The sequence below is a fragment of the Actinoplanes flavus genome (assembly GCF_017592555.1).
In the GTDB taxonomy this organism is placed as follows: domain Bacteria; phylum Actinomycetota; class Actinomycetes; order Mycobacteriales; family Micromonosporaceae; genus Actinoplanes; species Actinoplanes flavus.
In genome coordinates this window covers 112057-166988 of the sequence record NZ_JAGFNS010000013.1, presented here as the reverse complement: position 1 = coordinate 166988, position 54932 = coordinate 112057, and the positions used below count along the sequence as shown (strand labels likewise).

Genomic DNA, 54932 nt, shown 5'->3' with positions numbered 1-54932 from the left:
CCAGTACGGCTGCTCGGGCTCCGGGAACGGAATCCAGAGTCCCATCTGACGGTCGGTGACGCCACGGTTCTTGAGGCGAGTGAAGTACCTGGTGGTCCAGCCGTCGTACATGCCGGTCGTGTACTCGTGGAAGTCGACGAGTCCCCACTCGGTCTCCGGCTCGACGATCACGACAGGCCTGATGTTCTGCGCGCTGAACTCCTTGAGCCGGGCCGCCATCGCGTCGGCCATCTCCACGGCGTTCGGCTCGGAGACCGGCATCTGGGTGAAGATCATCATGCTGTCGGCGACGGCGGAATCGCACACCTTCTCGTACTCCGGCAGTGCCAGCAGCTGCGCATCAGCCGTCGGCTGCCGCTTCGGAGCGGGTTTGCCGGTGCACGCCGTCGACGCGCCGGCCAGGGCGAGGCTCTGCCGCGACTGCTCGAACAGGCCGCTGCCGGTCAGATGCGTTATCACGACGTTGCCCGTGCCGATCACCAGCGCCAGGAACAGGAGCGTGGAGACCACGACGTCACGCTTCCGCATCAGACACTCTCCCTAACCGGCTGAGCCGGCCGCACGTTGATGCCTTTGCGCTGCCATTTCTGCCATTCGACGCCCCTTGCGCGGATGCTGTTGGCGATCGATTTGAGAAGCGCGATGTACTCGATCCACACCAAGGCATAGAAGATGATCCAGGTGAACGGGAACAGCGGAATGATCCACCAGTTCCTCGCCCGTTCGGTGAACAGCCCGACCACCACGTACAGGATGCCGATGAAGAGCGCACCCAGCAGCAGCGAGCTGTAGTCACCGGTGACATAGCTGTAGAGCACGAGCAGGGTCAGGCCGATGGGTTCGAAGAGAAGCTGGAACTCCGCGAGCATCGCGAAGGGCAGAGCGAACCAGGTGAGCCACATGCTGTGCTGCGCCCGCGTGGAGAAGAAGAGCTTCTTGTACTGCCCGAACGCCTCGAAGCGCCCCTTCTTCCACCGCAGTCGCTGCTTGAGAAGGCCCATGACCGTGCCGGCGCCCTCGGTGTAGCAGATGGCGTCGTCGGCGTAGACCGCCTTGAGCCCGTGGAAACGCGTCCGCAGCGACATCTCGATGTCCTCGGTGATGCTGGACGTGTCGAATACGCCGATCGCGTCGAAGACGGTGGTCTTCCGGAAGGCGGCACAGGCGCCTCCGAAGATGTACTCGGCCCCCAGGAGGGACTGGGCCCGCTTGGAGTAGAAGCCGAAGAGGTACTCCAGCTTCTGCAGAAGGTTCAGGAACCCCACCTCGCCGGCGACCTTGACGTTGCCGACCACGGCATCGACCGTGTCGTCCGCGAAGTAGGAGACCAGGTTCCGCACCATGTGCGGATGGGCGATGGAATCCGCGTCGACGGAGACCAGGATCTCGCCGCGGGCGCGCTCGACGGCGTAGTTCAGGGCCGTGCCCTTGCCGCCCTTCTCCTTACTGAAGAACCGGACCGATTTGGGGCTGTTCGGATGGTTCGCCTCGTAGGCGGCCACCAGCGCCCTGACCAGGTGCGGCGTGCTGTCGGTCGAGCCGTCGTCCACCACCACGATCTCGATGTTGCGGTAATCGTTGTCCAGGATCGAATTGATGGTGGCGGTGATGCCCATCTCCTCGTTCCAGGCGGGAACCAGGATGGAGACCAGGGGCTCGTAAGCGGCTCCGCGCCTCTTCTTGGCGACGCGCAGTCTCCGCATCGCCTCCTTCACGTGGTGGAACGGCGCGACCAGCAGGAAGAGGGTGTATTTGACAAGCATCAGGACGGCGAACAGCCGGGTGGTGTTGCGAATGACTTCGTAGAGGGTCGCCGAATCCATCAGGTGCGGTCTCCGACTTTCGAAAGATGAGCGATGAAACAGGAGACGGCACCCGTGGCGTCGTCGATGAAGGTGACCACGATCGCCGAGTCCGCCGCGTCGTCGAAGGGCTTCACCTGCGACACGTCGGTGCCGACCGTGGTCACCCGGTAACCCAGCTGCCAGCCCTGCGTCGTGACGATGTTGACCAGGTCACCCGGGTACACCTGACCCAGATTCTTCGTGGTCAGCGTGTTCAGGCGCATGTAGATGAAGGCGCTGCCGAACATCTTCTGGCGCGGACCGGCGTTCAGGAAGGTGTGGGCGATGCCTTTGGTCGCCTTCCACTGCCCACCCTGATAGGTGGCCGGTGTGATGCGGATGTGCTTGCCGGCCTCGGGGAGTTTGATCATCTCGGGGATGCCGAACATGCCCGGGCTGTACGTCGCGCGGTACGCGTTGACCAGCTGGTCGTCGGTAGCCGTGTCGGACGTGAAGCGAACGCTCTCCACCACGTCGGACACCGGAATGTCGTGGTCGGCCATGGCTTCGTACGTGTTCGCCGAGGCGTACGCGGAGAAGAGGCCACTGGTGACCATGACGAGGGCGAGCGCGGAGATGCTCGTCAACCGGGCGCGGAATCGGCCCGCGCGTGACGTCTTACCCATGGTGGCTCCCGTACTGCTTGATCAGTCGTTTCGTCCGGCGGTCGATCAGGTGGCTCATCGTCAAGGCGACGATGTTCGCAAGAATGGTCAATCCGAAGATGACCACTACCAACAGGAAGAGGACGCGAAACGGTGACGCCCCGAAGTTCAATAGGCTGAACATAATCCTTCGACGCTGGGTCGGGCCGACCCTCTGATATGCGGCTCATTCGCGCTGGACGCATTTCGGAGTGCCAACGTTGATAAGGAAGAAGGTGTCGAAATCCCCACGCGAATCACCGCGTAGTCGACAGTCGCTCGCAGGTGAACGGAGCGTGGGATCTCTCAGTTCGCGACGAATGCGGACCGGGTGCCCGCGCCGTACGGTCTGGCTCTCGCCGACGCCGACCGGGGTGAGACCGCGGCCCGGATCGAGGCGATGCGGAAACAATCCGTGACGAAGTGCGTCACAACATCTCCTTCCAGGCCCTTACGCGGTTAAGACTGCCCACGCACCGTACCCGGAGGGTCCCTTCGCGGCGCAACAATGAGTTACCGCGGCATGCTTGCTCGACGCAGTGAGTTGATCACGAGCCGTAACCGTCGCTCGGCGTGCCGCGACCGCGTCGCCGCCCGCCGGTGAAACTGTGGAGAGACGCGGAAGATCGTGTAAGCCCTGAGCGGTAAAGGGATTTCGCCGTCGGTTGTGGATCGACGCCCCGCTGTCAGGGCGACATTCCGGGCGAACCGGCTAGCGAACTTTGCGGCAGAAGACTCGAATGTCCGTGATGCACATCATGGTTCGCTCGCCGGTTCCCAGGGTCAATCAGCGGCAGTTGTAGCGGAGAGTAGTTGCATAGCAGCAACAGAGAGTTAGCAACGGCGACGCCGGCCCGAGCTCAGCCCCGGATGTGGCCGTTGCCGGTGACGATGTACTTCGTCGAGGTCAGCTCCGGCAGGCCCATCGGGCCACGGGCGTGCAGCTTCTGCGTGCTGATGCCGATCTCCGCGCCGAAGCCGAACTCGCCGCCGTCGGTGAACCGGGTCGACGCGTTCACCATCACGGCGGCCGCGTCGACACCCGCCACGAACCGCCTGGTGGCCGCGACCGACTCGCTGACGATGGCCTCGGTGTGGCCGGTGCCCCACCGGCGGATGTGGTCGAGTGCGTCGTCCAGCGTGTCGACCACGGCGACCGACATGTCCAGGGACAGGAATTCCGTACCCCAGTCCTCGTCGGTGGCCGGGACCACCGCGTCGCTGTAGCCGGCCACCCGCGGGTCGCCGTGCACGGTGACGCCGGCGGCGGCCAGCTCCTCCAGGGCCAGGGGCAGGAACGAGTCGGCGATCTCCGCGTTCACCAGCAGCGACTCCGCCGAGTTGCACACCGAGCAGCGCTGCACCTTCGAGTTGAGCACGATGGCGAGAGCCTTCTCCAGGTCGGCGGCGGCGTCCACGTACACATGGCAGTTGCCCACCCCGGTCTCGATCACCGGCACCGTCGACTGCTCCACCACCGTCTTGATCAGCGAGGCGCCGCCCCGCGGGATCAGCACGTCGACCAGGCCGCGGGCCCGCATCAGCTCCTTCACCGAGTCGCGGGTGGTGGCGTCGAGCAGCTGGATGGTGTCGGCCGGCAGGCCCGCGTCGGCGACCGCCTTGCGCAGCACCGCGACGATCGCCGCGTTCGACGAGAAGGCCGAGCCGGAGCCGCGCAGCAGAGCCGCGTTGCCGGACTTGAGGCAGATGCCGGCCGCGTCGGCCGTCACGTTCGGCCGGCCCTCGTAGATCATGCCGACCACGCCGAACGGCACCCGGACCTGCCGCAGCTCCAGACCGTTCGCCAGGGTCGAGCCGCGCACCACGTCACCGATCGGGTCCGGCAGGGCGGCGAGCTGGCGCAGGCCGTCGGCCATCGCGGCGATCCGCTCCGGCGTCAGCACCAGCCGGTCGATCATCGCCTCCGAGGTGCCGTTCTCCCGCGCGGTCGCCACGTCGACACCGTTGGCGTGCACGATGTCGGCGGTCCGCTCGACCAGCCGGTCGGCCATCGACAGCAGGGCCCGGTCCTTCTCCGCGCGGATGGCCGCGGCCAGGTCGAATGAGGCGATCCGGGCCGCGGACGCCTGCTCCAGCACGCTCATGGCAAACCTTTCGAAGATCAAACCCGATGAGGGGTACGGCTAAAGCAGCACCAGATCGTCCCGGTGCACGACTTCTCGTTCATATCCCGGCCCGAGTTCCGCGGCCAGTTCGGGTGTGGACCGGCCCAGCAGCGCCGGAAGCTCGACGGCGTCGTAGTTGACCAGCCCGCGCGCCACCGGCGTCCCGGAGCCGGCATCCACCAGATCCACCGGGTCACCGGCCGCGAAGGACCCGTCGACCGCCGTGATCCCGGCCGGGAGCAGCGACTTGCGGCGGGCCACCACGGCCGCGACCGCGCCCTCGTCGAGGTGCAGGCGGCCGCGCGGCGCGGTGGCGTGGGCCAGCCAGAACAGCCGGGCCGCCGGACGTGTGCCGGCCGCCTGGAAGAGCGTGCCGACCTCCTCGCCGGCCAGAGCCGCCCCGGCCATCGGCGCCGCGGTCAGGACCACCGGGATGCCGAATCCGGTGGCGATGCGGGCCGCCTCGACCTTGGTGACCATGCCGCCCGTGCCGACACCGGATCGACCCGGCGTCGCGATGTTGATATCGGACAAGTCGGTTTCGTCGGCAACATAGGAGATGCGGCGGGACTGAGGATCCGAGGGGTTGCCGGTGTAGAGAGCGTCCACGTCGGAGAGAAGCACCAGCAGGTCGGCGTGGGCGAGCGCGGCGACCAGGGCGGCGAGCCGGTCGTTGTCGCCGAACCGGATCTCCTCGGTGGCGACCGTGTCGTTCTCGTTGACGATCGGCAGCGCGCCCAGGTCGAGCAGTTTGCGCAACGTCCGGTACGCGTTGCGATAGTGCGCCCGCCGGGTCACGTCGTCGACGGTGAGCAGCACCTGCCCGACGGTCAGCCCGTGGCGGGCGAACCCCGCCGTGTACCGCCCGATCAGCAGACCCTGACCGACCGATGCGGCGGCCTGCTGGGTGGCCAGGTCACGCGGTCGGCGGCGCAGTTGCAGCGGGGCCAGGCCGGCGGCGATCGCGCCGCTGGACACCAGAACCACCTCACGCCCGCCGGTCGCCAGCGCGCCCAGCACGTCGACCAGGGCGTCGACCCGTTGCTCGTCGATGCCGCCCGCCGCGGTGGTCAGCGAGGACGACCCCACCTTCACCACGATCCGGCGCGCACCGGTCACCACTTCCCGCACCCGGCCCATTGTGCTCGGCAGGCCGGTGTCGATCGTTGTCAGATCCCATATCGTGGCGGGTGATGACACCGCAGGAGTACGTCGAAGAGGTCCTGACCCTGGTGGAGAGCATCCCCGAGGGGCGGGTCATGTCGTACGGCGCGATCGCCGAGGCCCTGGCCGACCGGTCCGGCCGCAACTCGCCCCGCCAGGTCGGCCGGATCATGGCGCTGCACGGCGGCGGCGTCCCGTGGCACCGGGTGTGCAGCGGCGGCGGCCGGCTCCCACCCGGTCACGAGGCACGGGCCAGGGCGCTGCTGCTGGCCGAGGGCGTGCCGATGCGCGGCGACCGGGTGCTGATGGCCGACGCCGGCTGGATGCCCGCGCTGTGAAAGCGGGTTCGCCGAGTCGTACAGCGTGGAGCGCGGCCCGCTATCGCGCCGCCCACCAGCTGCTGGAAGGCGGTTCGATCTTCGCGGACGCTCTGGCCGTACCGATGCTGGGTGAAGCGGAAGCGGATCTGCTGGCCGACGCCCCGCGCCGCGGCATGCGGCTTTTCATCGCGGCCCGGCACCGGTTCGCGGAGGACGCGCTGGCCGCCGCCGTGGATCGTGGCGTGCGGCAGGTGGTGGTGCTGGGCGCGGGCCTGGACACCTTCGCCTACCGCAACCCGCATCCGGGCCTGCCGGTGATCGAAGTGGATCATCCGGATACGCAGGAGTGGAAACGGGAACGGCTGGCCGCGGCGGGCATCGCCGTGCCGGACACGGTGCGTCACATCGGAGTCGATTTCGAGAAGGAGTCACTGGCCGGCCGGCTGCCGCTGGACGAGCCGGCCTTCTTCCTCTGGCTGGGCGTGGTGCCCTACCTGACCGCCGAGGGGTTCGCCGCGACGCTGGACGTGACGGCCGGGCACGAGGTGGTCTTCGACTACGCGCAGTCACCCGATCGGATGGTCGGTGAGCGGCGTGCCCATCTGGAGGCACGCGCCGAGCGGGTGGCGCGGCTGGGCGAGCCGTGGCTCAACTACTTCGAGCCCGCGGAGATCGCCGCTGACCTGCGCGGGCGCGGTTTCACGCGGATCGAGGACCTGGGCCCGGCAGCGCTGGCGGCGCGCTATTTCGGCCGCCCAGACGTGCCGCCGGAGACGCCGGGCGGCCACGTGCTGCACGCCTCATAGCGTCGCCGCGGACACCCGGCCTGATCCCCGTTGCACAGCGTGAGCTGGGCCAGAGCCGCCGCGGATAGCTGGCCCGGCCTGATCCCTCGCTTCGCAGCGTGAGCCCGGCCTGATCCGCGCACTTCACAGCGTGAGCCCGGCCAGGGTCGCTGCGGCGCGCAGCTGGTAGTCGAAGAAGCCGCGGCGGTCCTCCTCGATCGAGTTCTTCAGCTGGCCGAACAGCTCGAAGCTGATGGCGCCGCAGATCTGGAAGAACGCGGCGATGGTGTCGGCGATGACGCGCGGCGGCACCCCGGGATGGTAGGCGGCCGCGATCGGCGCGAGCTCTTCCGCGAAGCGCCCGGTCAGCGGTGGTCGCTCGACGATCACCCCGCTTTCGTACGCCTCCGCGATCGTCCTGCCCAGAAGCAGCATCACCCGGGTCGCCGGCACGACGGTGTCCTGGGGTGCGGCGTATCCCGGCACCGGGCTGCCGTAGATCAGCGCCCACTCGTGCGGGTTGGCCACCGCCCACTCCCGTGCCGCGTGCCCGGCGGCCAGCCATTTCTCCAGCGGATTGTCCGCGCCGGCCGCCGCCTGTTCGGCCGTCTCGCCGACCGCGTCGTACGCGTCGATGATCAGCGCCGTGAGCAGGTCGTCCCGGCTCGCGAAGTACCGATAGACGGCCGACGAGGCCATGCCGAGGTCGCGGGCGACCGCACGCAACGACAGGTTGGCCCCGTCGGTGGCCAGGTGGCGGCGGGCCACCGACTTGATCTCTTCGGTCATCTCGGCCCGGACCCGGGCCCGCAGGTTGGCGGCGCTCATGCGGACCAGTGTGCCACAACGAGAGCAGTGCTCTTGCATGTCATCGAATTTCATGCAACTGTTGTTCTCGACAGAGAGCACTGCTCGCAAAGGAGAACGCCATGCACCTCGTTGTCGGTTCCGGCCCCATCGGCTCCTCGGTCGCCCGCCTGCTGGCCGAGCGCGGCGAGACCGTCCGGATCGTCACCCGCAGCGGCAGCGGTCCGGAGCATCCGCTGATCGAGCGGGCCGCCGCCGACGCGTCGGACGCGGCCCGCCTCACCGAGCTGGCCGCCGGCGCCACGGTCGTCTACAACTGCGCGAACCCGAAGTACACCGAGTGGGCCGCCAAATGGTTCCCGATGAACAACGCGATGATCGCCGCCGCCGAGTCGGCCGGCGCGGTCTACGCCATCACCGGAAACCTGTATGGCTACGGTCCGCAGCCCGGCGGCCTGATGACCGAGAGCACCCCACCGGCGGCGACCGGGCGCAAGGGCCGGATCCGCAGCCGGATGTGGCAGGACGCGCTGGCTTCCGGGGTCCGCACCGTCGAGGCCCGCGGCTCCGACTACCTCGGCGCGGGCGCGGCGGGCATCTTCTCCGCCGTCCTGCTCCCGGCCATGAGGGCGGGCCGCACCGCATGGGCGCCGGCCGACGTCGACGTGCCGCACACCTTCACCTACACCGGTGACATGGCCCGCACCCTGGTCGAGCTGGCCGCCGACGAGCGGGCGTGGGGCAAGGCGTGGCACGTGCCGTCCCCGGCCGCGATCACCATCCGCGAGCTGGCCGACCGCTACGCCGTGATGACCGGCCAGCCGAAGATCAAGATCCGCAGGCTGCCGCGCTTCGTGATGCGCACCGCCGGCCTGGCCGTCCCGATCGCCCGCGAACTCGCCGAGATGGACTACCAGTTCTACGCGCCGTTCATCCTCGACTCGTCCCTCACCGAACGCACCTTCGGCCTGACCGCCACCCCGATCGAGGTGGCCCTCCGCGAAACCGCCGCCGACGCCGACGCCATCGCCGCCCGCCGCATGTGACCCCCACCAGACTCCGCCCCACCGCCTGTCCCGCGCGGTCGTCCCGTCGACGCGGCCCGGACGCCGCTCTGCCGCGTGTCCCGCGCGGTCGTCCCGTCGACGCGGCCCGGACGCCGCGATGCGCGTCAGAGCAGTAGGCCCACTCCGCCGCGGCGTGGATCGCCGGCCGCCCCGGCCCGGCCCACCGCCGTCACCCCGCCGAAGTAGTGGTTGATCTCCGGCCACTCGACGATCTGCCAGCCGGCGTCCGCCAGCGCCGCGATTTCCGCGGGCGGGCAGCCGGCTTCGGCGTGCACGGTGTCCTCGACGACGTGAAAACGCGGCCGGGCGATCGCCTCCGGCACGCTCAGCCCGTCGACCAGCACCCCGAGCAGCGTGTCGACCAGGGCGGTACGGATCCGCGAGGCCCCGGCCGACCCCGCCGCCACGGCCAGCCCACCGTCCGGGGCGATCACCACGAGCGGGCACATGTACGACGACATCCGCCGCCCCGGCACCAGATCGTCGGTGAGCAGCTCACCCTCCCCGAGCATCGAGTTGAGGTTGATGCCGAGCCCGGGCAGCCACACCCCGGCGCCGAGGCCCAGGGTCGTGGTGATGACGCAGGCGTTCCCCTCGGGGTCCACGACCGACACGTTGGTGGTGTCGCCGAGCCGCTGCTTACCCCGGTTGAGCAGCGCGGACGCCACCCCCGGAGCCCGTCCCGGGCGGGACAGGTCATCCGGCAGCGCCCCGATCGTGTCGACCGTCCGGTTCAGGTCGTGCCGGGCGTGGACCCGGTACCCGGCCATCGTGGCGTGGTCCACCGGCGTCTCGTACACCCGGTACTCGGCCAGGTCGGCCGGCCCGATCGTGCCGCCGGCCGCCCGGACCGTCTCCACCAGCACGTCGGCGTACGCCCCGGTGTAGAACACCTCCGGCCCGTCACTGGCGAGGGCGTCCATGGCGGTCGCCAGCCCCGGGTGGAAGAGCAGTTCGTCGCCCTGGAGCAGCCGTCCACCCGGCTGGTAGAGCGCCGCCCCCTCCCCGTACGCCAGCGCCGGCGCACACGACTCCAGCGTGCGCGCGTGCGCGGCGGGCAGCAGCACCCCGGTCCGCGCCAGCCCCGCGGCCGGCGCCACCACCTCCTGCCACGGCAACCGGCCCCAGCGCCGGTGCACCTCGCCGAGCCCGGCCGGAATCCCGGGCACCGCCACGCTCGCCCCGCCGATCGAGTAGATCTGTGGCAGCCCACCGAAGAACACGTCGACCGCCACCATCGCCTCTGGCTTCCGGTCGCCGTCCAGGCCGGGCACCGCGACGAAGAAGTCGAGGCAGGTGACCGTGCCGGTGCTCGCCTCGAAATAGGTGGCGAACCCCCCGCCGCCGAGCCCGGTGTAGACCGTTTCGGCGACACAGCAGGCCAGGACGGCACCCACCGCCGCGTCGGCGGCCGACCCTCCGGCCTGCAGAATCCGGACCCCCGTGCGTGCGGTCGCCGGGTGACTGGCGGCGACGCCGGCCGCAACGCTTTTCATGCGGCGAGCGTAGAAGGATCCGGCCGATCTTGGTTACGATGCGCGTCGATGACGACCAGTGGTCCCCCTCCCGAGGTAACCCGGACGAGTGCTCTTCCCCGTGGCGTTTTAGCTGGGTATGCCCTCGGTTCGGTGGTCACCGGCGCCTTCGGCACGGTGCCCGGTTTGCTTCTTCTGCCTTATCTGACCGACACGCTGGGTGTTGCCGCGGGTGTGGCCGGATTGCTGGTCCTCCTTCCGAAGGCGTGGGACGTCATGGTCAACCCGGTGGCCGGCCGGATCTCCGACCGCACCGGGTCCCGCCGGCCGTTCCTGCTGGTGGCGGGCCTGCTGCTGGGGCTCCTCTTCGCGGCGATCTTCGCGGCGCCGTTCCCCGGCGGGACCGCCTCGGGCGCCTACGTCGCCTTCGCCTTCCTCGCGGCGGCCACCGCCTTCGCCTTCTTCCAGGTGCCCTACGTGGCGATGCCGGCCGAACTGACCGACGGCTACGCCGAGCGCACCCGGCTGATGACCTGGCGGGTCGCCGTCCTGGCGCTGACCATCCTGGTCTCCGGCGCACTCGCGCCGCTGGTGGTCGACATGACCGGAGGCGGCCGCGAGGGCCACCGGTGGTCCGGCGCGTTCATCGGCTCACTCATCGTCGCGGGCACGCTCGCCACCTTCTTCGGTACGCGTGGAGCACTCACTCACAGGGCCACCGCCGCCGAGCCGAGTCTCCGCGCCCAACTGCGTGTGGCGGCCGGCAACGCCCCCTTCCTCGCTCTGCTGATCTGCTGGGTCGTGCAGGCCGCCGGCATCGGCACCATGCTGGCCGGCGTCAAGTACTTCGCCGACCACGTGATCGTCCAGGAGGCCGGAGCGACCTTCCTCTTCGCCGCCTTCGTCGGCCCGGCTCTGCTGGTCATGCCGCTCTGGACGGCGATCGGGAAGCGGCACGGCAAACTGCGCTCGCTCGTGGCCGCATCGCTGCTCTTCGCCACCGGTGCCCTGATCCTGCTCGCCGCCCCGGCTCTGCCCGGCGTCGCGGTCTATCTGATCGTCGCGGTGGTCGGCGCCGGTTACGCGGGTCAGCAGGTGTTCGCCATGGCCATGCTGCCGGACTGCATCGCGCACGACACCGAGCGCACCGGCCGCCGCCAGGCCGGCGTCTTCACCGGCCTGTGGACCGCGGGGGAGACTCTCGGGCTGGCGCTCGGCCCCGGTATCTACGCATTGATCCTCCAAATCTTCGGTTACGTCTCGTCGGCCACCGGCGAGTCGGCCGTGCAGAGCGACACGGCACGGCTCGGGGTGCTGCTGGGCTTCACGGTCGTCCCGGCTCTGCTGGTCGGCCTGGCCGTGCTGGTGCTGCGACGCTACGACGACCGGACCGCCGCCGCCGGTGGGCCTGTGGACAACTCGCCGGTGTGGACAACCGAGAAGTAGCCGCCCGGGGCGGGGTAGCGTCGCGGGCATGATCGATGCGCTGCCGGAGAAGGGCGTGCCGGGCGAGCAGATCCTCGCCGAGCTGCGTGAGCTGCGCGGCGGTGATCTGCCGACGCACGGCGGGCGCCTCTTCGCCTATGTCTACGACCCCGCTCTGGACGGCCTGGACGACCTGGCCCGGGCCGCCCACGCCACGTCCGCACACGTCAACGGCCTCGACCCGACCGCCTTCCCCTCCCTGCTCGCGATGGAGAACGCCCTGGTCGCCGCGGCCGCCACGGTGCTGCACGGCGGCCCGGAGACGGTCGGCAGCGTGACCAGCGGCGGGACGGAGTCGCTGATCCTGGCGGTCAAGGCGGCCCGCGACGCCCATCCCGAGATCGCCAGGCCACGCCTGGTCGTCCCGGCCACGGCACACGCCGCCTTCGCGAAGGCCGCGCACTACCTGCGGGTGGAGCTCGACACCGTGCCGGTGAAGGATCTGCGGGCCGACCCGGTGGCGATGGCCGCCGCGATCACCCCGGAGACCGTGCTGGTCGCGGCCTCCGCCCCGAGCTATGCGCACGGCGTGGTCGATCCGATCCCCGAGCTGGCGGCCATCGCCGCCGAGCGTGGCGTGCGATTCCACGTGGACGCGTGCTTCGGTGGCTGGATCCTGCCCTATCTGCGCCGGCTCGGTGCCGACCTGCCTGATTTCGACCTCGCCGTGCCCGGCGTCACCAGCATCTCGGTCGACCTGCACAAATACGCGTATGCGCCGAAGGGCGTCTCGATCCTCCTGCACCGCGACGAGGCGCTGCGCCGCCCGCAATATTTCGCCTACGCCGACTGGCCCGGCTACACCATGATCAACCCGGTGATCTCGTCCACCCGCTCGGGCGGCCCGATCGCCGCGGCCTTCGCCACGCTGCGCTCCATCGGCGACACCGGCTACCTGGAGTTGGCCACCCGCACCCGCGAGGCGGTCGCGATGCTGGCCGCCGCGGTCGAGGAGACCGACGGCGTCCGCCTCTACGCCCCACCCGAGACCAGCGTGGTCTGCCTGGCCGCCGACGGCGTCGATCTGTTCGTCCTGGCCGACGAGCTGGCGGCGCGCGGCTGGCACACCCAGCCCCAGATGGCCTATGCCGATCTCCCGCCGACCATCCACCTCACGGTGACGGCCGCGGTCCACGAGACCGTCGCCGACTTCGCCCCCGACCTGACCGCTGCGGTCGCGGCGGCCAGGGCCCGTGGTCCGGTCGAGCTGCCCGAGCTGCCCCCACTCACCCCCGAGATGATCACCCCAGAGCTGATCGCCTCGCTGGCCGAGGGCCTGGGCCTGGCCGGCGGCGACTTCACCCAGATGGCCATGGTGAATTCCATCCTGAACGCCGCGCCTCCCGCGCTCCGGGAAGCCCTCCTCACCGGCTTCCTGAGCTTCCTCCAGCGACCAATGACGCAATGACGCATTCATCAGGTCAAGCAGGCTTGCGAGATGCTGTTCCCTACGCCCGCCCTGAGCGCTGCTGACCAGCAGGTCCTGGCTGGTATCGAGGGCGGACCCGGGCGCGCTACTACACCGAGGGGCCGGGCTTCCCGGAGCGGGTGCTCGAGGTGGCGCGCACCCCGATGACGCTCAGCGAGCCGTACCCGGATGCAGTAGGTTGACGCCGTGGCCCTTCCTGGAGTGCTCGGAGAACCCATCCGGTTCGTGCTGAACTGGGGGCGCCGCTATTCGCTCTGGGTGTTCAACTTCGGGCTGGCCTGCTGTGCGATCGAGTTCATCGCCTCCAGCATGGCGCGGCACGACTTCATGCGGCTCGGAGTGATCCCGTTCGCGCACGGGCCGCGCCAGGCCGACCTCATGGTGGTCTCCGGCACGGTCACCGACAAGATGGCACCGGCCATCAAGCGGCTTTACGACCAGATGCCCGAGCCGAAGTACGTGATCTCCTTCGGCTCCTGCTCGAACTGCGGCGGGCCGTATTGGGATTCGTACTCGGTCACGAAGGGCGTCGACCAGATCATCCCGGTCGACGTCTACGTACCCGGCTGCCCGCCCCGGCCGGAGGCGCTGCTGCACGGCATCCTGCGCCTCCAGGAGAAGATCGCCGCCGAGCGGTCCGGCCCGGGCGGCGTCCACCGGCCCGATCCGCTGGCACTGACCGCCCCGGTGGTCCGTCCGCCTAGCTAGAAGGTGGTGCGCCCGCCTAGCTAGAAGCTGGTTCGCCCGCCTAGCTAGAGGGTGGCCCGTCCGCCGAGCCAGGAGGCCGGGGGCTCAGCTCTCGAGGATCTCCCGGGCGCCCTGGCGCAGCAGCGACGCGGCCACCGACGTCCCGAGCACCACCGGGTCGGCGGCCCACTCGTGCGCGTCCAGCACGGTCTTGCCGTCCAGGCTGATCACCCGGGCCCGCAGGCTGATCCGCCCGTCCGGCTCGGTGCGCGCGTAGCCGCCGATCGGCGAATGGCAGCTGCCCTGGAGGATGTGCAGCATGGTCCGCTCGGCCTCGGTCTCCCGCTCGGTGCGCCGGTCGCCGAGGGCGGCCGCGATCTCCAGGGCGGCCTCGTCCTGCTGACGGCATTGCAGCACGAGCGTGCCGGACCCGACCGCGGGCACGAACGTGTCCACCCCGATCGGGTGGGTGATCCGGTCGGGCTGTTCGATGCGGTGCAGGCCGGAGACCGCGAGGAGCAGCGCGTCGTACTCTCCCGCGTCGAGCCGGGCCAGGCGAGAGTTGGCGTTTCCGCGGATCGGCACCGGGACCAGGTGCGGCCAGTGCAGGGCGAGCTGGGCGATGCGGCGGACGGCCGACGTCCCGATTCGCGCCCCCGCCGGCAGCTCGTCGATGCTTCGCCCGCCCGGGTGAACCAGGCAGTCCCGGACGTCGTCCCGGCTCAGGTAGGCGGCGAACACGGTGCCCGCGGGCGCCGGCCGGTCACCGGGGACGTCCTTGACGCAGTGCACGGCCAGGTCGGCCCGCCCGTCCAGCAGCGCCTGGTCGACCTCCTTGGTGAAGGCCCCCTTGCCGCCCAGCTCGGAGAGCGCCCCCTGCCATCGGTCGCCGCTGGTGGTGAGGGGCACCACTTCGACGGTCACCTCCGGTCGCCGCTCGGCGAGCATCCGGCGGACACGCTCGACCTGGGCGAGGGCCATCGGTGAGGATCGGGTGCCGATACGCAGCAGGCGTGATGCGGGCATAGCGGAAAGGGTAGCGGCTGACGGCGGATCAGTGAGTAGCGTGACCCGCATGGGTTCTCAGTCCCGAGCAGACTTCATCATCGATGTCCTCACCCGCGAGTTCGGTGAGCTGATGGCGCTCGATCCGCCCGCGTTCCGCCGTAAGTTCCGGAAGATGGCGGCCTCGCCGTTCGCGTTCTACCGCGGCAGCGCCTCGCTGTTCTACGCGGACCTGACCGGTGACCACCGCGACGACAGTTTTCTCGACGAGCGCACCAGCCGGGTCTGGATCCACGGTGACCTGCACGCCGAGAACTTCGGCACGTACATGAACTCGTCCGGTCGCCTGGTCTTCAACGTCAACGACTTCGACGAGGCGTACGTCGGCCCGTACAGCTGGGATCTGAAGCGGTTTGCGGCCAGTGTCGCGCTGATCGGCTATTCGAAGGCGTTGTCCGACGACGCCATCACGGCGCTGGTGACCACGTTCGCGCAGGCGTACCTGACCGAGTTGCGGGCCATCGCCCAGGGGGGTGACGACGCGATCGGCTCGATCACCTTGGAGAACGCGACGGGTGTGCTGCGGCGGGTGCTCCAGCAGGCCCGGCTCAACACCCGGGTCGACCTGCTCGGCGAGCAGACCACGATCGACGACTTCGACCGCCGGTTCTCGATGGGCGACGGCGTCTACGAGGTGGACACGGTCACCCACGCCAAGGTCCGGGAGGCGTTCGACCGTTATCTGGACACGCTGCCGCGGGGCTCCCGGACGGTGTCGCTGCGCATCAAGGACATCAAGCTGCGCAAGGGTGTCGGGATCGGGTCGGCCGGGCTGCCGTCGTACAACCTGCTGCTCGAGGGGCACACCGAGGCCCTCGAGAACGACGTGATCATCTACATGAAGCAGGCGCAGGTCCCGGCCGTGGCCCGGTGGATCGACGACGAGCGGGTGCGCGGCTACTTCCAGCACCAGGGCCACCGGACGAGTGAGTCGCAGCGGGCCCTCCAGGCGCACGCCGACCCGTGGCTGGGCTACACCGAGCTGGACGGGGTGGGTCAGCTGGTGGCCGAGGTGTCCCCGTACGCCGCGGATCTCGACTGGTCCGATGTGAGCGAGCCGGAGGAGCTGACCGGGGTGGTCGCCGATCTGGGCCGCGCGGTGGCCCGGATGCATTCGGTCGCCGACGACGAGTCGAGCCACGACCTGGTCGACTTCTCCACCGAGGAGGCGATCGTCGCGGTCGTCGACAAGGACGAGGCCGGGTTCGTCCGGCACCTGGTGGAGTTCGCGCACCGGTACGGTGACCAGGCCCGCGAGGACCACCAGGACTTCGTCGACGTGTTCCGCAACGGCCGCCTCCCCGGCCTGTAGACGGCTACTTGGGGACGAACTGCACGGCGAAGTCGGTCGAGGGCATCGTGATGTGCTGGTACGAGATCCGGTAGTAGAGATCTCCGGTGCCCCGGGCCGGTTCGAAGTCGTACCGTTTCGGCGGCCAGTGGCACGGCACCCGCACCGTGTCGACCACCTTCCCGGACTTCTTCAGGATCTCCACGACGAGCGTGCCGTCCCCGGTGCAGGCGGCGAGGATCCGGAAGTCACCGCCGACGTGGCTGGGAAGGTCATCCTTCCAGCCGGGTCGGCGGGCGGTGAGGCTGCCGCCGGTCCCGAAACCTTCGTCGGACGTCAGGTGCAGCGCGGCCGTCGGGTTCGCCTGGTCGTCTCCCATGGCGAACGGTTTACCGGTGTCGCTGGTGAGCCGGTAGGCGAACCCGGAGCGGGAAGCGATCGTGCTTTCCACGATCTTGTAATCGAGGCTGATGGCGCCGCTCGGCTCGAACGCGGTCTCCACCGGTTCCGGTTGTGGCGAGCAGGGCACCTTGAGCCGGGCCAGCTCGAAGGGCTCGGTCTGCGAGGATTCGCCGCCCGGATTGCCCACGACGGCGAGCGTGATCTCGCCGGCCCCGGCGCAGGCGGCACGCAGGGTCAGCTCACCGTGGTAGACCGGGCTCGACGACGACCATGTCGGCGTCACCTCGGCGGCCTTCTCCAAGGCGGCCGGCAGGGCGGACGTACCCAGCGCGACCTTGGCGGTCTGCGTCATCCGCACCGGGTCGGCGGGGAGTTCGGGGGGAGGCGCCGGCGACATCCTGGTCACCACGCCACCGACGACGGCGAGCACCACGACGGCGGCGAGGCCCACGACCCGGCGCCGGCGGCGGATCCGCACCGTGCGGCGGGCCGCCTCGGCGCCCGGCGGCCGGATCGCCTGGATCGCGGTCGGGCGGGTCCGCGCGAAGATCTCCTCGATCTGGTCAGACATGGGTCACCCCCTCCGCATCGGTGCCGAGCATTCCGGCGAGCGTGCCGCGCGCCCGGTGCAGCCAGGACTTGACCGTCCCCTGGGCCACGCCCTCCCGCTCGGCGATCTCGGCGATCGTCAGGTCGCCCAGGTAGTGCAGCACCATGGCGCGCCGCTGGGCGTCCGGCAGTTCGGCCAGGGCGGCGACCAGCGCCACCCACTCACCGGTCGGGCCCTCCAGCTGGGGTTCCTCGGTGCGCTGTCTACGCAGGAAGTTCAGGGCGGTACGGGCCCGGCGCCACCGGCTCACCGCCAGGTTCCAGGCGGTACGGCGGACCCAGGCGGCCGGGTCGTCGTACCGGGAGATCGCGGACCACCGGGACAGTGCCCGGCAGAAGGCCTCCTGGACGACGTCCTGGGCCTCCTGGCGGTCACCGAAGTACGCGTACAGCTGCACGGTCAGCCGCGGGTAGTGCGCGGCGTAGATCTCATCGAACGTCGGTGGATCGTGGTGCACGGCGGCCGGCGTCTCCGATCGGTGGTCGGCGATGGCTGTCACGGCGACTACACGCGCGTGCCCGGCGGAAGGTTGCGGACGCCGCGCAGATCATAGGATGAGCGGCATGACGCCCGAAGAGGTCGGTGAGCGCCTGGTCGCCCTGCTGGCGACGGACGATCCGGAGACGGGTTCGGTGACGGCCGAGGTCTCCGGCGGCGGCCCGGGCCACGCCCGTGCGGTGGTCGACGTGCCGGTCGGCCGTTGGTGGTTCGCGGCCGAGACGGCCCGGGACGCCGGGGCGCTGGGCTGCGACTTCTTCGACTGGCTCTCGGCCGTGGACGAGGTGGACGGCGGCTTCTCGGTGCTGGCCCACCTGTGGTCCACCCGCCGCCGGCACGGGTTGCTGCTGCGCACCCGGGTGCCGCGGGAGCAGCCGGAGGTGGAGTCCCTGGTGGACCTCTACCCGGGCGCCGCGTGGCACGAGCGGGAGACGTACGAGATGTTCGGCATCTCCTTCGCCCGGCATCCCGGCCTGCGGCCGCTGCTGCTGCCGCCGGAGTTCGAGGGGCACCCGCTGCGCAAGGAGTTCGTGCTGGCCGCCCGGGTGGCCAAGCCGTGGCCGGGCGCCAAGGAGCCGGGCGAGTCGGAGGGCGGCACGGCCAAACGTGCCCCGATGCGCCCGCCCGGCGTTCCCGCGCCCAACGAGTGGGGCCCGCTGAAGGAGGAGAAGCCGTGATGGAGCTCCTCGTCCGGGTCGGCGCCGTGATGGCCGCCTTCCTGGTTCTGCCGCTGGTCATCGGCCAGGCCGAGCACAAGGTGATGGCCCACATGCAGGGACGGGTCGGCCCGATGTACGCGGGCGCCTTCCACGGCTGGGCTCAGCTGGTCGCCGACGGGGTGAAGTTCGTCCAGAAGGAGGACATCACTCCCCGCGAGGCGGATCGGACCGTGTTCCGGCTGGCCCCGATCGTGGCGCTCTTCCCGTACCTCGTGGTGATCCTGACCTTGCCGCTCGGCCCGGACCTGGTCGCGCAGAGCTTGGACATCGGGTTGTTCCTGGTCCTGGCCGTGCTCGGGATCGGCGTGGTGGCCGTGCTGATGTCCGCGTGGGCCTCGGCGAACAAGTACAGCCTGCTCGGCGGCGTCCGCGGCGCCGCCCAGTTGCTCGGCTACGAGCTGCCGCTGGTCCTGGCCGCGGCGAGCGTCGCGATGGCGGCCGGCACGCTGAGCCTGCCCGGCATCGTCGAGGCGTGGCGGCCGTGGTGGCTGATCTGGCAGGCGCCGGCCGCGCTGGTGTTCTTCATCGCCGGGCTGGCCGAGATCCGGCGGCCGCCGTTCGACATGCCGATCGCCGACTCCGAGCTGGTCTTCGGCTACATGACCGAGTACACCGGTCTGCGTTTCGCGTTCTTCCTGCTGGCGGAGTACGTCGGCATCGTGGTGATCGCCGGTCTCACCACCGTCCTGTTCCTGGGCGGCTGGCACGGGCCCTTCGCGGACCAGCTGGGCTGGCTGTGGACGCTGTTGAAGGTCGCGGCCCTCTCCTTCGTGATCATCTGGTTCCGGGTCACCTACCCCCGCCTGCGTGAGGACCAGTTGCAGCGCCTCTGCTGGCTGATCCTGGTCCCGGTCTCGCTCGCCCAGCTGGTCCTGACCGTGGCGGTGAAGTCCCTGCTGTAAAAGGGGTCGGAAACGCCGGGGCAAGGTCGCGCCGGAAAGGCCGAGCGGGCAGGATGTTCCCTTGTGAGTGAGAACGGCGACCGCAACGTGCCCGGCAAGGGCCTGCTCGACGGGCTCGCCGTAACGCTGAAGACCCTGACACGGCGATCCGGCACCCAGCAGTACCCGGACGTGCAACCCGATCTGCCGCCACGCTCCCGCGGCGTGATCGCGCTGTCCGAGGAGAACTGCACGGTCTGCATGCTCTGCGCCCGTGAGTGCCCCGACTGGTGCATCTACATCGACTCGCACAAGGAGGAGGTCGTCGTCCCGGGCGCCGCGCGCGCCCGCCAGCGCAACGTGCTGGACCGGTTCGACATCGACTTCTCCCTCTGCATGTACTGCGGGATCTGCATCGAGGTCTGCCCGTTCGACGCGCTGCACTGGACGCCCGAGTTCGAGTACGCGGAGACCGACGTCCTCTCCCTGCTGCACGACAAGACCCGGCTGGGGGAGTGGATGCGCACGGTGCCTTCGCCGCCGGCCCACGACGTGCTCGGCGAGCCGTCCAAGGAGGAGGCCACGGCGGCGCGCAAGGCCGCGGGCCCGGGCGCGGCCACTGCCGCCAAGACCGCAAGACCAGCCACGGTACGAGCTCCGCGCGCCGAAACGACGGAGGACGGGAAGTGACCGTCGCCGACGCGCTGCTGCTGGCCCTCGGTGCGGTCGCGGTCGGGTCCGGCGCGCTCGTCGTCACCAGCGCCCACCTGGTCCGCTCCGGCCTCTACCTGGTGGTGAGCCTGGGTGCGGTCGCCGGCCTCTACCTGGTCCTCGGCGCCGAACTGGTGGCCTGGGTGCAGATCCTGGTCTACGTCGGCGCGGTCGTGGTGCTGCTGCTGTTCGCGGTGATGCTGACCCGCGCCCCGATCGGCCCGTCGACCGACCTGGACCGGCCCGCCCTCCCGGCCGTGCTGATCGGCGGTGGCCTCGGCGCCGGACTGGCGGTGCTGTTCGCCGACGCGTTCCGCTGGGTCCGCTACCCGGAGGCGGACCCGGGCACCGCCGAGCGGGTCGGCGAGCAGATCTTCGGCGCCTGGGTGCTGCCCTTCGAGGTGATCTCGATCCTGCTGCTGTCCGCCCTGGTCGGCGCGATCGTCCTGTCCCGGCCGGACGTCGGCGCCCGCTCCACCCCGGAGGCCTGATGCACGTCGTCATCCCGTACGTGGTGGCCGCCCTGCTGTTCGGCCTGGGCGTCTACGGCGTGCTCCGCAGGCGCAACGCGATCCTGGTGCTGATGGCCGTCGAGCTGATGCTCAACGCGATCAACCTGATCCTGGTCACCGCGGACGTGTCGCTGCGCTCCGCGCTCACCGGCGTGGCGGTCGAGTCGTGGGCCCGCCCGGGCGCGGCCGTGCCCGGCACCGGCGGCGTCCTGGCCCTGTTCGTGATCGTGCTGGCCGCCGCCGAGGTGGGCGTCGGGCTGGCCATCGTCCTCCAGTTCTACCGGATGCGTCAGGCGGTCGTGGTCGACGAGGTGCGGCTGGACGGCGACGAGGAGCGGGTGGCCGGGTGAGCATCGACGTTGCCGGGCCGCTGCTTCCCCTCGTACCCCTGATCGTGGGTTTGATCGGTCTCGTCCTGCCACCCGGCGACGGTGACCGGGCCCGCCGGCGTCTCGCCGCCGGACTCGGCGTGGCCGGCGCCGCGGTGGCCCTCCTCCTCGCGGTCCGGCTGGTCCTCGATCCGGCGGACGACCCCCGGAACGTCGGCTTCACCCTGGCGGACTTCGGCTACCTGGAGGTGCGGTTCGGCACTTTCGTCGACGCCGCGGCCGGCTATGTGGCACTCGCCGTCACGGTGGTCGCCCTGTTCGTCCAGATCTACTCGATCGCCTACCTGCACGACGACCGCCGGTACGCGCCCTACGTGGCACAGGTCAGCCTCTTCACCGGCGCGATGCTGCTGGTCGTCACCAGCAGCGACCTGATCCTCATGCTGCTCGGCTGGGAGGTGATGGGCGCCTGCTCCTACCTGCTGATCGGCCACGACCGGCGGCTGCCGGAGGCGCCGGCCGCCGCGGTGAAGGCCTTCCTGGTCACCCGGGTCGGTGACGTCGGCTTCCTGCTCGGCATCGCCGTCCTGATCGCCGACGCCGAAAGCACCCACCTCGGCGACGTGCTCACCCACGACTATTCGCCCGGCACCCTGACCGCCGCCCTGCTGCTGATCCTGGCCGGGGTGGCCGGCAAGAGCGCCCAGTTCCCGCTGCACACGTGGCTCCCGGACGCGATGGCCGGCCCCACCCCGATCTCCGCGCTCATCCACGCCGCCACCATGGTCGCGGCCGGCGTCTACGTGGTGTTCCGGCTCTACCCGCTCTACCGGCAGTCCCCGGCCGCACTGGCCACCCTCGCCGTGATGGCCGCGATCACCATCCTCATCGGGGCGCTCTCGGCGACGGCCCAGGACGACCTGAAACGGGTGCTGGCCTGGTCGACCGTGTCGCAGATCGGCTACATGACCGGCGCCCTGGCCGTCGGCTCGCCCGCCGCCGCCCTGTTCCACCTGCTCACCCACGCCGCGTTCAAGGCGCTGCTGTTCCTCGCGGCGGGCGCGGTGATCCACGCGGTCGGCACCAACCTGATGTCCCGGATGGGCGGCCTGCGCACCCACATGCCGGTCACCTTCTGGTCGTTCGTGATCGGCCTGGGCGCGCTCGCCGGCCTGCCGCCGCTCTCCGGCTTCTGGTCGAAGGAGAACGTGCTCACCGCCGCCGCCCACGCCACCGGGGGCGGCGAGACGGCGCCCGCCTGGGCCGCGTGGGTGGTCTGGCTGGCCGCGCTGCTCTCGGTCGGGATCACCGCGTGGTACGCGACCCGCCTCCTGCTGCGCACCTTCTTCGGCGTCTCGCGGGCGTACGGCCCGGACGGCCCCTGGGTGGTCGGCTTCCAGGACGGCCGCTACCGGACCCCGGCCGTCCCGCACGATCCACCCGCGCTGATGCGCTGGCCGCTGATCCTGCTCGCGATCCCGGCCGCGCTGCTCGGGCTGGCCGCGTTCGCCCCCGGCTTCCGTACCGCCCTGGAGCTGGAGGACCCGCACCTCGGCGTGGCCGTGGCCCTGCCGATGCTGCTGCTCGCGGCCGGCGCCGGGACGGCGTGGTGGCTCTGGCGGGCCGCGCCCGGCGCCGACCCGGCTCTCGTCCTCGGGCGTGCCGAGCCGTTCCTGGCCGCCGGGTTCCGCCTCGACGAGGTCCAGGACCGCTTCGTGGTCCGCCCGGTCACGACGCTGGCCCGCGTGGTCACCGCGTTCGACACGAACGACGTGGACGCCGTCGTCATGGCCACCGGCACCGGCGCGTCACGTGCCGGTGCCGCACTCAAGGCGGCGCACCGGCTGCCACTGCCCGCCGCCGCGGTCGCCGTCTGCGCGGCGGCCCTGCTGCTGGGGGCCGTCGCCTGGTTGGGGGCATTGGCATGAACACCCTGCTGATCGCGCTGCTCGCGGTGCCCGCTCTGGGTGCCGTCGTCGTCGCGCTGCTACCGGACCGGCGGGCCCGGCTCGTCTCCACCGGCTTCGCCGCCGTCACGTTCGTGCTCTCGGCGCTGCCGATCCTGGCCCGCACCGACGAGTACAGCTGGTTCGCCTACGGGCCCGGCGACGGCCCGCCGATGCTGCCGTGGGCCGAGGTGGACCTGCCCTGGGTCCCGGCCCTCGGACTGGAGTTCCACCTCGGGGTGGACGGGATCTCGTACCCCCTGATCGTCCTGACCGGGCTGCTCACCCTGCTCTGCTGCGCGTACAACCGGAAGGGCCGCGCCCTGGCCGCGCTCCTGCTGGTTCTGGAGATCGGCGTCCTCGGCACCTTCCTGGCCCTGGACCTGATCCTGTTCTTCCTGTTCTTCGAGGTCGTCCTGCTGCCGATGTACGCGGTGATCGCCGGCTGGGGCGGCCCGAACCGCCGGGCGGCGGCCCGCAAGTTCGTCCTCTACACGCTGGCCGGCTCGGTGCTGCTGCTGCTCGGCGTGCTGCTCGTGGTGACGTCGGCCGGCACCGGCGACCTGGTCACCCTGACCGGCGCCGCCGAGCTCAGCAAGGACACCCAGCACGTGGCCTTCGTCCTGCTGGCCCTCGCGTTCGCGGTGAAGGCCCCGCTCTGGCCGCTGCACACCTGGCTGCCCGACGCGCACACCGAGGCCCCCACGGTCGGTTCGGTGATCCTGGCCGGCGTGCTGCTCAAGATGGGCACGTACGGGATGATCCGGGTCGGTGTCGGCGCGGCCCCGGAGGGCGCGGGCTGGGCCTCGCCGGTCCTCGGCGGCCTGGCCGTGGTCGCGATCGTCGCCGGCGCGCTGATCTGCCTGCGCCAGACCGAGCTGAAACGCCTGATCGCCTACTCCAGCGTCGGCCACATGGGATTCGTGCTGCTCGGCATCGCCACCATGTCGATCACCGGCGTGCAGGCCGCCCTGGTCGGCAACGTCGCCCACGGCCTGATCACCGGCCTGCTGTTCTTCCTCGCCGGGACGATCAAGGACCGTACCGGGACGGGTTCCCTCGACCTGATCGGTGGCCTCCGGGAGACCGCCCCGCGCCTGGCCGGCCTGCTCGGCTTCGCGGCCATCGCCTCGCTCGGCCTGCCCGGCCTGGCCGGGTTCTGGGGCGAGGCGTTCGCGGTGATCGCCGCGGTCCAGCGGGGCGGCCCGTTCTGGCTCACCCTGGCGGCCGTCGCCGCGGTCGGCGGGGCCCTGACCGCCGCCTACTTCCTGCGCCTGCTGCGCCGGGTGACGCACGGCCCGGCCACCCCGGCGGTGGCCGCGGCGAGCCCGGCCGTCACCCGGATCGAGTGGCTGGCCTGGACCCCGCTGATCCTGCTGACGCTGGCCGTCGGCGTGGTCCCGGCCCTGGTCCTGAACGACACCGTCGAGCCGCTCGCCAACCTGCTGGGAGTGAAGCTGTGACCAGCCAGGCCGTCGACCACGTCGCGCTGCTGCCGCTGTACGCCGCGGCCGGCACCGCGATCCTGGCCCTGCTCGCCGACCTGTTCGCCGGCAAGCGCGCGGCGACGATCACGGCCACCCTGCTCGGCGCGCTCGCCACCGGGGTGACCGCCCTGGCCGTGGGCCCGTGGGAGCCCACCTTCTGCGTGCCGGGCGGCTGCTCCTGGGTGCCGTCCTGGCCGGCCGCGGTGACCGCCGCGCTGTTCGCCGGCCTGACCGCCGGGGTGCTCGCCCTCTCGGTCCCCGCGCTGCGGCTCGGCACCGCCCCGGCCGGTGAGTTCTGCTTCCTGCTGGCCTGCTCGATGACCGGCGGCGTCACCGTCGCCTACGCGGGTGACCTGCTCACCCTGATCGTCGGCCTGGAGACCCTCACCCTCCCGCTGTACGTGCTGGTCGGCCTCCGCCGGTTCGCCCCCGGCGAGCGGACCACCACCGACGCGGCCTCCGCCTCGGTCACGTTCTTCCTGATCAGCGTCATCTCGACGGCGATCGCCCTGCTCGGGATCGCCCTCAACTACGCCGCCACCGGAGCCGTGCATCTGGGCATGCTGGGTCCCGCCCCGGCCCCGTTCGCCGCCCTGGCCGGGGTCGGCGCCGCGCTGCTGGTGATCGGCCTGGCGTTCAAGGTGGCCGCCGTACCGCTGCACGCCTGGGCGCCGGCCACCTACGACGGCGCCCTGGTGCCGATCGCGGCGTACCTGTCGACCGCCTCCAAGCTGGGTGGCGTACTGGCCCTGGCCGCGGTCGTCGCCCGGCTGGACACCGGCGTCGTCGTCGCGGCCCTGGCCGTACTGACCATGACCGTCGGCAACCTGGTGGCCTTGCGGCAGACCCGGATGGTCCGGTTGCTCGCCTGGTCGTCGGTGGCCCAGGCCGGCTACATCCTGGCCGCCCTGGCTCTCGGCGCCGACGGCGTTCCGGCGGCTCTCGCCTACGCCGTGTTCTTCGTGGTCCTGGAGCTGATCGCGTTCGGTGTGGTGGTGGCGTTGCGCCCCGCCGCCGCGGACGGCGGCACCCTCGACGACTTCCGTGGCGCGGCCCGCCGGCACCCGTGGCTCGGTGCCGCCCTCGTTCTGGCACTGGCCGGTCTGGCCGGGCTGCCGCCGGGTCTGGCCGGCCTGTTCGCCAAGGTGTCCGTGGTCGGCGCGCTGGTGGCCGAGGGCTGGACCTGGCTGGCCGCGGTGGTCGTGGTCAACGCGGTGATCGCGCTGGCCTACTACGTCCGGGTCGGCGCCCTGCTCTACGCCGCCCCTGCCGAGGACACCGAACACCGCCCGGTGCGCCGCCCGGTGGCCGCCGTCCTGGTCGCCACCACGATCGTGGCCGTCGTGCTCGGCTTCGCCCCGCAGGTTCTCTTCGACGTTCTCTGATCCCCACGTGGGTTGGCTGCGAGCACTGATCCTCCGATGACCGGCACCCCAGGGTTCAGCGAACTCACAGCGCGTACTCGGATGAATACGCTGCTCGCGGCTGTTCCCTGGAGTGCGGGCCACAAGCCCGCCAGCCGAAGGAGTGAACGTTGCACAGCCACCACAACGGCCTCAAGACCGCCGCCCTGCTAGGCCTGCTCACCAGCCTGATCCTCGCCGTGGGCTACTGGCTGGGCGGCAGCGCCGGCCTCGTCATCGCCGTGATGATCTCGCTGGTGACGAACGCCGTCAGCTACTTCTACTCCGACCGGATCGCCCTGCGGGCCATGGGCGCCCGCCCGGTGACCGAGGCGGAGCTGCCCGGCCTCTACCGCATCGTCCGGGAGCTGGCCGTCGAGGCCGGCCAGCCGATGCCCCGCCTCTACGTCTCGCCGGCGCTCCAGCCCAACGCGTTCGCCACCGGCCGCGACCCGGAGCACGCCGCGGTCGCGGTGACCGTCGGCATCCTGAACCTGCTGGAGCCGCGTGAGCTGCGCGGTGTCATCGGGCACGAGCTGTCGCACGTCTACAACCGGGACATCCTGATCTCCAGCGTGGCCGCCGGCCTGGCCGGGATCGTCACGATGCTGGCCAATCTGGCGATCTTCCTGCCGCTCGGCGGCTCGGACGACGAGGACAGCCCGAACCCGGCCGGCCTGCTGCTCATGATGATCCTGGGCCCGCTGGCCGCGTCGATCATCCAGCTGGCGATCAGCCGGAACCGGGAATTCCAGGCGGACGCCTCCGGGGCCGCGCTCACCGGTGATCCGCTCGCTCTCGCGAGCGCCCTCGAGAAGATCCATCACGGTACGGCCCGCGCGCCCCTGCCGGCCGGCGGACAGCTGACCAGCGCCGCGCACCTGATGATCGCCAACCCGTTCGCCGGTGGCGGGATCGCCAACCTGTTCTCCACCCACCCGCCGATGGCCGAGCGGATCCGCCGGCTCCAGGAGCAGGCCGCGCTGACCCGTAGCTGGTGACGCGCGCGACAACCGCCGATATTTCAGGTTCGTCAACCGACCGCCGACGTTAGCCTCGAAACTCGTTTCGCTCGTTACCGTCGGCAGTCGGAGGCCAGCTCGTGACCGCATTGCGTCAGTACCTTGGCGTATGGCACCTACCGGGCGCGAAGGTCCTTCTGGTGGTCGGCATCCTGGCCCGCCTCGGTATCGGGATGACCCCGCTGGCCCTGCTCCTGCTAGTCGAGCAGGCCACCGGACGGTACGCGGCGGCCGGTCTCGCCGGTGGCGTCTACGCGCTGGCCGGCGCCGCGGTCAGCCCGATCGCCGGCCGCCTCGCCGACCGGATCGGCCCGGCCCCGATCCTGCTGGCCACCGCGATCCTGCACCCGCTGGCGCTGGCCGCCCTGCTGCTGGCGAGCCGGGGCGGCTCCGGCGCCCTGGAGTGGATCTTCGTGGCCTCGGCGGGAGCCGGCGCCACCTATCCGCCGCTGACCGCCGCGATCCGGCGCGCCTGGACCGACATGACGTCCCCCGGCACCGGCCGGCACCAGCTGCGCTCGGCCGCCATCGCCGCCGAGACCTCGCTGTTCGAGCTGGTCTTCGTGCTCGGCCCGATGCTGGTGGCGGCCCTCATGGTGATCTCCGGCAAGCCCGAGTCGGCGCTGATCAGCGCGGCCGTCGCCACCCTCGCCGGTACGGCGTGGATCGCCCGCCTCCCGGTCATGCGGCACCGCGGCGGCCACGACCCGGCGGCCGCCGCGAAGGGTCTGGGCCCGCTGCGGGCCGGCGGTTTCCCGGCGCTGCTGCTGTGCGTCGGCGCGCTGGGCGTCGCGTTCGGCGCGGCCGGCGTGATCGTCCCGGCGTACGCCGCACAGCACGGCGGCGGCGAGTCCCTCGGCGGGGTGCTGCTCGGCGTCTGGGGCATCGGCAGCGCGATCGGCGGCATCTGGTTCGGCACCCGCCGCCCGGCGATGGCCCTGTCCCGCCAGTTCGCCTGGCTGCTGGCCGCCGTGTCGATGAGCTTCCTGCTGCTGGCGTTCATGCCGAGCCCGCTCTGGCTGGGCACCGCCCTGGTGTTCGGCGGCGCCACCATCGCGCCCGCCCTGACCGTGGAGAACAGCCTGGTCGGCCGGATCGCCCCGGCCGGGATGATGAACGAGGCGTACACCTGGATGATCACCGTCTCGGTCAGTGGCAGCGCGGCCGGCGGCGCCGTGGCCGGTGCGATCGTCGACCAGCCGGACGGTCTGCCCTGGTCGTTCGCGTTCGCCGCGGCGGTTCTGCTGCTCGCCGCCGGCGTCGCCGCGATCCCCGAGGGGTCGATGGCCCGCGCCGACCGGCACGCCACCGAGCGACTCGCGACCGAACCGGTGTGAGCGTCGCGCGATAGCCTCGCGACAGGCTTGGTGTGGCGAGGGGGCGGCTGTGTCCAAAGAGGTGGAAAGCATGCGCGCGGCGGATTCGGACCGCCAGCAGATCGCCGATCAGCTGAAGGCCGCGCTCGACGAGGGCCGCCTCTCCCTGCACGAGTACGACGAACGCATCGGCGCCGCCTACGCCGCACGCACGTACGCGGAATTGCTCGTGCTCGTCAAGGATCTGCCCCGTCCCGGCCTCAGCGCCGCCGAAGTGCGTACGCAGGCGCGCAAGGCCGCCCGTCGCCTGCCGACCGCTCTGCTCGTTCTCTGGACCATCTGGGGTGCTCTCGCCGCGGTCAACGTGGTGATCTACGCCCTGGTCGCGGTCTCCATCACCGAGTTCGTCTACCCGTGGCCGATCTGGCTGCTGGTGCCGGGCGTCGCGCTCGGTGCGGTGACCGCCGGAGTGCAAGTGATCCGCAATCAGAAACGGGGAGACTGAGTCCCGCATGACCGCACCGACCCGCGTTCCGCTCTCCGTGCTCGACCTGGCCACGGTCCGCGAAGGGCACGGCAGCGCCGACGCCCTGCGCGGCACCATCGAGATCGCCAAGGCCGCCGACGAACTCGGCTACCGCCGGTTCTGGGTCGCCGAGCACCACAACATGCCGGCCGTCGCCTCCACCTCGCCGCCGGTGCTGATCGGCGCCGTGGCCGCGCACACCCGGCAGATCCGGGTCGGTTCCGGCGGCGTGATGCTGCCCAACCACATGCCGTTCGTGGTGGCCGAGCAGTTCGCCATGCTGGAGGCGCTCTACCCGAGCCGGATCGACCTGGGCATCGGCCGCGCGCCCGGCACCGACCAGGCGACCGCGGCGGCCCTGCGCGGGGTCTCGCCCTACCTGACCGTGGAGCAGTTCCCGGAGCATCTGCGCACCCTGCTGGGCCTGCTCGGCGACGAGCGGGTGCCGACCGAACGGCTCACCGCCACGCCCGCCGCGGAGAGCTTCCCCGAGGTGTGGATGCTCGGCTCGTCGACCTACGGCGCCCAGGTGGCGGCCGCGCTCGGGCTGCCGTTCTGCTACGCGTACCACTTCGCCGCGAACTCGGACGTCGACGGCGCCCTCCGCCTCTACCGCAACGGGTTCCAGCCGTCGCCGCGCTACCCCCGGCCATGGGTGATGGTCAGCGCCTCCGTGCTGGCGGCCGAGACCGGCGAGGAGGCCCGTTTCCTGGCCGGGCCCAGCCGGGTGATGGCGCTCAGCCTGCGCACCGGCCGGCTCGGCCCGATGATCTCCCCGGAGGCGGCGGCCGACCGCGAGCTGTCCGACCTGGACCGTGCCGTGCTCGAGTCGCTGCCCGGCACCCAATACGCGGGCACCGTCGAGGAGGTCGTCTCCGGGCTGGACACGCTCGTCGCGCGAACCGGCGCCGACGAACTGATCCTGGCCGGAGCGGTCCACGACCCGGCCACCCGCGTCGACAGCCTGGCCCGGATCGCCAAGGCCTGGGGCCCGGTCGCCAGATGACCTCCGACGTGGCGACCCGAAATGCGCTGGACGCCGGCGCCACCGAGGTGATCCTCTTCATCGACGGCCTCTACCCCAGGCTGGGCTCCCGGCCGACAGAAGACCGAGCGGTGGTGGAATTCTCCTCATGACCAGTGGCATCGTCCTCTCCCTGAACGTCGGCGGCTCCGAACCCAACCCGGCGAAGAGGGACGCCGGCCGGACCGGCATAGGCAAGCGCCCGGTGGACCACCCGGTAACGGTCCGCCGCCCCGGCCCGAAGACCACCGGCCTGCACAGCGGCGTGGTCGGCGACTTCATCGGCGACACCCAGCATCACGGCGGCGACGACCAGGCGGTGTACGCGTACGCCGCCGAGGACTACGCCTGGTGGTCCGCGGAGCTGTCCCGCGAACTGCCTCCCGGCCTGTTCGGCGAGAACCTGACCACCCGGGGCGTAGACCTCTACAACGCCGTACTCGGCGAACAGTGGCGAGTAGGCGACACGGTGACCCTGGAAACCACCTTCGGCCGCATCCCCTGCTCCACCTTCCAGCACCGCATGGCCGAGCCCCGCTGGATCAAGCGCTTCGCCGACTCCAACCGCACCGGCGCCTACCTCCGCATCATCGAGGAGGGCGAGATCCACCCCGGCGCCCCCATCGAGGTCATCCACCGCCCCGCACACGGCCTGACCCTCGCCGAAGCCTTCGACATCTACATGCACACCCCGGAGAACCTGTCCCGCCTCCTGGTGGCCGACGCCCTGCCCCACGCCCTCCGAGCCGAGATCGAAAAGCGCCTGACGCCCTCACCCTCGGGATACCTGGCAGCCGGCGGGTGACGCAGCACGCCTGGGTCATGCACGACGACGATGCGCCGCTCTACTCCAGAATGTTCATGCGAGCTGGCTTTATCGCCGTAGTTGAATGCCAGACCGGGGACCCTACCGTCACCGGCATGCTGGCCGGCAATGGCGCTCGAAGTCAGTCTAGGTCGGCTTCGGTGAGGAGTCGCGACAGCAGAGCGCGATCGTGGAATGCGGCGTGTAGACGCTCGGCGAGCCGACGCAGCGCAGCAGGGTCGGAACTTCCTGCCACGAAGGTGCCGCTCTCGGAGCTGAACCAGATCGTGTCGGCGAGGTCGCGCAGTTCGGCGTGAATCAGCCACCGGGCGAGGCTCTCCCGACCCAAGATCAGCACGGCGCCGAACCTCAGTAGCGACCGGCGCTCGACCGCCGGGGTAGGTGCGGCGCCAGGCCGTGACGATCGCATTCGTGGCTAGGCGCCGTTGTGCCGTCCGGCGATCGGCTGCCGCGCCGCTTCGCGGATTGCCACCGAATACGGGTCACCGGGTGCGGGAGAGGGTGGCCAGCCACTGTGCTTGATCTTCACGCGATCGGCTGACGGGATGATCCACCCGCCCACGATCCGCCCACAACCGCTTGTGGAGAGCCGGACTCGGCTGGACTCCGCTAGATCACAACGAGAACGGCCCCGGCGCAGCGTTTCCGCTGGTACCGGGGCCGTTTCCCTAGCCTGTGGCGGGTAGAGGATTCGAACCTCTGTAGCTTTCGCGACGGATTTACAGTCAACGTGGCACGCCCGCCGTGAGCTGCCAGAACATCCAACCCGTTGGGGCTTCTGGGGATCTATAGGGGATAGAGGACCGTAGGCGGTTCACAAGCGCGACTGAGAGGACTGCATCAAGACAGTCAAGGTGCCTCGCGTGGCTGGCTGAGCTTCGGCCGTATCCCAGCGAAGATCAAACGCTGTCGGTCCGCGCCTTCCAGTTCGACGCTCATGCCCTTGACTTCAATCATGATGTCTCTCCCTCCTGCCCGGTCGCTTCGACCGGGACGTCCTGGTCTGCAAGGCACAGGTGGTAGATGGCGTCATCGGCGCTTCCGTCGTCGATTGACGCCAAAGTGAGCCGGTCGGCCGGCACTCGGGTCACGAACCCGGGACCGGCTCCCGTGTCGATCCACACTTCCGCCCACTCCTGGTCCAGCTTTCGCGGGCCGACTACCAGCGGCTCATGCACGCGGAACCACCAGCCCTGACACACCCGGTGTGTCCGATGCGCTGTCGCCATGGGTACCGCGACAAGTCCGGCACAGCGCGCGAGTGGCGTCACGAGGCCGGTTTGGCGACGGTACGTACAGATGCGGTCCGTAGTCGACGCGCTCGATGACGACGTAAGGCGCGGTATCCGGACCGCCGCCAGTGCAGATGCAGTAGCGGTGACTCGGGTTCGCGGTGACGGCCTGGAGGACTGGCAGACTCGGTGCGGAATCACCAGTGATCTCCGGACACGACGAGGTGTGGAAGATCGCGCCCGGTGGGTACTCGCGGAGACTCACGCTGTCCGCCCCGTCTGTTGGGCGGCCGGATCGGTCAGAGCGGCACCGGGTAGCGGCACCGTGTTCTCGCCGCACCGGGGGCACCATCGACTCTTCACCCTGAACAGGGTCATTCCGGCAGCGAAGCCCAGACACAGAAACACGATCGCGACGACGCCTACCACTTCGCCCCCCAGGTGAGTAATGATTCCTATCGGCCCAGCATTGACCTGCGGACAGTCACGCCAAAGACAGCGGGTGTCTTCAACCCGCTTCACTTCGGGATCAGGGGTAGCGGATGAGCCAGCTAGGCGCGATCTTGAAAGAGGCGCGAACCTCAGCCGGTCTATCCCTGGCCGGAATGGCGAAGCGAACCGGCTACAGCCGCTCGCACATCGGCAACATTGAGAACGGCGTACGTCAGGCGACCCCCGACGTGATACGGAAATACGAGGAAGCGTTAGGGGATTCGTTGAAGCGCCGAAGTCTCTTGCTGGGAAGTCTCGGTATCCTCGCCGCCGGTTCGGAAGACGACACGGCAACGGCGATAGCGCATGAAATCACGAACGGGCGTAGCGGCCTGCTGACAGAGCTGCAAACTAGTCACGCTACCGACAAGGCGATTGCTGCGATTGTCTCCCAGGACGCGGCTTCCCTTGCGGCTCTGAATGGATGGAGCCATCGGGGCAAGGCCGTTCTTCGGGTGAACTCCGCGGGCATCCTCGCGAAGACCCGTTCCGCGTTGGCCGGCACGGAAGCCGTCAGCGTTCTGCGCACAGACGGAGACGTGCGGGAGCTGTACGCCACAGCCGTACTAAGCCGAGTTCTCGTTCTCCCCTGGGAAGACGCCGCCCGGTGGACAACGAGCGGCACGCTGTCCGATGTCCAGATCGCGCGCATGGCTGAGGAACTGGCGAACCCTTACGACGCTGGCGCCCGATGGTGCGCCACTCTCGCCCTTTACCGGAGCCGGGACAGCGATCCTGAGGCCGTGTCCGGAGCTCTTCTTTCGGCTCTCCGGGTGGAGACTGCAGCCGAGAATCTTCGCGCGATCGGCTCCGCTCTAGCGGGTATCGACCCCCTGAAAATCTAGGAGTCATGTTGCATCTGATTACTGTTGAGAAAGATCAAGAAGTTCTGGCGACGATCGGTACGGCTCTCGCTGAGCTAGGCGTAACCGCCGGGTCGATGACCTTGATCGGAGCTGTACAAACGGCCACCGTCTCGGTGATGAAGAAAGATGATGCGCTGACTGACTACCTGCGCACCTACGACCAACCGCTAGAGCTGAGCGGTACCGGAGAAATCTGGGACGGCAAGCCGCACATTCACGTCACGCTGTACGCGGAGGACTTCGTAACCGGCGGACATCTGCACTCCGCGACTGTAAGGGACTTCTTCGTTCACGCCTACATCACGCCGTTGACTAGCTAATTTTGAGGCCCTCCACGTGATGGTGGAGGGCCCCACATTTCGTCGCATGGCATGGCTGAAATAGATTCTCGAAGTAGCCGCGTAGTCCGGTTCTGGGCCTATACGTGCTCGGCACGCTCGATCAGGATCCGTGCGACGGCTCCCATGCTCGTGATCACTGCGTCCGCCCCGGCCTGCCGGAATGGCTCTTCCTTCGCGGGCCGGTTCGCGAAGGCGATGCTTCGTACTCCCGCAGCGTGTGCGCCCTCGATGTCGGAAAGCGAGTCACCCACGAGGACACAGCGGATGGCCGGTACACCGACGGCCTGAACGGCTCTCAGGATCGGTGCGGGGTGGGGCTTCATCTGGCCCGGTTCGGCATACGCACGGCCGACGATCGGCGAAACGTAGGCGCTGAGCCGGTGTGCGACGAGGTAGGCCGAGACCGCCCCGGCGGAGTTGTTGCTCACGATCGCCACTGGCAAGTTCGCCTGATGGGCAGCGACGATGACTTCACGGCCGTAGGGGGTAGGCATGGCCGAATCAGCCGCGTAGCGCTCTGCCCGGCAGAGCGCATCCTCGATCGTCCGGGTGGTCCTCGGGTTCCCAGCCTTGTCCGTCCATCGGAGGACTTCGAGCGGATCCTGTTCGGTAGCCACACTCGGTGGAACGTCGACGCCGTGTTGCCGAAGCACCTCGACAAGGTCTGAGGCGATTCCGGGCGCGGGGTGGCCGGCGAAAATTCCGCAGACCGGTCCGTCGAAGTCCAACAGCACGGCATCGATATCGGCCATGAGCCGATCGAGGTCGGTGCTCATCCGTCGTACCGGTACGCGATCGTGGACCACACGGAGTCGAACCATTGCCGGGAGGCTTCCACGAACTGGGTGCCGTGGGACGCGTCGTCATCGGTCACGGCGTAGTGGAACAACGGCACGTCCTTACCCATCAGGTCATAGATGGCCATGGGCTCGCCCTTGACCGACACGGTGCGCTCTACGACCGGATAGAAGCCGTAGAAGACCTCTTCATTGTTGAGAATGTAGAGCTTGAACAGGGGCGAAGCCCTGTGCATCCGAACTTCGACGGTGGCGGAGCGCACTAGGCCGAGATCGCCCAATTCGGCCACCTGGTCGATGACGCCGTCTGCGGCCCGGCGGGTGATCCGCTCGGCGCGTTCCCGAACGGCCGGATCGTCGGATTGGGTCTCGGCGCGTGCCGGTAGGGCCATCGGGGCGGTCATGTCGGAGATCAGCACCCGAACGGCGATGCTCTCCGGCGCAAGCCGACCGACTCGCACCTTGTCGAGCGCTTCGGCGAGTGCGTCGCGCAGCGTCTCGCCGGAGAACCCGGCGAAGTCGATGGATACGTGAGTGCGCTCGAACGAGGCTTCGATGTGCGGCCGCAGTTCCACGGCGCGCTGTGTCTGTGCCCGGACGAACGCGCCGCTTCCCTGGCGGGTGACGATCAGGCGTTCGGTGCGGAGCACCTCCAGGGCGCGTTTGACGGTCTCTCTGGCTACGCCGTAGCGGGACGCCAGATCGGGTTGCGACGGGAGTTTGTCCCCGGGCTGTAGTCGCCGGGTGAGGATCGCCGCGCGGAGCTTGTTGGCGATTTGTTGGGACGCCTGCTTCGGGTCGTCGGGATCAAGTTTTCCGAGGTAATCCAGGTTTTCGGCCACCCAACCACCATACATCTGACTAGCCAAGCCGGGAAGGCTAATCATTTTGGGGTTGACCTGACTAGCCAACCAGGCCTAGCTTAATCTCGGGTCGCATGGCTAGCCAAGTGGTTCAAGTCGGTTAGTAGGACGGGAACGGCGGCACGTGGTTGCCGTACGCCATGACACCACTGTGTCCGGTCGATCTTTGAGAACTGAATGAAGTGGGTCGCACCTCCCCGTAGCGCAGACGCTGCGCCGAAAAGGTCGCCAGCACGGCTGAGGTTCGTGCACTTCGAACTCTCTTTGCAGCTCAGCGCGGGTGCTGGCACCCGTGTTGGCTCATCCTCGAAAGGACCCTGCTGTGAGCAACCACCACCTGAACTTCGACGGCCCTACCGCGGCTGACCTGAATGCGATCGAAGCCGAGTGGCCGCTGATCGCTGCTGAACTGGATGTTCTGGACGCCGAGATCACGATCATCAACGCTGCCGATCACGGTGGTCCCTCGCCGTTGGACTGGTGTCGTCTGCGTCGGGCTGAGGCTCGCGTGACCCGCGTCGCCGTCGAGCTGGCGGCGCAGCCGGCAGTCCGGAAGGCGGTCGCCTGATGGCTTCGGAGATCACGCGTCTCAAGCGCATCGGTTGGGGCGTCCGGGCGGTATTTGCCCTGGGGATCGCTGCTTCGTTGGCGGGCAATGTGTTGCACGCGACGGACAACGTGATCAGTCAGGCGATCTCGGCGTGGTCACCGTTGGCCTTGCTGCTGGCGGTAGAGCTGATCTCCCGTATCCCGGGCCTGCGTGGGAAGTTGTCGGCCGTCCGCTTCGGCGCAACGGCTGTGATCGCGGGTATCGCGGCGTGGGTGTCGTACTGGCACATGGTCGGTGTGGCTATCCGGTACGGCGAGGCTGGTTCGTCTGCCTATCTGCTGCCGTTCAGCGTTGACGGCCTGATCGTGGTCGCGTCGATCAGCCTGGTGGAGGTCGGCGCACGCATCCGCGCTCTGACGGACAACACCATGACCGCTCCGGCCGCCGCCGTCTCGGCCGTGAGCGAACCCGCTGAGACCGTGACGGATGTCCCCGCCGATCCGGTCGTGGCCGTTGACGAGGTTGCCCCCGCCCCGGTCAAGAAGGTGCCCGCGAAGCGGGTCACGCCGCGTCCGGTGTCGGCCGCCAAGGTCGCCAAGGTCGCCGCCAAGATGCCCGACGCTCCGGTCTCGCAGATTGCCGAGAAGGCGGGTGTCTCCGTCTCGACCGCGCGTCGTCACCTCGCCGCTCTGCGCGTCACTGACGCGTCACCGACCGCCCCGGTTGCTGCGGAAACGCCCACTCTCGCCGCTGCCTAGCTTCGCCCGGCGGCACGGCCCACAAGCCTCCAAGCAAGCGCCGTGCCGCCGGTCCCTGCCCCTCGATCCTGATCGCTCATGACCTCAAGGAGAGGCACCCATGTTCGCGTACTTCAAGCGGCGCGTCACCCGGAACGTTCTTCCGCACGGCGGTCCGGTGCGCGCCGTGATCGCTCCGGCCGCGTGTGGTGGCTTCCTGCTGTTCATCGACTACACGCGTCGTCAGATCGCCGCTGACGTCGACCTCGGGATCCGCTTCGACGAGTACGAGATCCCGAACGCCGACGAGTTCGCCGCCGCTGATCAGGGCCTCGCCGAGATGGGCCTCACCCGCACTGGTCCGTGGCAGCCCGATGGCTACCCCGGAAAGTTCATCGCCCCGATCTTTACCGCCTGATCCGGAGGGACGCTGACCATGACGAACCCCGACCCGCAGCGTGACGACATCGACTTCGGTGAGGTGCTGGACCTGAACGCGGCCCGAACCCGCCGGACCGGCATGCCGCCGGATACGGCCCCGGCCGACACCGACGACAACGAGGATGCCGAGACGATCGACGACGCCCCGCCGGAGGATGGCGGGCCGGTCGATGCGGCCGACGACATCCCGCACGAGATCCTGGCGCGGCAGCGTGAGCGCCGACCCATCCTGGCGGAGTGGGCACGGTCGTGGCGCGGTTTCAAGGCCGCCGTGCGACATCAGAGCAAGGACGCCGGCTACGTGGTCGCCTATCACGCGGTCCGGACGCCGAAGTACGCCGGGAAGGTGCTGCTGTGGGCGCCAGTCGGCCTGTTCCGTGGTCTCGGCCGCGCTATCCGGTGGGCAACCGCCGAAGAGGGGAACTGGGACCTTCGGCAGGCTGCCGCGCAGCGTGGCGAGGCGGACCTGTGGCTGAAACTCGACGCCCGTCGTCAGCGACAGAGTGTGTGGCGCTGGTGGGTACTCGGGTTCGGCGCGGCGGCCGGCGCGATCGGTGCCGTCGTGCTGGCGCTCGGCCCTTCCTGGTGGGCTTACCTCGCTGCCGCTCTGGCGTCGCCGGTGCTGGCGACGCTCGGCCGCCCGGCGGACCGGCCGATCACCGACCGGGTGTCGGAGGGCACCCGGTACCGCAAGCTCACCGCGGAGTTGGTCCGCCGGGCGTTGACGTCCTTGCAGCTCGCGGCAATCAATAGCGCGGTAGCCAAGGATCCGAAAGCGATCACGTTCCCGGTCGACATCCATCGCGACGGCCCCGGGCATATCGCGATCGTGGACCTGCCGTTCGGCGTGGAGGCATCCGACGTGATCGCCCGCCGGGGACGGTTGGCATCGGCGATGCGGCTTCCGCTCGACCAGGTTTGGCCGTCGACCGCCCCCGGGCACACCGGCCGTCTCGCGTTGTGGGTGGGCTACGAACCGGCGTCGCGGATGACCCAACCGCCGTGGCCGCTGCTGGGCGAGGCAGCGAAGGTGGACGTGTTCAAGGCGTTCCCGTTCGCGACCACACCGAAGCTGGACACGGTCACCGCGTCGCTGATGTTCCGGAACTGGCTGTTCGGCGGTCAGCCCGGTTCGGGTAAGACGTTCGCCCTGCGAAACCTGCTGCTGGCGGCATCGCTGGACCCGCGTACCGAGATCCGGGGCTACGAACTCAAGGGCGTCGGGGACTTCGCGGTACTGGAACCGGTGATGGCCGAGTACGGCAACGGCTTCGACGAGGAAACCCTCGCCAAGTGCTTCGCGTTCATCGAGTGGCTGTACGAGGAGTGCCGCCGCCGCTCCAAGCGCATCGAGCACTACGCCCGACTCGGCAAGGCCCCGGAAAACAAGGTCACGCCCGAGCTGGCCAGCTTGAAAGACTCCGGGCTGCACCCGCTGATCGCCTGGTTCGATGAGCTGCAAGAGCTGATGATGAGCAAGTTCGGCAAGGAAGCCGGAGAGATCCTGGAGAAGGTCATCAAGCTCGGCCGTGCCCTCGGGGTGATCATCCTGATCGGCACGCAGATCCCGGACGCCAAGAGCCTGCCGACCGGCATCAGCCGCAACGTCAACTCCCGGTTCTGCCTGTCCGTGGCGGACCAGACCGCGAACGACATGATCCTCGGGACGTCGGCCTACAAGCAGGGCTTCCGGGCCACCATCTTCAAGCCGGTCGACGAGGCCGGATGGGGAGTACTCCGGGGCTTCGGGGACGTACAAACGGCCCGGTCATTCGAGGTCGACACGAACAAGGCCCGGCCGATCGTGGCCCGCGCGGTCGCGTTGCGCACGGCGGCCGGCAACATCCCCACCTTCCCGGCGGAGCGGGATCTCGGCCCGGCGCACACGGTGCTTGACGACGTGGCCCGGATCTGGCCCGACGGTGAGGACGAGGTGTGGAACGAGACGCTGATTGAGCGGCTGATCGAGTTGCGCCCGGACGTCTACGACGGGTGGAAGCCGGTCCAGCTCACTAGCGCACTCACCCCGCACAGCATCACGGTCAAGCAGATCGGCCGCCGCATCGACGGTAAGCCGGTCACCCGGCGCGGCCCCGTTCGCAAGGAGATCCTTGCCGCCATCGCGGAGCGTGACCGCAAACGCCAGGCCAACTGACCGGTCTGAGGCTGCTAGCGCTAGCGGCAACCCCTGCTAGCGCTAGCACCCCCGCTAGCACCCAAACCAAATCCTGAGCTGCGATCTAGCGGATAGCAGCTCACGGCCTCACACACCCAAAATCCGGCCCTGGAGGTCGTTGTGAACCCCCAGCTCACCACCGCTATCGGCATCCTCGCTGCCCTCATCACTGTCACGCTCGGTTACGCGTTCGCGTGCTGGGTCTGGCCGTTCAAAGCCTGCCGCAAGTGCGACGGCACCGGTAAACGGCGCTCGCCGTCCGGCCGCGCGTTTCGACTCTGCCGTCGCTGCGACGGCACCGGCCGCCGACTGCGCGCCGGTCGCTGGATCTACAACCACCTCTCCCGCCGCCGCCGGGAAGCCCGGTGAAAGCCCGGACCATGGCCCACTTCCACCGGGCCGAGACGCAGCACACCGACTGGTGCGCCCGGGACCACCGGTGCGGGGTGGCCGAACACCGTTCGGCCGATCTGACCGCCCGCGAGATCGGCGGACGTGCCTGGCTTACCCGGGTGCGTGCCGGTGACGTCGAGTACGTCGAGATCCGCGCCCGGATCCCGCTGCACCCGACCGAGAAGGTCGCCCGCTGGCAACTCGCGACCGCGCTGACCCTGATGCGCGCCCTGCTCGTCGAGGTCGCCCCTCGCCTGTCCCGGCTGACCGGCCGCGACCAGCGCAAGCTCGACCGCTCCGCCTAACCACCCGCTCTACTTGGAAGGAGTCGACTGGTGACCCAACCCGGGTTCGACCTGGCGGCCGAACAGGCCGTCATCGGTGCCGCCCTGCTGGCTCCCCACCTCATGGGCGATCTCGCCGCCACCCTCGCCCCCGGCGACTTCGGCCGCCCCGCCCACGGCGTGCTGTGGGAAGCGATGTGCGGCATGCACGCGTCCGGTATCCCGACTGACCCGATCACCGTGACTGCCCACCTCGCCGAGACCGGCACGCTCGGCAAGATGGGCGGAGCACCGTACCTGCACACCCTCACCACCCAAACCCCGCAGGTGGGCAACGCCGGCCACTACGCCGGCCGGGTCGCGGAGCTGGCGAAGCGCCGGAAGGTTGCCAACCTGGGGGCACAGCTCACCCAGCTTGCCGCGTCCGGCGCGGACGCCGCCGACCTGGTCGCGACCGGCCGGGCCATGCTTGACGACGCTGATGCACCGGGCGGCTGGTCGCCGGTGATCCCGCTCGGCAAAGGTCGGCACCTGCCCGCGTTCCCCGCCGAGCTGTTGCCCGGGTGGGTGGGCGACCAGGTGCGGGCGGTCGCCGAGTTCACCCAAACCCCGATCGACGCTGCCGGAAGCATCGCGCTCGCGTGTTTGTCGACGGCGGCCGGCGGCCGGGCTGAGGTCGAGGTACGCGGATCCTGGCGCGAACCCACCAACCTCTTCACGGTCGTGGTCCTCCCGCCCGGTTCTCGCAAGAGCGCGGTGTTCGCTGCGATGGTCGGCCCGATCCTGGTCGCGGAAAAGGCACTGATCGAGCGGACCGCACCCGCGATCATCGAGGCGGAGCTATCGGCCAAGGTCGCGGGTAAAGCGGCCGAGAAAGCCGCTCTCGCCGCCGCCAACGCCGATGCGTCTGGTCGAGACACGTTGATCGCTGAGGCGACGGCCGCCGCGATGAACGCCGAAGCGATCACGGTCCCGGTCAAGCCGCAGTTGGTTGCCGACGACGTCACAAGCGAAACGGCTCAATCGATCCTGGCGGAGCAGGGCGGCCGGTTGGCTGTCCTGTCCCCGGAGGGCGGGATCTTCGCCACCATCGCGGGCCGCTACTCCGGCACACCGAACCTGGAGGTGTTCCTCAAAGGACACGCCGGAGACATGATGCGTGTCGACCGGCTCTCCCGCGACGGTGGTCACGTCGACAAGCCCGCGCTGACGATGGGTCTCGCGGTCCAGCCGGAGATCCTTCGCGACATCGCAGGCATGCCCGGCTTCCGGGGACTCGGCCTACTGGCCCGGATCCTGTTCGCCGTCCCGGAGAACACGGTCGGGTTCCGCAAGATCGGGGCCGACCCGATCCCTACCGAGGTCGCCGCGCGCTATCACGCCAACCTTCACACCCTGGTCCTCACGCTGGCCGAGTGGACCGATCCGGCCGTGCTGGTCCTCACCCCGGACGCCAACGATGCCGTTCTCGACATCGAGCGGCAGGTGGAACCCCGGTTGGCCCCGGGTGGGGCGTGGTCGCACATCGTCGACTGGGGGTCGAAGTACACCGGCGCCGTGGTGCGGATCGCTGGGCTGATCCACCTCGCCGAGCATCTGCGCGACGGGTGGGGTAGGCCTGTCGACGTCGACACCGTCAAGCGGGCCGCCCAGATCGGCGAGTATTACGCCACTCACGCCCTGGGCGCGTTCGACGACATGGGCGCCGATCTCGCCACCCGCAACGCCCGAACGATCCTGGCGTGGATCGAGCGCACCGATAGCCGCGCGTTCACCAAACGCGAAGTGTTCCGCGCGCTGAAATCCTCCCAGCTCCCTACCGCCGGGGACTTCGACGCGCCCCTGTCGGTGCTCGAAGCGCACGGCTACATCCGACAGCTCGACCCGCCGCCATCGAAGCGGGCCGGGGGCCGGCCGCCGTCGCCGAGCTTCCTGGTCAATCCCGAGGTTCACCAACCGGCCGCCACCGTGCACCCGCTCACCACGCGCCGAGCCTCATAAACCCCTCTGCCAGAACTGCCACAACCGCCACAACCCCCACCACCGAGAGGTTCTGGCAGTTGTGGCAGTTCTGGCACGCCAGTCCGACCCATCCCGCCGACGGGTCGGCACCGTGCCGAGAGCCACGCAGTGACGCTGGCGCATCCCTCCATGCCAGCAACAGCGAGATCTCGGCGCAGCGTGGCTCTCAGTCGGCTTTCAGCGCCTTTATGGCGCTTTGCTCACACGACTTCACACCCCTTCGCTGACCAGCGTCCACATCAGGCGCTGGGCAGGCTGCTCAACACCTCGCCAGGGAGGCCGGAACCCGTGGCCAGCGAATTTCTGACCCTCGACGAATTCCTCGCCCAGATGGCGGTTCCCCGATCGACGTTCTTCCGCTGGAAGGCCATCGGTCAGGCACCGCGCCACTACAAGATGCCCAACCGCCAGATCCGCATCCGCCGCACCGAGTTCGAGTCCTGGCTGTCCGCCCGAGAGGAACCGCAAGCTGCATGAAGACCAGCTATGACGTGCAGATTTTCAGCATCGAGGAGCGGAAGTATGCGCCCGCCAACGGCGGCAAGCCGCGGGTGTCCCATCGTGTCCGTTGGCGGGTAGCTGGCCAGAAGTTCGGCGACACCTTCCACACAAAGGCTCTCGCCGAGAGCTTTCGGTCCCGGCTGATCACCCACCAGCGGGAGGGAACCGCATTCGACACGACGTCGGGGCTACCGGAACCGATGGCCCGTGAGCTGAGCCGACAGAACTGGTTCCAGCACGCGATTGCGTACGCGGAGATGAAATGGCCCCACGTCGCAGCGAAGCACCGGAAGGGCATCGCTGAGACCCTGGCGGGGGTGACCGTGGCACTGGTTCAGGGGCGACGGGGTGCGCCGTCCGATGCGCTCCTACGACGTGCCCTGATCACCTACGTGTTCAACAAGCCTCGCCACACGGCAGGGCCGCCGCCGGCCGAATTGGCTTCGGCTGTTTCCTGGCTGGAAGACAACCCGGTGAACCTCGGTGACCTGGCGGAACCGGCCACCGTCCGGAAGGTGCTCGACAGCTTGGCACTCAAGCTGGACGGCACCGCTGCGGCGGCAAGCACGGTCGGCCGGAAGAAGGCGGTATTCAGCGGAGCGCTCCGGTACGCGGTCGAGTTGGGGCACCTCTCCGGTCACCCGATGGACCGTGTGAAGTGGATGGCCCCGAAGAAGGCGGAGGAGGTAGACCGGACTGTCGTCGCGAATCCTGAGCAGGCACGGAGACTGCTCAAAGCGGTTCGCGAGACGACCCCGGAAATGGAAGCGTTCTTCGGCACGATGTACTACGCCGGACTTCGCCCGGAGGAAGTCCTCAACCTGCATGACCTGCACTACGAGCGGCCCCGCGAATCGGGCGGTTGGGGATGGCTGCACCTCGGGGGAGCGGCAGTAGAGGTCGGAGAAGCCTGGACCGACACCGGCGAATCGATCGAATACCGGGCGTTGAAGCACCGGGGAGAGAAGGACACGCGAGACGTTCCCGCCGAACCGGAGCTGTGCGCGCTCCTGGACCAGCACATCAAGAAGTACCCGCCGGGGAAGGACGGCCGGCTGTTCGTCACCAGGCGCGGTCCCGGGGGGATGTACCGACCGTCGAATGGCAAGCCGGTCACCGCGAACGCCCGGCATACCGCGTGGCGTAAGGCGCGTGAGAAGGGTCTGACTCCCGCTGAGTTGGCGGCCGGAGTTGCGCCCGTGCCGTACAGCCTCCGACACGCATGCCTCTCCGGATGGCTGAACGCGGGTGTCTCGGCCGCCCTGGTCGCGACATGGGCAGGGCACAGCATCGCCGTCCTGCTGAAGATCTACGCGAAGTGCCTTTATGGAGAGCAGGAGGCCGCGCTCCGGCGCATCGAGGCCTTCCGGCAGGGCTACGCCGCGCCCGAAGCTGCCTGATCACGGCCCCGAAGTTCGGGGGACGCATGGGGGACAGCGGGTGAGATCCAGCGCGATCGAGTGAGACCGAGTGAGATCCACGAAAGAGGCCCCTGACCGCCGAATCGGCTGGTCAGGGGCCTCTTTGTGCCTGTGGTGGCGGGTAGAGGATTCGAACCTCTGTAGCTTTCGCGACGGATTTACAGTCCGCTCCCATTGGCCGCTCGGGCAACCCGCCTGGGCTACCACCGCGGTTTCCCGCGGCAGCGGACACAACAATAGCCGTACCGCGGCGCGGTTCAACAACCGGGTACGGTCGGCATGTCGCGGGCTCTCCCGGAGTCCGCTGTAAGCATCGACAAGCATCCAGCCGCAGGAGTCTGATCATGGCAGCCAACCCGTCGTTCGACATCGTCAGCAAGGTCGACCGGCAGGAGGTCGACAACGCTTTCAACCAGGCGGAGAAGGAGCTCGGCACCCGGTTCGACTTCCGGGGCACCGGGACGAGTCTCGCCAAGTCGGGGGAGGCGTTCACGATCACCTCGGAGACGGAGGAGCGGGCGACCGCCGCGCTCGACGTCTTCAAGGAGAAGCTGGTGAAGCGGAACATCTCGCTGAAGAGCCTGGACGCCGGTGAGCCGCGCCAGTCCGGCAAGACCTTCAAGATCGACCTCAAGGTGGTCGAGGGGATCGAGACCGAGAAGGCCAAGGCGATCAGCAAGAAGATCCGGGACGAGGGCCCGAAGGGTGTGCAGGCCCAGATCCAGGGTGACCAGCTTCGGGTCACCGGCAAGAAGCGCGACGACCTGCAGGCGGTCATCGCCCTGCTGAAGCAGGAGGACTTCGGCGTCGCGCTGCAGTTCACCAACTACCGCTGACCGGTAACCCGGTGGCCGCCGAGCGGGGTCCGGGCCGAGAATCGGCGCCATGGACCTGACTGACGCCGTCCTCTCGTTCGCCCTGCTCGGCGCGCTGTTGACGATCACTCCCGGCCTGGATACCGCGCTGGTTCTGCGGGCCGCGGTCACGATGGGCCGGGGCCCGGCGTTCGCGACCGCGCTGGGTATCGGCGCGGGGGCGCTGGCCTGGGGCGCGGCCGCCGCGGTGGGCGCGTCCGCGCTGCTGGCGGCGTCGAGTGTGGGCTACACGATTCTGCGGGTGGCCGGCGCCGCGTACATGATCTTTCTTGGGGTGCGGATGATCGCCGCCGCGTTGCGGCGTGGTGGCCGCAGCGCGGAAACCGAGGCGGCGAGGAGTGTTCCGACGTTCTGGAGCACCTTCGGCCGGGGTTTCCTGACCAACCTGCTGAATCCGAAGGTGGGGGCCTTCTATCTGGCGGTCATCCCGCAGTTCGTGCCGGAGGGCGCCGACCCGCTGGCGACCGGTCTGCTGCTGGCCCTGGTGCACGACGTGGAGGGCCTGCTCTGGTTCGCCGCGATCATCATGGGCGCGCAGGCGGCGCGTGGCTTCCTGGCCCGGCGCGCCGTTCGGCGTACCGTCGACGCCGGAACCGGCGCGGTGCTGCTCGGTTTCGGCGTGCGGCTGGGGTTGTCCAGCCAGTAGAGGAGTGCCGGTGGGCGGGAGGGCGAGCGCGTGATCGACCCGGTGGTGGACGAGTCCTGGCTGCGGGATCGCCGTGTGGTCTTGGCCGACGTGCGGTGGTATCTGGACGGCCGTTCCGGCCGGGAGGCCTACGAGCGCGGCCATCTGCCCGGTGCGGTCTTCATCGATCTGGACACCGCGCTGGCCGGGCCCGCGTCGCCGGCCGAGGGCCGGCATCCGCTTCCGGATCCGGAGACTTTCGCTGCTGCGATGGCCGCGGCCGGGATCGGCGATCAAGATCAAGTGATTGGGTACGACGACGCCGGCGGAGTCGTGGCGGCCCGGCTGGTGTGGTTGCTCCGGTCGATCGGGCACGACGCCGCGCTGCTGGACGGCGGCCTGACCGCTTACCGGGGCGAGCTGACCACCGAGGTTCCGCGGCGCCCCGCCGCGACGTTCACCGCCCGGCCGTGGCCCGCCGACCGGCTGGCCTCGCTGGAGGAGACCGCGGCGAAGCCCGGCGTGGTGCTGGACGCGCGGGACCGTTCCCGGTTCCGCGGCGACACCGAGCCGGTGGATCCGCGTCCGGGCCACATCCCGGGCGCCCGCAGTCTCCCCTGCCGGGACAATGTCGACGCCGAGGGCCGTTTCCTGCCGGTGGCGGCGTTGCGCGAGCGGTTCGCCGCGGTGGGCGTGGACGGCTCGGCTGACGTCATCTCCTACTGCGGGTCCGGTGTGACCGCGTGCCACAACCTGATCGCCTTGGAGCATGCCGGCCTGGGTACCGGCCGTCTCTTCCCGGGTTCCTGGTCGCAGTACGCCCACACCGACCGTCCCGCCGCCACCGGGGACTGATTCAGGCCCGGTCGCTTCCGGCCTGGTCGTCGATCCATCGTTGGTGGGCTTCCCAGGCGGCCTGTTTGCTGGTGCCGAGGGCGGCGCCGATCCGGGTCCAGGAGGCGCCGGCGGCCCGGGCGGAGCGGACCATCGCCTGTCGCCCGTACCCCGCCTTGCGGATGATCACCTCGCTGAGCGCGAGCATCTCGAGGGTCTCGTCGGGGGATAGAGAGGTCTCGTTCTCCGGGTCCATGGCGGCGAGGGCGTCGCGCATCCGGAGGGCGTCGTAACGATCGGTCGCCGTGGTCAGTGTGTGCCGCCGTTCCAGCTCCTCGGGAGTGGCCATGAAGGCAGTCTTTCGTCAGGCTGTCTTGACGTCAAGCAGCCTTGACGACGGAGTGCGAGTTTGCCTCACTTCTCCGCCTAAATGGGCTATAAAGCCGTCAATTCTTCAGCAGTGTGCGTGAGGGTCTGTTCAGCCGTTCGGCCAGGATTTGCCGGAGCGTCGCCACGACCCGCCGCTGAACGCTGCCTGTCGCACAACTGGTGTGGCACCATCATGTGACCCCCACCCTGATGCGATTCCCCGACTCGAGGAGCAGGACTATGTCTGCAAAAAAGCTGGGCCGCTTCGCTGGCTTGGTTTTTGTGCTTGCCGTTGTCTTCGGTGGCGTCACCGTTGGGGCATCGACAGCTGAGGAAGCGACCAGCGCCGTCCAGGTTCAGAGCAACCCGGCGCTCGACTGGGCCTGATGGGTCACACACGTTGACGGACTAGGGGCCGATCGGCTAGAGAGGATTCTCGATGGTCGAGCGGTCCCCGGTCCGGCATGGAGGCGCGCAGCGGGCGTGGTTGATCACGTGGCCGCTGGTGCTGTTCGCGCTCGTTTGCACGGCGGGCTTCTGGCTGGCGGAGCCGGAGTGGTATGAGGCCTGGCCGGCCGGCCTCGCGTTCTTCCTGGCGTACCTGATCGCCTATCGGGACGTTTTCAACGTCGTCATCTGGCGGAGCAGCTTCACCGTCGCGGTGACCGACGTGCCGCTCGTCCTGGCACTCTTCTACCTCCCACCGGTGATGGTCGTCCTGGTGGTGAGCGGCGCCAATCTGGTGCACCACTTCCGGGCGAACTATCCGGTCACGAAACTCTCCTTCAACGTCGCCAAGTCGGCCGCCGGCAACTGTGCGGCCCTGCTGCTGATCGCCTCCTTCGCGCCCATCGAGGACGCCGGCCCGCGCACCTGGGCCATTCTGGCCGCCGCGGTCGGCCTCAGCTATCTGGTCGAGCTCCTCAGCCTCGCCGGCGTGTTCACGCTCGTGCAGAGCCCGCGCACCGGGCGGGACGCGCTGCGCGCCGGTTTCTCCGCGATGACGGTCGACGGCATCAACATCGTGGTCGGCCTCATCTTCCTGGTCGCGCTCGAGGCGACCGCCTGGTCCGCCGTCCTGCTCGCCATCCTGGTCGCCGCCCTGGTGATGGTCCTCCGGTCGTACGCGGAGTTCTTCCGCCGCCACCGGACCCTGGCCGAGGTCTACGAGCTGACCCAGGCGGTCCGGGACGAGAGCGGCCGCAGCGGTCTGCCCGACGTGCTGCTGGGCCGGGTGCGTTCGCTGATGCAGTCGGAGTTCGCGACGCTCTGGCTCGCCCCGCAGGGCCGGCACCCGGAGGTGCTGCTGACCGCCCGGGTCGAGCACCGGGGCCTGCTGGACATCGCGCCCATGCCGGAGGAGGTCCGCCAGCGGGCCGTCGAGATGAAGTCGGCGGTCGGCGTCGGCGCCCGCTTTCCCGAGACCGAGGACCTGCGACCCTGCCTGCGGTCGGCGAAGGTCAAGGACGCCCTGGTCATCCCGTTGCGCTCGGGCCAGGCCATCATCGGCACGCTGGAGGTCGTCAACCGGGTCGGCGACAACCGTACCTTCCGGGAAGCCGACGTGCAGGTGCTCGAGACGATCGCCGCGCACGCCGCGGTCGCGGTGGAGAATTCGCGGTTGGTCGACCGGTTGCGCTACGACGCGTACCACGATCGGCTGACCGGCCTGCCGAACCGGCGCCGGGTGATCGACGCGCTCGCCGAGTCGGTCAAGGTCCGCGCCGAGGACGAGGTCGTCGCGATCATGCTGTTCGACGTCGACGGCCAGCGGAACGTGAACGAGTCGATGGGCCACGCGGCCGGCGACAAACTGCTCGTCGAGGCCGCCGACCGGATCCGCGGCATCGCCGATCCGGGGGCGCTGGTCGGCCGGATCGGTGGGGACGAGTTCGTGGTCACCCTGCGCGCCGCGAGCATCGACGCCACGATCGAGATCGCCACCCGGATGCGGGAGCGGCTGCGCGGCCCGATGGCGGTGGGCTCGCTCACCCTGGACGTGAACACGGCGGTCGGCGTCTCGATCTATCCGGACCACGGCAGCGACCCGGAGACCCTGCTCCAGCGGGCCGAGCTGGCCGCCAACGCGGCCAAGGTCCTGCCGTACGGCGTGCAGCCCTTCCACCCGGCCCTGGAGTCCCGTGCGGTCCGCCGCCTGGGCATCGCCGCCGACCTGCGCCGCGCCCTCGACAACGAGCAGTTGGAGGTCTACTTCCAGCCCAAGGTGACGCTCGCCGACCGGCACGTGCTGGGCGTCGAGTGCCTGGCCCGCTGGGTGCACCCGGCGCACGGCGAGGTCGCCCCGGAGGACTTCGTGGCGGTCGCCGAGCACACCGGCCAGCTGGCCCGGCTCACCGAGGTGGTGCTCGTCGCCGGCCTGCGCCGCTGCCGTGCCTGGACCGACGCGGAGCGGCCGCTCGCCATCGCGGTCAACCTCTCCGCCCGGACCCTGCTCGACTCGCACTTCCCGGAGCTGGTCCGGGACCTGCTGGAGGAGCACGGGGTGGATCCGGGCCTGGTGACCTTCGAGGTGTCCGAGCCGGGCATGCTGGGCGACATCGAGCGGGTCCTGCCGTCGCTCTACCGGCTGCGCGATCTGGGCGTGCGGCTCAGCGTCGACGACTTCGGGACGGGCGCCTCGTCGCTGGCCTATCTGCGCCAGTGGCCGGTCCACGAGGTGAAGATCGACGACAGTTTCGTCCAGGGCATGGCCACCGATTCGGGTGACCTCGCGATCGTCCGTGCGGTGATCGGCCTGTCCCGGGAGTTCGGCCTCACCGTGGTCGCCGAGGGCGTGGAGAGCGAGCTGACCCTGGAGTTGCTCGAGGAGATGGGCTGCGAGATCGGTCAGGGCTATCTGTTCAGCCGCCCTCTGCCGTTCGAGCGTCTGGAGGCCTGGCTGAGCGCTCAGACCGAGCCGGAGTCCACCCCCACCGGTGAGGTCCGCAGGCTCCGCGCAGTCATCTGACCAGGCGTTTTCCGGTAAAGGGGATACTGATTTCACCCCCGCCGACAGGCCGTGTAGTCTTACTCCTGCAGCGAGCGAGAGATCGCAAGCAGCAAGCCCCCTTAGCTCAGTCGGCAGAGCGTCTCCATGGTAAGGAGAAGGTCTACGGTTCGATTCCGTAAGGGGGCTCTACCGGGTTCGTTCCGCCTCGTCAGGCGCTGAACTGATGAGCCTGGCTCGGCGGTGTAGCTCAGTCGGTAGAGCAAACGACTCATAATCGTTGTGTCGCCGGTTCAAGTCCGGCCATCGCTACTCTTCTGTGGTGCCTCAACCGGGGCCCACTTTGCGAAGCGGCTGACCGAGCGTCTACGCTGGTTCGTCGTCAGTAAGAAATCCGTTAGCAGGAAGGCACCCCGCCGTGGCCAAGGCGACCGACGTCCGTCCGAAGATCACCCTGGCGTGCACGGAGTGCAAGGACCGGAACTACATCACCAAGAAGAACCGGCGTAACGACCCGGACCGCGTCGAGCTGAAGAAGTTCTGCCCGCGCGACGGGAAGCACACCCTGCACCGCGAGACCCGTTGATCTCGCGCGACATCTGATCTTCACACTGCGCCGCCCGGAGTCACTCCGGGCGGCGCAGTGCTGTTTCCGCAGCGCTTCCAATATTTCTGCACTCGCAGTGCTATTTCTGAGGTGGCCCCGGAGGGTAGTTTGTGGGCATGCCTCTGGACCAATCGTTCGTCGGCCGTAGCTGGCCGCCCACCGAGCCGTACCTGGTCGGTCGGGAGAAGATCCGTGAGTTCGCCCGGGCGATCGGCGCCACCGACGCGGCGTACCACGACCCCGCGGCGGCGCGCGCCCTCGGCTACCCGGACGTGGTGGCCCCGCCCACCTTCCCGGTCGCGATCACCATGGCCGCCAGCCGCCAGGTCATCGCCGATCCGGCCCTCGGCCTCGACTACACCCGGGTGGTGCACGGGGACCAGCGGTTCGCCTACACCCGTCCGGTGGTCGCCGGCGACGCCCTGGTCTGCGTCAACTCGGTGGACGAGATCACCAGCCGGGGCGGGCACGAGTTCATCACCACCCGGACCGAGGTGACCACCGAGGCCGGCGAGCCGGTGGTGACCGTCTGGTCGAAGTTGGTCCAGCGCGGTGAGGAGCACTGATGGCCGACGCACTGGAGCCGAAGACCTTCCGGGTGACCCGGGCCGATCTGGTCCGCTACGCGGGCGCCTCGGGCGACTTCAACCCGATCCACTGGAGCGACCGGGTCGCCACCGGCGTCGGGCTGCCCGGCGTCATCGCGCACGGCATGTTCACGATGGCTCTGGTGGGCCGTGCCGTCACCGAGTGGGCCGGCGCGCCGGACGCGGTGGTCGAGTTCAGCGTGCGGTTCAGCCGCCCCGTCCCGGTGCCCGACACCGACGAGGGGACCGAGGTCGTGGTGTCCGCCACGGTGAAGGAGGTCACCGATGAGGGGCACACTCGGCTGAGCCTGACTGCGACATGCAACGGGGACAAGGTACTGTCCTTGGCACAGGCGCTCATCAGTAAGCGGTAGCCCGGGTTGGGGTAACGCCGGGCGTACCGGTACAGTGGTGCGCCGTGGGGCTGTGAGTCGAAAGACAGCAGCTCCGCAAAGGGGTGTAGCTCAATTGGCAGAGCAGCGGTCTCCAAAACCGCAGGCTGCAGGTTCAAGTCCTGTCACCCCTGCGCATTTCTCCTCGACGTGCCCGCCCGGTGCGCGGTCCGCACAAATTCCGCGTCCGGTCGAGCGCTGACAGGATTCAAGACCACCGACGACGGAAGTAGGGCGAAGTGGCCGAGAAGGACCGGCCCGGTGACGACGTCCCGGGCGACGACGAGCTGCTCGCCGCCGCCGCCGGTGGCGATGTTCCGGACGACAACGCCGATGACGCGCTGGTGACCGCCGGCGGTGGCACCGCCGTCGCCGAGCGGAGTGACTCGGAGAGCCCCAAGACCAGGAAGTCGGGCCGGCGTTCGGGTCTCTTCGGCCGGGTGGGTGGCTTCTTCCGCGAGGTCGTCAGCGAGCTTCGCAAGGTCATCTGGCCGACCCGTAAAGAGCTGCTCACCTACACCGGTGTCGTGATCGTCTTCGTGGTGATCATGACCGCCATCGTGGCCGGCCTGGACTACGCGTTCGGTAAAGCGATGCTATGGGCGCTGGGCTGACGTCCGGCGATCCGCGAACCGAAGACTTTTGGAAGTGAGCGAGCGTGCCTGAGTACGACGACGAGACCGCGCAGTTTGCTGACGAGCAGTCGTCGCTGGAGACCGAGGAGCCGGTCGAGGCCGCCGAGCCGGTCGAGGCTCAGGCGCCCGAGGCTGACGAGGACTACGACCCGGTCAAGGAGCTGCGGCAGAAGCTGCGCTACGCCCCCGGCGACTGGTATGTCGTGCACTCCTACGCGGGCTACGAGAACAAGGTCAAGACCAACCTCGAGACCCGGATCACGAGCCTCGACATGGAGGAGTTCATCTTCCAGGTCGAGGTGCCGACCCGCGAAGAGGTCGAGGTCAAGAACGGCAAGCGCAACCAGGTGCAGGCCAAGGTCTTCCCCGGCTACATCCTGGTCCGGATGGACCTGACCCCGGAGTCCTACTCCTGCGTGCGCAACACGCCCGGTGTGACTGGCTTCGTGGGCGCCACCGACCGGGTCGACCGGCCGGCCCCGCTCTCCCTCGATGAGGTGCTGAAGTGGCTGGCCCCGGCTGTCCAGGCCGAGGAGAAGAAGGCGAAGCCCGAGGTCAAGGTGCTCGACTTCGAGGTGGGCGACTCGGTCACGGTGACCGACGGCGCGTTCGCCTCGCTGCCGGCCTCGATCAGCGAGATCAATGCCGACCAGCAGAAGCTCAAGGTCCTGGTGTCGATCTTCGGCCGGGAGACCCCGGTCGAGCTGAACTTCAACCAGGTCACCAAGATCTGATCGCCGGACGACCGGCGATTTCAGTGGGAGGGGCCGTCAGCGAGCGGCCCCGCCATCAACCACAGGAGTAAGTGAAATGGCACAGCGCAGCAAGGCGTACCGCGCCGCCGTCGAGAAGATCGACGCCAACAAGCTCTACGAGCCGAAGGACGCGGTCGCCCTCGCCAAGGAGACCGGTTCCGCCAAGTTCGACGCCACCGTCGAGGTCGCGATGCGCCTCGGTGTCGACCCGCGTAAGGCCGACCAGATGGTCCGCGGCACCGTCAACCTGCCGCACGGCACCGGTAAGACCGCCCGCGTCATCGTGTTCGCCCAGGGCGCGAAGGCCGAGGAGGCCGTCGCGGCCGGCGCCGACGAGGTCGGCACCGACGAGCTCGTCGCCCGGATCCAGGGTGGCTGGCTGGACTTCGACGCCGCGATCGCGACGCCGGACCAGATGGCCAAGATCGGCCGGATCGCCCGGATCCTCGGCCCGCGTGGCCTCATGCCGAACCCGAAGACCGGCACCGTGACCATGGACGTCACCAAGGCCGTCAACGAGATCAAGGGCGGCAAGATCACCTTCCGGGTGGACAAGCACTCCAACCTGCACCTGATCATCGGCAAGGCGTCCTTCTCGCCGGAGCAGCTGATCGACAACTACGGCGCGGTCCTCGACGAGGTCCTGCGCTCGAAGCCGTCGGCCGCCAAGGGCAAGTACCTGAAGAAGGTCACCATCACCACCACGATGGGCCCCGGCATCCAGGTCGACCCGAACGTGCAGAAGAACCTGCGCGGCTCGGACGCCACCGCCTGACGGTCGCATCTCTCGAAATCCCCCGGGGACGTCCCCGGGGGATTTTCGCGTCCTCCGGACCTACGTCGTGGGCGGGCTTTGTGGCAGGCTTCCGGCCGTGCGCTTCGACAAAGTCTGGTTCCGGTACGCGCGACGCGCCGACTGGACGCTCCAGGACATCGACGCCGCCGTGGAGCCCGGGCAGACGATCGTGGTGCTCGGCCGCAACGGCGCCGGCAAGTCGACCCTGCTCCAGCTCGCCGCGGGGGTGCTCGGCCCGTCCCGCGGCGTGATCCGTGACCGGCCGGCCGTGGTGGGCTGGGTCCCCGAACGCTTCCCGGCCGCCCAGCCGTTCACCACGATCGGCTACCTGCGCTCGATGGCCGAGATCCGTGGCCTGCCCGCGGCCGGCGCCGACCGGTGGCTCGAACGGCTCGGCCTGACCGGGCACGCCGAGACCCCGCTGCCGGACCTCTCCAAGGGCACCGCGCAGAAGGTCGGCCTGGCCCAGGCGCTGCTCACCACGCCGGGCCTGCTGGTCCTGGACGAGCCGTGGGAGGGTCTCGACGCCCCGTCCCGTCAGCTCATCCCGGAACTCGTCGCGGAGGTCACCGCCGCCGGCGGCGCGGTCCTGGTCAGCGATCACCGCGGCGAGATCGCCAACCTGCCGGGCGCGATCCATTGGACCGTCACCGGCCACGGGCTGCACCACACCGGCGAGCCCGAGCCGGACACCGGCGCCGACGAGGTGGTGGTCGAGGTGGTGGCGCGACGCCAGGAGGCCGCCGCGACGGTGGACCGGCTCCGTGCCTCCGGTCACCGTGTCCTCGGGGTCCGGGAGCGAGACCCGGCGGGGGTACGCGAGACGCGCCCCTTCCCGGGGCAGAGCGCGATGGGCGTACCCGGAATCGAAAGCACCGAGAGCGAGGGGCGATGATCGCACTGACCCGGATGCGCCTCGCCGGTTTTCTGCGCGGTGGCCGCGCTGTGGCGCCCCTGATCACCGTGCTGGTGATCCTCTCCATCCTGTACGGCGGCGGGCCGTCGCTCGCCATGCACGCCTACGGCTACTCGGCGGTCTGCCTGTTCCCGGTCCTGGCCTGGATCACCAAGCTGCTGCTGGACACCGAACCGGACGCTCAACGCCGGCTGGCCCGCCTCGCCGTCGGCCCGTTCCGGGAGGGCGCCGGCGGCCTGCTCGCCGCCGTGCTCCTCGCCGCGGTGGTGTGCGTCCTCACGATGCTGGCCCCGTGGGTGGTCGGCGGGATCGCGCCGCCGCGCCCGGACAGCGCCGAGCCGTCGACGCAGACCGGCATCCTGCTCGGGATCGTGGCGCACCTGCTGTCGCTGGCCGCCGCCGTGACGCTGGGCGCCCTGTCCGGCCGAGCGGTCACCCGGCGGATCCTGCCCGGTGTCCTGGTCCTGGTGGGCGGCTCGATCCTGGTCGTCGTGCTCGGCCTGACCGGCTCGATCGCCCCGTGGCTGGTGCCGCCGGTGATGGCCACCGCCCGGAAGCTGGGTGGGGACCACGCCCCGGACGCCGCGACCCTGCTGATCCTGGTCGTCTGGACGGTCCTGTGGTGCGCCGTGGCCCTCGCCGGGTATGCGGGCCTGCGCCGCGCACGCTCGTAGTCCCGCCCCGATTTGGTGTTCCGTGACAGGTCCGCGTACTGTTGCATCTCGAAGTTCCACCCATAGACCGCTGGTCGCCGTAGCAGCCGTCGTCTCGACGGACGCCGCGGCCGAAGGTCCCGCTGAAAGCGGGCGACCCGCGTAGGGAGAACGGTTCGTGATCGTCGACCGCGTGTGAGCGTGTGTTCGAGTCCGCCCCGTGCCCTGCGCCGGGGCGTTTTGCTTTGTACGGACCCTCTCGACCAGTGGCTGAAGCACTGAGAGAGGAGGGACATGGCGGACAAGCCGGTCCGGGCCGACAAGGCTTCGGCTGTTTCCGAGCTCACGGATCACTTCCGTGGTTCGACGGCCACCGTGTTGACCGAATACCGCGGCCTCACCGTGAAGGAGCTCACCGAGCTCC

At 69.5% G+C, this 54932-nt stretch carries 60 protein-coding genes and 5 tRNA genes (2 of these 65 only partly in view); 49 read left to right on the top strand and 16 right to left on the bottom strand.

What is annotated here, in order from left to right:
* The 5 genes from J5X75_RS21290 to proB form a co-directional block, all read right to left on the bottom strand.
* Positions 1-528, bottom strand: the beginning of a protein-coding gene (locus J5X75_RS21290) for a hypothetical protein (RefSeq protein ID WP_208469186.1). The gene continues 678 nt to the left of window position 1, outside the view; 528 of the gene's 1206 nt are visible here — the first part of the coding sequence; its start codon is at positions 526-528; its stop codon lies beyond the left edge, outside the window.
* Positions 528-1823, bottom strand: coding sequence for a glycosyltransferase family 2 protein (locus J5X75_RS21285; protein WP_208469184.1), 1296 nt, complete (start codon positions 1821-1823; stop codon positions 528-530). Before J5X75_RS21285 ends, J5X75_RS21290 begins: the two co-directional genes overlap by 1 nt.
* On the bottom strand, positions 1823-2470 hold the full coding sequence (locus J5X75_RS21280; protein ID WP_208469182.1) for a hypothetical protein: 648 nt from the start codon (positions 2468-2470) through the stop codon (positions 1823-1825). Before J5X75_RS21280 ends, J5X75_RS21285 begins: the two co-directional genes overlap by 1 nt.
* An 878-nt stretch (positions 2471-3348) precedes the next feature.
* The gene (locus tag J5X75_RS21275; protein ID WP_208469180.1) at positions 3349-4593 is read right to left on the bottom strand and encodes a glutamate-5-semialdehyde dehydrogenase; all 1245 of its coding nucleotides are present in this window, start codon (positions 4591-4593) and stop codon (positions 3349-3351) included.
* Between the two features lie 39 nt (positions 4594-4632).
* A complete protein-coding gene (gene proB / locus J5X75_RS21270; protein ID WP_208469179.1) occupies positions 4633-5745 on the bottom strand; it encodes a glutamate 5-kinase in 1113 nt (370 codons plus the stop codon).
* Positions 5746-5807: 62 nt separating this feature from the next.
* Between proB and J5X75_RS21265 the strand changes: the two genes are divergently transcribed.
* A complete protein-coding gene (locus J5X75_RS21265; RefSeq protein ID WP_208469177.1) occupies positions 5808-6116 on the top strand; it encodes an MGMT family protein in 309 nt (102 codons plus the stop codon).
* Positions 6113-6904: a class I SAM-dependent methyltransferase gene (locus J5X75_RS21260; protein WP_208469176.1), complete on the top strand. Its 792-nt coding sequence runs from the start codon at positions 6113-6115 to the stop codon at positions 6902-6904. The genes J5X75_RS21265 and J5X75_RS21260 overlap by 4 nt, the downstream gene beginning before the upstream one ends.
* 123 nt (positions 6905-7027) lie before the next feature.
* Here J5X75_RS21260 and J5X75_RS21255 read toward each other — a convergent pair whose 3' ends face one another.
* Positions 7028-7711, bottom strand: a complete 684-nt coding sequence (locus J5X75_RS21255) for a TetR/AcrR family transcriptional regulator (RefSeq protein WP_208469173.1) — start codon at positions 7709-7711, stop codon at positions 7028-7030.
* Between the two features lie 101 nt (positions 7712-7812).
* Between J5X75_RS21255 and J5X75_RS21250 the strand changes: the two genes are divergently transcribed.
* Positions 7813-8736 (top strand): NAD-dependent epimerase/dehydratase family protein, encoded by a 924-nt coding sequence (locus J5X75_RS21250; protein WP_208469172.1) that lies wholly within the window; start codon positions 7813-7815, stop codon positions 8734-8736.
* Positions 8737-8861: 125 nt separating this feature from the next.
* Here J5X75_RS21250 and J5X75_RS21245 read toward each other — a convergent pair whose 3' ends face one another.
* Positions 8862-10253: a gamma-glutamyltransferase gene (locus J5X75_RS21245; RefSeq protein ID WP_208469170.1), complete on the bottom strand. Its 1392-nt coding sequence runs from the start codon at positions 10251-10253 to the stop codon at positions 8862-8864.
* 48 nt (positions 10254-10301) lie between these two features.
* On the opposite strand from J5X75_RS21245, the gene J5X75_RS21240 reads away from it, so the two are divergent.
* The 3 genes from J5X75_RS21240 to J5X75_RS21230 all read left to right on the top strand — a co-directional run bounded on the left by J5X75_RS21240 (position 10302) and on the right by J5X75_RS21230 (position 13854).
* Positions 10302-11678, top strand: coding sequence for an MFS transporter (locus tag J5X75_RS21240; protein ID WP_208469169.1), 1377 nt, complete (start codon positions 10302-10304; stop codon positions 11676-11678).
* Positions 11679-11706: 28 nt separating this feature from the next.
* Positions 11707-13125, top strand: a complete 1419-nt coding sequence (locus J5X75_RS21235) for a pyridoxal phosphate-dependent decarboxylase family protein (RefSeq protein WP_208469167.1) — start codon at positions 11707-11709, stop codon at positions 13123-13125.
* Positions 13126-13332: 207 nt separating this feature from the next.
* Positions 13333-13854 (top strand): NADH-quinone oxidoreductase subunit B, encoded by a 522-nt coding sequence (locus J5X75_RS21230; protein ID WP_208469166.1) that lies wholly within the window; start codon positions 13333-13335, stop codon positions 13852-13854.
* 84 nt (positions 13855-13938) lie between these two features.
* On the opposite strand, the gene hemC is transcribed toward J5X75_RS21230, so the two are convergent.
* Positions 13939-14859 (bottom strand): hydroxymethylbilane synthase, encoded by a 921-nt coding sequence (gene hemC / locus J5X75_RS21225; RefSeq protein ID WP_208469164.1) that lies wholly within the window; start codon positions 14857-14859, stop codon positions 13939-13941.
* Positions 14860-14908: 49 nt separating this feature from the next.
* Between hemC and J5X75_RS21220 the strand changes: the two genes are divergently transcribed.
* Positions 14909-16210, top strand: coding sequence for a DUF2252 domain-containing protein (locus J5X75_RS21220; RefSeq protein ID WP_208469162.1), 1302 nt, complete (start codon positions 14909-14911; stop codon positions 16208-16210).
* A 4-nt stretch (positions 16211-16214) separates the two neighbouring features.
* Here J5X75_RS21220 and J5X75_RS21215 read toward each other — a convergent pair whose 3' ends face one another.
* The gene (locus J5X75_RS21215; protein WP_208469161.1) at positions 16215-17162 is read right to left on the bottom strand and encodes a hypothetical protein; all 948 of its coding nucleotides are present in this window, start codon (positions 17160-17162) and stop codon (positions 16215-16217) included.
* Positions 17155-17691 (bottom strand): RNA polymerase sigma factor, encoded by a 537-nt coding sequence (locus tag J5X75_RS21210; protein ID WP_307798186.1) that lies wholly within the window; start codon positions 17689-17691, stop codon positions 17155-17157. Before J5X75_RS21210 ends, J5X75_RS21215 begins: the two co-directional genes overlap by 8 nt.
* 73 nt (positions 17692-17764) lie before the next feature.
* Between J5X75_RS21210 and J5X75_RS21205 the strand changes: the two genes are divergently transcribed.
* The 14 genes from J5X75_RS21205 (at position 17765) to J5X75_RS21145 (ending at position 30380) form a co-directional block, all read left to right on the top strand.
* Positions 17765-18376: an NADH-quinone oxidoreductase subunit C gene (locus J5X75_RS21205; RefSeq protein WP_208469159.1), complete on the top strand. Its 612-nt coding sequence runs from the start codon at positions 17765-17767 to the stop codon at positions 18374-18376.
* The gene (nuoH, locus tag J5X75_RS21200) at positions 18376-19320 is read left to right on the top strand and encodes an NADH-quinone oxidoreductase subunit NuoH (protein ID WP_208469157.1); all 945 of its coding nucleotides are present in this window, start codon (positions 18376-18378) and stop codon (positions 19318-19320) included. Before J5X75_RS21205 ends, nuoH begins: the two co-directional genes overlap by 1 nt.
* Before the next feature lie 63 nt (positions 19321-19383).
* Positions 19384-19989, top strand: coding sequence for a NuoI/complex I 23 kDa subunit family protein (locus J5X75_RS21195; protein WP_208469156.1), 606 nt, complete (start codon positions 19384-19386; stop codon positions 19987-19989).
* A complete protein-coding gene (locus tag J5X75_RS21190; protein ID WP_208469154.1) occupies positions 19986-20501 on the top strand; it encodes an NADH-quinone oxidoreductase subunit J family protein in 516 nt (171 codons plus the stop codon). Before J5X75_RS21195 ends, J5X75_RS21190 begins: the two co-directional genes overlap by 4 nt.
* A complete protein-coding gene (nuoK, locus tag J5X75_RS21185; protein ID WP_208469152.1) occupies positions 20501-20872 on the top strand; it encodes an NADH-quinone oxidoreductase subunit NuoK in 372 nt (123 codons plus the stop codon). The genes J5X75_RS21190 and nuoK overlap by 1 nt, the downstream gene beginning before the upstream one ends.
* Positions 20869-22779: an NADH-quinone oxidoreductase subunit 5 family protein gene (locus J5X75_RS21180; protein ID WP_208469151.1), complete on the top strand. Its 1911-nt coding sequence runs from the start codon at positions 20869-20871 to the stop codon at positions 22777-22779. The genes nuoK and J5X75_RS21180 overlap by 4 nt, the downstream gene beginning before the upstream one ends.
* A complete protein-coding gene (locus tag J5X75_RS21175; protein ID WP_208469149.1) occupies positions 22776-24260 on the top strand; it encodes a complex I subunit 4 family protein in 1485 nt (494 codons plus the stop codon). Before J5X75_RS21180 ends, J5X75_RS21175 begins: the two co-directional genes overlap by 4 nt.
* Positions 24257-25669, top strand: coding sequence for an NADH-quinone oxidoreductase subunit N (locus tag J5X75_RS21170; RefSeq protein ID WP_208469148.1), 1413 nt, complete (start codon positions 24257-24259; stop codon positions 25667-25669). The genes J5X75_RS21175 and J5X75_RS21170 overlap by 4 nt, the downstream gene beginning before the upstream one ends.
* A gap of 149 nt (positions 25670-25818) precedes the next feature.
* Complete coding sequence (htpX, locus tag J5X75_RS21165; protein ID WP_208469147.1) at positions 25819-26688, top strand: zinc metalloprotease HtpX; 870 nt, start codon at positions 25819-25821, stop codon at positions 26686-26688.
* Positions 26689-26789: 101 nt separating this feature from the next.
* Positions 26790-28046, top strand: a complete 1257-nt coding sequence (locus J5X75_RS21160) for an MFS transporter (RefSeq protein ID WP_208469145.1) — start codon at positions 26790-26792, stop codon at positions 28044-28046.
* Positions 28047-28116: 70 nt separating this feature from the next.
* On the top strand, positions 28117-28530 hold the full coding sequence (locus tag J5X75_RS21155; RefSeq protein WP_208469144.1) for a DUF1707 SHOCT-like domain-containing protein: 414 nt from the start codon (positions 28117-28119) through the stop codon (positions 28528-28530).
* A 7-nt stretch (positions 28531-28537) separates the two neighbouring features.
* Positions 28538-29557, top strand: a complete 1020-nt coding sequence (locus J5X75_RS21150) for an LLM class flavin-dependent oxidoreductase (protein WP_208469143.1) — start codon at positions 28538-28540, stop codon at positions 29555-29557.
* Positions 29554-29688, top strand: a complete 135-nt coding sequence (locus tag J5X75_RS45540; protein ID WP_274383601.1) for a hypothetical protein — start codon at positions 29554-29556, stop codon at positions 29686-29688. The genes J5X75_RS21150 and J5X75_RS45540 overlap by 4 nt, the downstream gene beginning before the upstream one ends.
* On the top strand, positions 29685-30380 hold the full coding sequence (locus tag J5X75_RS21145) for an MOSC domain-containing protein (RefSeq protein ID WP_208469142.1): 696 nt from the start codon (positions 29685-29687) through the stop codon (positions 30378-30380). The genes J5X75_RS45540 and J5X75_RS21145 overlap by 4 nt, the downstream gene beginning before the upstream one ends.
* Before the next feature lie 142 nt (positions 30381-30522).
* On the opposite strand, the gene J5X75_RS21140 is transcribed toward J5X75_RS21145, so the two are convergent.
* Positions 30523-30738 carry an Imm51 family immunity protein gene (locus J5X75_RS21140; RefSeq protein WP_208469141.1) on the bottom strand — a complete coding sequence of 72 codons (216 nt, stop codon included), beginning with the start codon at positions 30736-30738 and terminating at the stop codon, positions 30523-30525.
* A 339-nt stretch (positions 30739-31077) separates the two neighbouring features.
* Positions 31078-31172, bottom strand: a tRNA-Tyr gene (locus J5X75_RS21135).
* Positions 31173-32175: 1003 nt separating this feature from the next.
* Here J5X75_RS21135 and J5X75_RS21130 point away from each other — a divergent pair.
* Together J5X75_RS21130 and J5X75_RS21125 are read left to right on the top strand one after the other, a co-directional pair.
* The gene (locus J5X75_RS21130; RefSeq protein WP_208469140.1) at positions 32176-32970 is read left to right on the top strand and encodes a helix-turn-helix domain-containing protein; all 795 of its coding nucleotides are present in this window, start codon (positions 32176-32178) and stop codon (positions 32968-32970) included.
* Between the two features lie 5 nt (positions 32971-32975).
* Positions 32976-33311, top strand: a complete 336-nt coding sequence (locus J5X75_RS21125; protein ID WP_208469139.1) for a PCC domain-containing protein — start codon at positions 32976-32978, stop codon at positions 33309-33311.
* Between the two features lie 98 nt (positions 33312-33409).
* On the opposite strand, the gene J5X75_RS21120 is transcribed toward J5X75_RS21125, so the two are convergent.
* Both J5X75_RS21120 and J5X75_RS21115 read right to left on the bottom strand, forming a co-directional pair.
* Positions 33410-34108, bottom strand: a complete 699-nt coding sequence (locus tag J5X75_RS21120; RefSeq protein WP_208469138.1) for an HAD family hydrolase — start codon at positions 34106-34108, stop codon at positions 33410-33412.
* A complete protein-coding gene (locus J5X75_RS21115; RefSeq protein WP_208469137.1) occupies positions 34105-34971 on the bottom strand; it encodes a GntR family transcriptional regulator in 867 nt (288 codons plus the stop codon). The genes J5X75_RS21120 and J5X75_RS21115 overlap by 4 nt, the downstream gene beginning before the upstream one ends.
* Before the next feature lie 343 nt (positions 34972-35314).
* On the opposite strand from J5X75_RS21115, the gene J5X75_RS21110 reads away from it, so the two are divergent.
* The 9 genes from J5X75_RS21110 (at position 35315) to J5X75_RS21070 (ending at position 43496) form a co-directional block, all read left to right on the top strand.
* Entirely contained in the window at positions 35315-35560 is a 246-nt protein-coding gene (locus J5X75_RS21110; RefSeq protein WP_307798181.1) for a DUF6284 family protein, read from the top strand.
* Positions 35560-36300 carry a DUF2637 domain-containing protein gene (locus J5X75_RS21105; protein ID WP_208469135.1) on the top strand — a complete coding sequence of 247 codons (741 nt, stop codon included), beginning with the start codon at positions 35560-35562 and terminating at the stop codon, positions 36298-36300. The genes J5X75_RS21110 and J5X75_RS21105 overlap by 1 nt, the downstream gene beginning before the upstream one ends.
* A 100-nt stretch (positions 36301-36400) precedes the next feature.
* Complete coding sequence (locus J5X75_RS21100) at positions 36401-36697, top strand: hypothetical protein (protein ID WP_208469133.1); 297 nt, start codon at positions 36401-36403, stop codon at positions 36695-36697.
* An 18-nt stretch (positions 36698-36715) separates the two neighbouring features.
* Positions 36716-38875, top strand: a complete 2160-nt coding sequence (locus tag J5X75_RS21095) for a cell division protein FtsK (protein ID WP_238488683.1) — start codon at positions 36716-36718, stop codon at positions 38873-38875.
* 141 nt (positions 38876-39016) lie between these two features.
* Complete coding sequence (locus J5X75_RS21090) at positions 39017-39265, top strand: hypothetical protein (protein WP_208469131.1); 249 nt, start codon at positions 39017-39019, stop codon at positions 39263-39265.
* A complete protein-coding gene (locus J5X75_RS21085; protein ID WP_208469130.1) occupies positions 39262-39594 on the top strand; it encodes a hypothetical protein in 333 nt (110 codons plus the stop codon). Before J5X75_RS21090 ends, J5X75_RS21085 begins: the two co-directional genes overlap by 4 nt.
* A 27-nt stretch (positions 39595-39621) precedes the next feature.
* Positions 39622-41574 (top strand): DUF3987 domain-containing protein, encoded by a 1953-nt coding sequence (locus tag J5X75_RS21080; RefSeq protein WP_372450924.1) that lies wholly within the window; start codon positions 39622-39624, stop codon positions 41572-41574.
* Positions 41575-41883: 309 nt separating this feature from the next.
* Positions 41884-42072, top strand: coding sequence for a helix-turn-helix transcriptional regulator (locus tag J5X75_RS21075; RefSeq protein ID WP_208469128.1), 189 nt, complete (start codon positions 41884-41886; stop codon positions 42070-42072).
* A complete protein-coding gene (locus J5X75_RS21070; RefSeq protein WP_208469126.1) occupies positions 42069-43496 on the top strand; it encodes a tyrosine-type recombinase/integrase in 1428 nt (475 codons plus the stop codon). Before J5X75_RS21075 ends, J5X75_RS21070 begins: the two co-directional genes overlap by 4 nt.
* Before the next feature lie 133 nt (positions 43497-43629).
* Here J5X75_RS21070 and J5X75_RS21065 read toward each other — a convergent pair.
* Positions 43630-43713: transfer RNA gene (locus J5X75_RS21065), tRNA-Tyr, on the bottom strand.
* A 148-nt stretch (positions 43714-43861) separates the two neighbouring features.
* Here J5X75_RS21065 and J5X75_RS21060 point away from each other — a divergent pair.
* Genes J5X75_RS21060 through J5X75_RS21050 form a run of 3 tightly spaced genes read left to right on the top strand, consistent with a single transcriptional unit; the run spans position 43862 to position 45872 of the window.
* Positions 43862-44353, top strand: coding sequence for a YajQ family cyclic di-GMP-binding protein (locus tag J5X75_RS21060; RefSeq protein ID WP_208469125.1), 492 nt, complete (start codon positions 43862-43864; stop codon positions 44351-44353).
* 49 nt (positions 44354-44402) lie between these two features.
* Complete coding sequence (locus J5X75_RS21055; RefSeq protein ID WP_238488681.1) at positions 44403-45038, top strand: LysE family translocator; 636 nt, start codon at positions 44403-44405, stop codon at positions 45036-45038.
* A 30-nt stretch (positions 45039-45068) separates the two neighbouring features.
* Positions 45069-45872 (top strand): sulfurtransferase, encoded by an 804-nt coding sequence (locus tag J5X75_RS21050; RefSeq protein WP_208469123.1) that lies wholly within the window; start codon positions 45069-45071, stop codon positions 45870-45872.
* A 1-nt stretch (position 45873) separates the two neighbouring features.
* On the opposite strand, the gene J5X75_RS21045 is transcribed toward J5X75_RS21050, so the two are convergent.
* Positions 45874-46200 (bottom strand): hypothetical protein, encoded by a 327-nt coding sequence (locus J5X75_RS21045; protein ID WP_208469121.1) that lies wholly within the window; start codon positions 46198-46200, stop codon positions 45874-45876.
* Between the two features lie 260 nt (positions 46201-46460).
* On the opposite strand from J5X75_RS21045, the gene J5X75_RS21040 reads away from it, so the two are divergent.
* From J5X75_RS21040 to rplJ, 14 genes are all read left to right on the top strand, one after another.
* A complete protein-coding gene (locus J5X75_RS21040; protein WP_208469120.1) occupies positions 46461-46607 on the top strand; it encodes a hypothetical protein in 147 nt (48 codons plus the stop codon).
* A gap of 52 nt (positions 46608-46659) precedes the next feature.
* On the top strand, positions 46660-49188 hold the full coding sequence (locus J5X75_RS21035; protein ID WP_208469118.1) for a putative bifunctional diguanylate cyclase/phosphodiesterase: 2529 nt from the start codon (positions 46660-46662) through the stop codon (positions 49186-49188).
* Positions 49189-49283: 95 nt separating this feature from the next.
* A tRNA-Thr gene (locus J5X75_RS21030) sits at positions 49284-49356 on the top strand.
* Between the two features lie 50 nt (positions 49357-49406).
* Positions 49407-49479: transfer RNA gene (locus J5X75_RS21025), tRNA-Met, on the top strand.
* Between the two features lie 106 nt (positions 49480-49585).
* Positions 49586-49753: a 50S ribosomal protein L33 gene (gene rpmG, locus J5X75_RS21020; protein WP_014687739.1), complete on the top strand. Its 168-nt coding sequence runs from the start codon at positions 49586-49588 to the stop codon at positions 49751-49753.
* Between the two features lie 137 nt (positions 49754-49890).
* Positions 49891-50340 (top strand): MaoC family dehydratase N-terminal domain-containing protein, encoded by a 450-nt coding sequence (locus tag J5X75_RS21015; protein ID WP_208469116.1) that lies wholly within the window; start codon positions 49891-49893, stop codon positions 50338-50340.
* Complete coding sequence (locus J5X75_RS21010; RefSeq protein WP_208469115.1) at positions 50340-50735, top strand: MaoC family dehydratase; 396 nt, start codon at positions 50340-50342, stop codon at positions 50733-50735. Before J5X75_RS21015 ends, J5X75_RS21010 begins: the two co-directional genes overlap by 1 nt.
* A gap of 79 nt (positions 50736-50814) precedes the next feature.
* A tRNA-Trp gene (locus tag J5X75_RS21005) sits at positions 50815-50887 on the top strand.
* A 105-nt stretch (positions 50888-50992) separates the two neighbouring features.
* Positions 50993-51367: a preprotein translocase subunit SecE gene (gene secE, locus J5X75_RS21000; protein WP_208469114.1), complete on the top strand. Its 375-nt coding sequence runs from the start codon at positions 50993-50995 to the stop codon at positions 51365-51367.
* A 44-nt stretch (positions 51368-51411) separates the two neighbouring features.
* Positions 51412-52122, top strand: a complete 711-nt coding sequence (nusG, locus tag J5X75_RS20995; protein WP_208469113.1) for a transcription termination/antitermination protein NusG — start codon at positions 51412-51414, stop codon at positions 52120-52122.
* 76 nt (positions 52123-52198) lie between these two features.
* Entirely contained in the window at positions 52199-52918 is a 720-nt protein-coding gene (rplA, locus tag J5X75_RS20990) for a 50S ribosomal protein L1 (protein WP_208469112.1), read from the top strand.
* Positions 52919-53015: 97 nt separating this feature from the next.
* A complete protein-coding gene (locus J5X75_RS20985; RefSeq protein ID WP_208469111.1) occupies positions 53016-53834 on the top strand; it encodes an ATP-binding cassette domain-containing protein in 819 nt (272 codons plus the stop codon).
* A complete protein-coding gene (locus tag J5X75_RS20980; protein WP_208469110.1) occupies positions 53831-54529 on the top strand; it encodes a hypothetical protein in 699 nt (232 codons plus the stop codon). Before J5X75_RS20985 ends, J5X75_RS20980 begins: the two co-directional genes overlap by 4 nt.
* Before the next feature lie 273 nt (positions 54530-54802).
* On the top strand, positions 54803-54932 hold the 5' end (the start) of the coding sequence (gene rplJ, locus J5X75_RS20975) for a 50S ribosomal protein L10 (protein WP_208469109.1). 416 nt of this gene lie beyond the right edge of the window; only the first 130 of its 546 coding nucleotides appear in the window; the start codon lies at positions 54803-54805; its stop codon lies off the right edge, out of view.

What these genes read in the sequence shown, in the direction of transcription:
- J5X75_RS21120 (WP_208469138.1), bottom strand. Translation starts at nt 34,108, where the DNA reads ATGAGCACCGACCTCGATCGGCTCATGGCCGATATCGATGCCGTGCTG.
- J5X75_RS21250 (WP_208469172.1), top strand. Translation starts at nt 7,813, where the DNA reads ATGCACCTCGTTGTCGGTTCCGGCCCCATCGGCTCCTCGGTCGCCCGC.
- J5X75_RS21070 (WP_208469126.1), top strand. Translation starts at nt 42,069, where the DNA reads ATGAAGACCAGCTATGACGTGCAGATTTTCAGCATCGAGGAGCGGAAG.
- J5X75_RS21095 (WP_238488683.1), top strand. Translation starts at nt 36,716, where the DNA reads ATGACGAACCCCGACCCGCAGCGTGACGACATCGACTTCGGTGAGGTG.
- J5X75_RS21010 (WP_208469115.1), top strand. Translation starts at nt 50,340, where the DNA reads ATGGCCGACGCACTGGAGCCGAAGACCTTCCGGGTGACCCGGGCCGAT.
- J5X75_RS21285 (WP_208469184.1), bottom strand. Translation starts at nt 1,823, where the DNA reads ATGGATTCGGCGACCCTCTACGAAGTCATTCGCAACACCACCCGGCTG.
- J5X75_RS21100 (WP_208469133.1), top strand. Translation starts at nt 36,401, where the DNA reads ATGTTCGCGTACTTCAAGCGGCGCGTCACCCGGAACGTTCTTCCGCAC.
- J5X75_RS21245 (WP_208469170.1), bottom strand. Translation starts at nt 10,253, where the DNA reads ATGAAAAGCGTTGCGGCCGGCGTCGCCGCCAGTCACCCGGCGACCGCA.
- J5X75_RS20980 (WP_208469110.1), top strand. Translation starts at nt 53,831, where the DNA reads ATGATCGCACTGACCCGGATGCGCCTCGCCGGTTTTCTGCGCGGTGGC.
- J5X75_RS21155 (WP_208469144.1), top strand. Translation starts at nt 28,117, where the DNA reads ATGCGCGCGGCGGATTCGGACCGCCAGCAGATCGCCGATCAGCTGAAG.
- rplA (WP_208469112.1), top strand. Translation starts at nt 52,199, where the DNA reads ATGGCACAGCGCAGCAAGGCGTACCGCGCCGCCGTCGAGAAGATCGAC.
- J5X75_RS21150 (WP_208469143.1), top strand. Translation starts at nt 28,538, where the DNA reads ATGACCGCACCGACCCGCGTTCCGCTCTCCGTGCTCGACCTGGCCACG.
- nuoH (WP_208469157.1), top strand. Translation starts at nt 18,376, where the DNA reads ATGGAGCTCCTCGTCCGGGTCGGCGCCGTGATGGCCGCCTTCCTGGTT.
- J5X75_RS21060 (WP_208469125.1), top strand. Translation starts at nt 43,862, where the DNA reads ATGGCAGCCAACCCGTCGTTCGACATCGTCAGCAAGGTCGACCGGCAG.
- hemC (WP_208469164.1), bottom strand. Translation starts at nt 14,859, where the DNA reads ATGCCCGCATCACGCCTGCTGCGTATCGGCACCCGATCCTCACCGATG.
- J5X75_RS45540 (WP_274383601.1), top strand. Translation starts at nt 29,554, where the DNA reads ATGACCTCCGACGTGGCGACCCGAAATGCGCTGGACGCCGGCGCCACC.
- J5X75_RS21265 (WP_208469177.1), top strand. Translation starts at nt 5,808, where the DNA reads ATGACACCGCAGGAGTACGTCGAAGAGGTCCTGACCCTGGTGGAGAGC.
- J5X75_RS21055 (WP_238488681.1), top strand. Translation starts at nt 44,403, where the DNA reads ATGGACCTGACTGACGCCGTCCTCTCGTTCGCCCTGCTCGGCGCGCTG.
- J5X75_RS21215 (WP_208469161.1), bottom strand. Translation starts at nt 17,162, where the DNA reads ATGTCTGACCAGATCGAGGAGATCTTCGCGCGGACCCGCCCGACCGCG.
- J5X75_RS21045 (WP_208469121.1), bottom strand. Translation starts at nt 46,200, where the DNA reads ATGGCCACTCCCGAGGAGCTGGAACGGCGGCACACACTGACCACGGCG.
- J5X75_RS21175 (WP_208469149.1), top strand. Translation starts at nt 22,776, where the DNA reads ATGAACACCCTGCTGATCGCGCTGCTCGCGGTGCCCGCTCTGGGTGCC.
- nuoK (WP_208469152.1), top strand. Translation starts at nt 20,501, where the DNA reads ATGCACGTCGTCATCCCGTACGTGGTGGCCGCCCTGCTGTTCGGCCTG.
- J5X75_RS21240 (WP_208469169.1), top strand. Translation starts at nt 10,302, where the DNA reads ATGACGACCAGTGGTCCCCCTCCCGAGGTAACCCGGACGAGTGCTCTT.
- J5X75_RS21280 (WP_208469182.1), bottom strand. Translation starts at nt 2,470, where the DNA reads ATGGGTAAGACGTCACGCGCGGGCCGATTCCGCGCCCGGTTGACGAGC.
- J5X75_RS21035 (WP_208469118.1), top strand. Translation starts at nt 46,660, where the DNA reads ATGGTCGAGCGGTCCCCGGTCCGGCATGGAGGCGCGCAGCGGGCGTGG.
- J5X75_RS21130 (WP_208469140.1), top strand. Translation starts at nt 32,176, where the DNA reads ATGAGCCAGCTAGGCGCGATCTTGAAAGAGGCGCGAACCTCAGCCGGT.
- J5X75_RS21145 (WP_208469142.1), top strand. Translation starts at nt 29,685, where the DNA reads ATGACCAGTGGCATCGTCCTCTCCCTGAACGTCGGCGGCTCCGAACCC.
- J5X75_RS21235 (WP_208469167.1), top strand. Translation starts at nt 11,707, where the DNA reads ATGATCGATGCGCTGCCGGAGAAGGGCGTGCCGGGCGAGCAGATCCTC.
- J5X75_RS21205 (WP_208469159.1), top strand. Translation starts at nt 17,765, where the DNA reads ATGACGCCCGAAGAGGTCGGTGAGCGCCTGGTCGCCCTGCTGGCGACG.
- J5X75_RS21040 (WP_208469120.1), top strand. Translation starts at nt 46,461, where the DNA reads ATGTCTGCAAAAAAGCTGGGCCGCTTCGCTGGCTTGGTTTTTGTGCTT.
- J5X75_RS21220 (WP_208469162.1), top strand. Translation starts at nt 14,909, where the DNA reads ATGGGTTCTCAGTCCCGAGCAGACTTCATCATCGATGTCCTCACCCGC.
- J5X75_RS21255 (WP_208469173.1), bottom strand. Translation starts at nt 7,711, where the DNA reads ATGAGCGCCGCCAACCTGCGGGCCCGGGTCCGGGCCGAGATGACCGAA.
- J5X75_RS21015 (WP_208469116.1), top strand. Translation starts at nt 49,891, where the DNA reads ATGCCTCTGGACCAATCGTTCGTCGGCCGTAGCTGGCCGCCCACCGAG.
- J5X75_RS21125 (WP_208469139.1), top strand. Translation starts at nt 32,976, where the DNA reads ATGTTGCATCTGATTACTGTTGAGAAAGATCAAGAAGTTCTGGCGACG.
- J5X75_RS21275 (WP_208469180.1), bottom strand. Translation starts at nt 4,593, where the DNA reads ATGAGCGTGCTGGAGCAGGCGTCCGCGGCCCGGATCGCCTCATTCGAC.
- J5X75_RS21105 (WP_208469135.1), top strand. Translation starts at nt 35,560, where the DNA reads ATGGCTTCGGAGATCACGCGTCTCAAGCGCATCGGTTGGGGCGTCCGG.